The organism is Microcoleus sp. T3_A4 (assembly GCF_036700465.1).
Taxonomy (GTDB): Bacteria; Cyanobacteriota; Cyanobacteriia; order Cyanobacteriales; family Microcoleaceae; genus Microcoleus.
In genome coordinates this window covers 1-57671 of record NZ_JAUBOY010000012.1, presented here as the reverse complement: position 1 = coordinate 57671, position 57671 = coordinate 1, and the positions used below count along the sequence as shown (strand labels likewise).

Here is a 57671-nt window from a genome sequence, read left to right as displayed (position 1 = left end):
GAACAGGGATTTTCGAGGGGTATGGACTGCAAGTTGTTAGGTTTACGAATGTTGATGTGTTGCAGTGTTTTGAGGGAGTTTGTCAGGAGTTTTTGGGTGCGTGCGATCGTCATTCTTAGCGCCAGATCCCCCCTAACCTCTTTTAATAAGGGGGGGACAAGAGTGCGATCGGGCATCTCGTAATAGTTAAGGCCAGATCCCCCCTAGCCCCCCTTAATAAGGGGGGGACAAGAGTACGATCAATCTCGTAATAGTTAAGGCCAGATCCCCCCTAGCCCCCCTTAGTAAGGGGGGGACAAGAGAGTTATGTGGCGCTAAAAACAATTGCTAAAAATAGGACAATATGAGACCATACAAAAAATATAAATATTACGGAGTTCAGATTCTTGGTAACTATTAAATGTCGGGGCATTACCTTCTCGAATATCCAAGCCGTAATTTTTGACAAAGACGGCACTCTAGAGGATTCTCAAGAATTTTTGAGACTATTGGGGATGAAGCGAGCGCGCCTCGCAGATGCTCAAATTCCGGGCGTTGGAGAGCCTTTACAAATGGCTTTCGGCATCGAAAGCGGCAGCATTGACCCCACGGGCTTGCTAGCAGTCGGGAGTCGCAGGGAAAATGAGATTGTGGCGGCGGGATACATCGCCGAAACCGGCAGGGGATGGCTGGAATCTTTAACTATTGCGCGCCGCGCTTTTGACGAAGCTGACGAAATGTTTAAAAATAGTGCTGTTTCTCCTCTATTTGTCGGCAGTTTGGAAGTGCTGAAATATCTTTCGGAAGCGGGTTTAAAACTGGGAATTCTTTCTGCTGCTACAACAGAATCGGTGCAAAAATTTGTGAAACACCACGCATTAGCCGAGTGGATTCAGTTAGAAATGGGAGTGGATTCAACGCTTCATAAACCAGATCCGAAATTGTTTTTGCAAGCTTGTGAGAAACTGGGAGTAAATCCCGCAGCAACTTTGATGGTGGGAGATTCAGCGGGCGATATTCAGATGGGTAAAAATGCGGGCGCGGCTGGCTGTATCGGGATTTGTTGGGGGAAGGCGGAGGTTAGTCATTTGGAAAATGCTGATGTGGCGATCGCATCTTTGGATGAAATTACAATTTTAGCAGATTGAGCAAACATCAGAGCCTGGAAAATCTCGCTTCTACCGTAGTCTCGATCCCCCTAAATCCCCCTTAAAAAGGGGGACTTTGAGCGCTTCCTGTCCCCCCCTTCTTAAGGGGGGCTAGGGGGGATCGAGGCCTAATCGTCAAACAGCAGACCGGTATTACGTTTGACCTTAAGTTGACACCAATTGGCATTGCCGTTTCCCTACAGACAACGCAAACCGAGAATTACGACATCTCTTTCAAAGCCGTCAAGTTCGGCAACTTGTGGCAGATATCCCCACTGCTGAAAGCCAAATTTCTCAAACAATCTTACACTCGGCTGATTGTGAGCAAAAATTATGCCCATGAGAGTTTTAAGCTTCAATTCAGGACTCCGCACAATTGCCGATTGCAATAATTTTTGTCCGATTCCGCAGCGTTGGCGATCGGGTGCGACGTAGATGCTAACTTCTGCTGTATGCTGATAGGCAGCGCGTCCGTAGAAAAGCTGAAAACTCAGCCAACCAACAATATTTTGTTCTGATTCCATTACCCAAATCGGCCAGGAATTGGGGGAGTGTTCTCTGTACCACGGGAGGCGGCTTTCGACTGAGACTGGTTTTAAATCTGCTGTGGCCATTCTGCCCGGTATTGCTGCGTTATATATTTGAACAATTGCTGGCAAATCGCTTTCTTCTGCGTCGCGGATTTTCATCGTTTGGTTGACTGTTGACTGTTGACTAATGACTGTTAACTAATGACTAATGACTAATAACTAATGACTCTTGTACAGTTCCATAATATCGCTGACAGCCATCCGCGAATTTGCTCCCAAAGTCAGCGGTGATGTGTGTCCTCGCTGCAAGTGTTCGGCCGCCGCACAGCCAATCATGGCTGCGTTGTCTGTACAATATTTTAATGGCGGAAACAATACCCGCAAGTTGTGTTTTCCTGCTGCTGCTTGTAAGTGTTTTCGCAGTCCGCTGTTTGCTGCAACTCCCCCACCGACTACAATAGTGGTAAGCCCGAAATTTACGGCACAGTCGATCGCTCTTTTTGTTAAACCCTTGGCTACTGTTTCCTGAAAGCTGGCCGCAATATCATTAATTGTAGAGGCAGTCAAGATGCCTTCCTCACCCACATTGTTATTTTGTTTTTTGAGTTTCTGCACTAATTGCAAAACTGCGGTTTTCAACCCGCTAAAACTACTGTCGTAAGGATGGTAGCCGCCACCAGGTAAGGAAATTCTGCCTTCTGGTAGAGGGTATGCTTGGGGATTGCCAAGGGCGGCTAATTTGTCAATCAGCGGCCCGCCGGGATATCCTAGCTGTAACAATCTCGCGACTTTATCAAAAGCTTCGCCGGCGGCGTCATCGCGTGTTTGTCCTACTGTTTCATAAACGCCGCAATCTTTGACGTAAATAAAGCTAGTATGTCCCCCGGAAACTAACAAACACAAAAACGGTGGCTGCAAGTCGGGTTCGGTAAGGTAAGAAGCGTAGATGTGCCCTTCGAGGTGGTGGACGCCTAAAAAAGGTTTTTGATGGACTATTGCCAAGCTTTTCGCCGCTGTCAGCCCAACTAACAATGCACCTACTAAACCAGGGGCACAAGTCGCTGCAATGCCGTCAATTTCTGACCAACTCAGGTTTGCTTCACCGAGACACTGGGCAATTACCTGATTGAGCATTTCTAGGTGACTCCGCGAAGCCACTTCGGGCACTACCCCACCAAACTGCTCGTGGATTTTAATTTGCGATGCTACAACATTGCTGCAAACTTGACGATTCTTAACAATTGCTGCTGCTGTTTCGTCACAACTTGTTTCGATTGCGAAAATGGTTGCCATTAACTGGTAATTTTATTTGATAGGTTAGTTATTGCTAGCTTAACTAATTCGGCGCAAGTCCCTCGCTATACCTGTACTCAGGTTATTGTTAAGGGATTTTTGCCCGATCGACAGGTAAGACCATCATCGGATGCAAAGAAGGAATATCCTCACGGTATTGCTAGCTCAGCATTGACCTATGAAAACGCTAATCCCTCATTCTATTGGGATTTGCCGCATCAATGATGGATACTTTACACTGTCAACAAACACGGTAATCTGGATTCCAGATCGGCAAGTTGAAATGCTTGTACAAAAACTTATTGTTTTGTAACAAAAGGAAACAATTCCATGCGACGATTGTTTGCTGCAATTTTAGTGTTGAGTGTCTGGATCAGTTTTGCTCCAGTTGCTTCGGCTTACAATTTAGTGCCGTGCAAGGACTCTCCCGAATTCAAGGAACTGGCTAAAAATGCCCGTTCTACGAATGGCGACCCCGCATCTGCAAAAGCAAGATTCGATCGCTATTCTCAAGCTATGTGCGGCCCGGAAGGATACCCGCACTTAATCGTAGACGGCAATTTGAGCAAAGCCGGAGACTTTTTGATTCCCAGCGTGCTGTTCTTGTATATTGCTGGTTGGATTGGTTGGGTAGGCCGTTCTTATCTGCAAGCAGCCAAAAAATCTGGCTCTCCTGAGGAAAAAGAGATTATTATCGATGTTCCAAAGGCAGTCCCATTGATGCTGAGTGGCTTTTTGTGGCCTCTAGCAGCTCTCAAAGAAATCACCACTGGTGAAATGTTTGCGAAGGACGACGAAATTACTGTTTCGCCGCGCTAGCAATTTGGGATTTTAGATTTTAGATTTTAGTTGGTTTACAAATTCCCAGCCTAAAATCCTTAATCTAAAATCGGTTCGCATAATTTAAGTTGTCTCGACTTTTGAGGAGCAGTATTCATGCAATACTTTCTGAAGTATCTTTCGACCGCACCAGTATTGGCAGCAGCTTGGATGGTGATAACGGCGGGAATTTTAATTGAATTCAACCGTTTTTTCCCAGACTTGCTTTTCCATCCGATGCCATAAAAAATCAGTGGATTTAGGTTCCTAAACCTAGAAAAAAAGTTGAGAGTTTTGAAGTTGGAGCGGTGATTTATCAAGTTATTTCAAAGCTCAAATATCAAAACTCTCAAACCGGAGCATTGAGTAGAAAACCAGCACCTAAATGGGTGAAAACCAAGGATCTAAACTACTTAGTTATCAAATTAGTTCCCAATGACTAATGACTAATGGCTAATGATTAATGATTAATGACTAATGACTAATATTGTGAATCGATGAAGTCTTATCTCGCCGCAGCAATTCAAATGACTAGCTTGCCTGACCTGCAAAAAAATTTGGTTCAGGCAGAGGAATTAATCGACCTGGCAGTGCGTCGGGGTGCGGAGTTAGTTTCCTTACCAGAAAATTTCTCGTTTATGGGAGAAGAGGAGGAAAAGATTGCTTCTTCAGAGGCGATCGGCATCCAAAGCGAAAAATTCCTCAAAACGATGGCCCAGCGATTCCAGGTAACGATTCTGGGTGGCGGATTTCCAGTGCCGACGGAGGGGGGGAAGGTATACAATACTTGTTTGCTGGTAGACCCAAACGGCACTGAAGTGGCAAGGTACAGAAAGGTACATTTGTTCGATGTGAATGTGCCAGACGGTATTACTTACAGGGAATCGAACACTGTGAAAGCTGGTGAAGATTTGCCGTCGGTTTATGTGTCGCCGGAGTTGGGGACGCTGGGACTTTCGGTGTGCTATGACGTGCGGTTCCCGGAAGTGTACAGGCATTTGTCGTACAAGGGGGCTGATATTTTGTTCGTGCCGGCGGCGTTTACTGCTTACACTGGCAAGGATCACTGGAAGGTTTTGTTGCAAGCTAGGGCGATCGAGAATACTTGTTATATGATTGCCCCCGCACAAACTGGCCGCCACTACGGCCGCCGTCAAACTCACGGTCACGCGATGATTGTAGACCCTTGGGGTGTGGTTTTGGCGGATGCTGGAGACGAACCGGGTGTGGCAATTGCAGAAATTAATCCCGATCGACTAGAACAAGTCCGCCGCCAGATGCCATCTCTGCAACACCGGGTTTTTCTGTGAAGGAATTTTGAGACCCATTGGGTCTCAAAATTTCAGTCCTACTGGGCCAACCGACGTGAAAACTTTTTATTCGATCAAGTAATTGTGTAGGTTCGTACACACAATTACTTAGATCATGTGCGTGCGATCGACAACAATAAGCGGGTGGGGGCGGATTTACGCTGATCTATGAGTGATATTGTCGATCGGAGGTGACTCTGGCCCCGACAGCTTATATGATATTGTTTTTTCCTGCAGATGAACGGCTAATAACTCGCGATAAAATGTCTAAGGCAGGTTCAATGGGCGTGCACTTCTGCTAAAAGGCGAATTAGCGAAAGTAGAATTGCACGAAATGCGTCTTTTTGGAGAAATGAAACACACTCTTTCGGTTTTAGTTGAAGATGAAGCGGGTGTCCTCACTCGAATTGCTGGTTTATTTGCCCGTAGGGGTTTTAATATTGAAAGTCTGGCCGTTGGCCCGGCGGAACAAGGGGGAGTGTCTCGGATTACGATGGTTGTACCCGGAGATGACCAAATTATCGAACAGTTGACAAAGCAACTGTACAAGTTGATTAACGTGCTTAAAGTTCAGGATATAACGGAAATTCCCTGTGTGGAACGGGAGTTGATGTTGCTGAAAGTTAATGCTGCTAGCGGGACGCGATCGGAGATCATTGAGTTAGCTCAAATTTTTAGAGCGCGAGTGGTGGATATTGGTGATGATACGCTGACATTGGAAGTTGTGGGAGATCCCGGTAAAATGGTGGCGATCGTCCAGGTTCTGAATAGATTTGGGATTAAGGAAATTGCTCGTACTGGGAAAATTGCCCTGACGCGGGAGTCGGGGGTAAATACTGAGTTTCTCAAGTCTTTGGAAGCGAAAGTTTAAGGAAGTTGACGGTTGACGGTTGACGGTTGACTGTTGACTGTTGACTGTTGACTGTTAACCTTGAATTAAAGACACTTTTTATTATTATAAGGTCTAAAAGTTTATGGCAGTTCCTAATGAAGTTATAATTTTAGTCCCTGGTCTAAATACTCAAGAAAAAAATGAGTTTCTGGAAATTTTTTGTAGCTCTTTAAGCGAGCAACTAGAGAGTTTTACTGTTCAAGAAAACGGTGAAATAAAAATAGCAGGACATACAGGAAAAAGATTTTCTATTTATAACAAACAAGAGTTGTACAAAACAATTGACATTTATGAAGCTTATTACATGGATGTATTTGCTAGTAATAAACTGAGTCAAAAAGATGAAAAAACTAAATTTATTAGAGGTGGTGAAGTCTTGATATATTGGTTGATTTCTCCTATTTGGTTGTCCGTTAAAGAATCTCCTTCTTTATTTATATATTTTATTATTTCGGCTATTTTATTTATAGGTTGGTATTACGGAATTTTAGCTGCAGTTTTGATAGCTATAGGACAAACAAATAGTTTGTTTGGCGGGGCAATTCCGCTGGAGATGGCAAAAAAGATTGGATTTTTTGGTGAATCAATGAAAGGATGGTCTTTTTGGTTTTTTATTAGTGTTTTATCAAGCTTTTTACCCATCAGTTCACTTATTGATATCTGTGAATTCTCCGCAGCCTATTTAGGGGAAGATACAGAGGGTAGTACAATGAGATCAAAGACTCGTGGTAGAGTATCAAATCTTCTGGAAGACGTATTGAAGAGCGATAATTATGATAGAGCAACTATATTAGCTTATAGCTTTGGTGTTGCTGTGGCGACAGATACTCTGGCTGATTATCACAGAGAAAACTTTTTTCGATACATTACTTTAGGGGGAAATTTAAAGGTTTTATCTTATAAATCTAATTGGGGAGAGAGAGAAATAAATAAATGCTTAAACAATGCAACAATAAATACCTGGATTGACTGCTATTCTAATCAAGACTGGGTGGCGGCTAAGACTCCGTTACCTAAAGGAAGTTCTTCAGATAAAATGATTTACAAAAAAGTTTCGGCAAAATCTTCTTCTTTCCTCCAACGTTTTTTAGGAAAAACTCACGTTTGTTATTTTTATGACTCTACCGTTTGGGAGACTATTATTCGGTAAAATTTATAAATTCTGCAAGTTTATCATACTAAATCCGGGTTGTCCACCTCCTTTATCATTCGGCGGTTGAACCGCAAAGAGACTCAAACGAAGTATGCCGACGCAGGCTAAGAGATAAAGGGGGTATTGAAGCCGGACTTGGTATCAGACTCACTTCCAAAGACAACTAGCCCGCTCTCTGTTTTTATTTCTAGAAACAGCAAACAGCCAACAGTCAACCGTTAACTAACAAATTACCATTTGGGTTGACTTTCTATTAAAAGTGTGGCTGCAATGCTGTCTATCGGCTTTGAGAAAAAGTATCCTTGTCCGTATTCGCATTGCAGCGCTCTAAGTAAATTAAGCTGTTCGCTGGTTTCGATTCCTTCAGCAATTACATCCATACCTAAATGACTGGCTAAAATTAAAATAGTCTGTACAATCGCTTCGTTGCCTTCATCTTCAGTCATGCGGCTGACAAAAGCTCGATCGATTTTTAAAGCATCAGTTGGAAAGGTGTGTAGGCGGCTCAAAGAAGAATAGCCAGTGCCGAAATCGTCAATATATAATTGAATTTCTAAATTTTTCAATTCCGCGAGGATAGCGACTGCTGATTCAGCATTCTCCATGATGACGCCTTCAGTAATTTCTACCTTTAAAGTGCGGGGGTCAAGCTGAGTTTCTTGTAAAATTTCGCGAATGCGATCGATTAAATCCGGTTGTTTAAATTGTTGGTTAGAAAGGTTGACGCTGACAGTCAACGGCGGATTTTCTGGGAATTTTTGGTGCCACTGGTGGATCTGATGGCAAGCCGATCGCATCATCCACCAGCCAATAGGTATAATCAATCTAGTTTCTTCTGCTACTAAAATAAACTCGCCAGGAGCTACGACACCCCGCTGCGGGTGATACCACCGCAGCAGCGCTTCAAAACCGCTGATTCTACCAGTAACTAGAGAGACGATGGGCTGATAGTAGAGCTGAAATTCTTGGGAGTCTAAAGCGCGTCGCAGGTCGTTTTCCAGTTGCAAAAGGGCGACGGCGCGAGTGTGCATACTTAAGTCAAAAACTTCGTGGCGAGCTTTGCCCAATCCCTTAGCATGATACATGGCAGCATCTGCATCTCGGAGCAGTTCTTCAGGTCGATCGTACAACATGGGGAACGGGACATTGGGAACAGGAGAGTCGGAAGATAAGCAAGACAAAGAAGTTTCCCGATCGATATTTCCCAGATGTTCGGGACTCGACAGTTTGCTGGTTTCCCTTGAATACCGAGGCAAACCAGAACAAACAATCCCTATGCTAGCACTGGTAAAAACTTGATATTCGTTAAGGTAAAAAGGCTCTGCCAGTTCCGCTTGCACTCGTTCGGCAATCTGGATCGCATCCTCGGTGCTTTTGATATTTTCCAGCAAAATAGCGAATTCGTCGCCGCCAAGACGCGCAACGGTATCTCCAGCGCGCAAACAGATTCCCAGGCGCTGCGCGATCGCGATTAGCAACCGATCGCCCACTAAATGCCCCAAACTATCGTTAACAACCTTAAAGCGATCGAGATCGATAAACAGCACCGCAAACAAAATTTCGGGGCGGCGTTTTGAAAGATTGATCGCGTGCCCCAAGCGATCCATAAATAAAGCTCGGTTGGGCAAACCGGTTAGCATATCGTGCAAAGCATCGTGTACCAACTTATCTTCTGCTATTTTGCGGAGGGTAATATCTTCGACAGTGCCTTCGTAGTAAAGTAAATTTCCATCAGGGTCGCGAACTGCCCGGCCGTTCTCGGAAACCCAGATAGTAGTGCCGTCAGCGCGGTAAACTTGAGACTCGAACTCAGACACAAAACCTTGTTTTTCGATCGCACGCAAAAACTCGACGCGGCGGTTGGGATCGAGGTAAAGTTGGCGGTCGATGTTGCGTATGTTCGCGATCAATTCGGCAGCCGAGGAGTAGCCGTAAATTCTCGCCAAAGCAGGGTTAGCGCTGAGGTAGCGCCCGTCAGGCGTTATCTGGAAAATGCCTTCGATCGCATTTTCAAAGATACTGCGGTATTTCTCTTCCGCCTGTTGCAGCGCGAATTCTGCCTGCTTGCGATCGCTGATATCGGTCAACGTGCCGAGATAGCCTAGAACTTCCCCGCTTTTCGTCATTTCTGGCACTGCTTGCCAAAATACCCAGGTTGTGAAGTCACCGTTGCAAAAACGGTACTCTAACTTACAGGGCAACTTATCTGTGACAGCGCGATACCACTGGCTCAAAACACGATCGCGGTCTTCGGGATGCAAACTTTGCGCCCAACCTTCGCCTAGTGCCTTTGGTGCAGTCAGTCCCGCCATCTCCAAAAATCGCTCATTGACGTACAAGCAATCTCCAGCAGCGTCGGCGCGGAAAATCCCGACCGGCAGTATTTTTGCCAAGGTGTAATAGCGGTATTCGCTTTCTAGCAGTGCGCTGGCAGCTACTTTAGTCTCGGTGATATCAAACATGGCGCCTTGAAGGATGACAGATTTGCTTGCTTCATCGCGAACTGCGGTCGCTTGATCGCGGAACCAGACTACTCGACCGTTGCGGGCGATCGCGCGGTATTCTGAAACCAGCGACCCCTCGCAGAAGATATCTTCTCCATCGGTGAATTTCTGTGTAGCGTTTTCAACTAACACGCGGTCACGGTCTTCTGGGTGAACGAGTTTCAGCCACAGGTCGGGATCGGCTCTCCATTCAGCTACAGAATAACCTAGAAAAGTCTCGATTTGCGGGCTGATGTAAAGTTTGGCAGCCGTGCGGTTGAGGGGAGAAATGTAGGTGACAGCCGGCATTTGTTCTACCAGGGCGCAGTATTTCGCTTCTACAGTGGACAGTGCTGCTTCTAGGCGCTGCCGCTCTAATTCGGCGGCGGCCCGTCCGGCAAAGATGCTGAGAATTAATCGGAATTTGGCAAGATGTGCTTCCACCAGGGGGCGATCGTGGAAAATACAGATAATGCCTAAAGGTTCGCCGTAAGAGTTTTTCAGCAAGACTCCCACGAAACTGCGCGCACCTGTAACTACCGGTCTGCGGTCTTCTGGAAAGGTTTCCCAGAGGTTGTCTGGACAGGAATACATTCCCGCCTCCAGCACCCGCGCTTCGGGAGTATTGGCGGTGTCGCACTCAAAGTTTGGCTGCTGCTGTCCGTCGCTCCAAAAACTGATAACTTGCAATCTATCGGCAGCAGCATCAGTGCGTGCCTTCGACTTAATCGATTTGGCAGCGACGGCGGTGCGAACTCCGAGTGCTGAGGCTAAGTGGCAAACTAAGGCATCAAAGAATTCTGCTCCCCCCGGCGAATCAGTACCTGCTAGGATTTCGCCCAGCAAATCTTCCTCTAATTGCGCGAAAGCATTAACTTTGGGAGGATTCTCGGCATTCGGGCGATCGAGATTTTCCCCCATCGAACCCGAAATGCTCAGACTTAGGGTTTTGCTAGTTCCAGGCCCCACAATAGGTGAAGAATTCACTGTTAGGCGCTGTTGCTTGGGCAAGAATACAGCGCGGCCCACACCTAAAACTTTACCCAAGAAGCTGTCAGTTGCCGGCCACCGATTTGAGTTCGGGAAAATCACAAAGTTTTTCCGCATTTTCAATCCTGCAGATAAATCGTCCGGCTTTAAGTCGGCCAACTGCCGTTGCTCTTTGGCTAGCGGTAGACTGGAAGACCTTCGGTGCCACTTGAGACAAATCGCGGGCACCAAGGCTAAAGTCGCCGATAATCCCAGAAAATATGCAAGAATCTCAAAGTAAAAAAATAAATCTAGATCGAACATCGATTAGCACCGCTCGACAATTGTTGTAGTTATCTGAAGCCAATCTATTTAAAAATAACTAAGTATCGTCACGGATGGGTAACGAATACAAGGTCAGATCGCCGTGAAGGCGACAAGAGAGTTAACAGTTCACAAAAAACCTGGCAATACTTGACATTACCGAACTTTTTGTGGTTTTTTTCGTACAGGCTGAACCCGTACAGGTGAAATTGTAAACACATATATACGATTGTGGCACTCTTCTAAGGCGGTGAGTTTACGTTGACTTTTCTAATTATATTTAACGCTGCATTCACATCAGCATTAATTCGACTTTCATTCCAAGACCGAAACCACTCGCGTTTACCGATCTTACCCTGGTAAGACTCTTGCTTACCGACAGGCTCTACATCCCCAAAGCTGCACTTATTTGTATAAGCTGCTTGTGGAACTATTACCTTGATACCGACTAATTCAGTTTTGCAAGTAAGAAATTTTATGGGCTGGGTATGAGTAATTACGCCAAAAATATGATGGTTTTTTTGTAATTTTATATTCTGTTTATTCCTCACCTTTGTACCAATAATTAACTGGATTTTTTTCTCATCCTCCAACCGCTTGACAATCAAAATCTTGGTCTGATGAAGGTAGTTTTCTAATGTCTTGTTTCGATTAAATGTGATTTGCTGGATTTGGCGCGTGGTAGATTTTTCCTGGTCGATTTTTGACAGTAAAAATGCTCTGCGTTGATTGAAACCTTGATTAATTGATTTGAGATGTTTTTTATCATAAATAGTTGGAGTAAATGTTGGCTTATTAGATGCCAAAGCGACGAAGTGAGCAATCCCTAAATCTATACCTGCTCTGAGGTGGTAATTTAAATCCACCAACGTTACAGGCTTTTGATTAGCAACCTCAAAAAAGTAGAGCGCTGTTGCAGGAACGACCCTTACCTTGATGACATTTTGGGATTTTGTATAAAATATTATGTCACTTTGAGATAAATGAAGTAGTCCCTGATTGGGGTTTATCCCCCTTTTTTTTATGGATTGGTTATCAGAACTGAACAAGTTACGTGTACAAATTTTATGTTGGTATTGGGGGATGCTAGGTAGGAATGAAAATCGAGGTATATCTGGATCATAAGCTATTCTTGAATTTTGGCAATCCTCCCCATCGTGAACAACTTGTTTGAGACCTTTATTTCTAATTTTAGCAGTGAATGATTGAGATATGTGTCTAGGTTTTAAGATGGCAAATAACTGTCTGATAGTTCTAGTGCTACCAACTTGATATCCCGAACTAAAAAAGTGTTTTATCATAAATAATTACCACGATCGTAGAAAATTTTGGACAGAAATGATAAGTCATCAAACTGTTTATAAAACTGATGCTGACGATCTAAGTAATGCCTTTCAACAACAATCATAAACTTTGGGATAAACAAAAAGTTTTTTGTTGCTTCGCTAAGCAATATACAATAAAGTCTAGGGATTATCTGATCTAGTGTAACACCCATGATGAAAGCGATTGTTTTTCAAACCCCCGGAAGCCCGTCCGTATTGAAACTGCAAGATATCCCCGCTCCTACTATACAAACAGAAACTGAAGTTTTGGTGCGGTTGCGAGCGGCGGGTATCAATCCGATAGATACTAAGTTGCGATCGCGCGGCACTTTTTACCCCGATAAAGCTCCTCACGTTTTGGGGTGCGACGGTGCTGGAGTCGTAGAGGCTGTCGGTGCTGGTGTGCAAAGTTTCCAAGTGGGAGACGAGGTTTTTTTCTGCAATGGCGGTTTGGGCGGGTCGATCGGTACTTATGCTGAGTTTGCCGTTGTAGACCAACGCTTTCTCGCCCTCAAGCCTGCTGCTTTAAGTTTTGCTGAGGCGGCGGCGGCACCGTTAGTTTTAATTACAGCTTGGGAATCGCTGTACGATCGAGGGCGCTTGCAAGCCGGCCAAAAAGTGCTGGTTCAAGCTGGTGCAGGCGGTGTCGGCCACGTCGCGGTACAGTTGGCGAAGTTGCAGGGGGCAGAGGTTTGCACGACTGTTAGTTCTGCGGAAAAAGCCAATTTTGTCAAGAACTTAGGTGCAGATTCAGTTATTTTATACAAAAATACCAATGTTGTCGATGAGGTTTTGACTTGGACTCAAGGACAAGGAGTTGATTTGGCTTTCGATACAGTCGGGGGAGAAACTTTTTACCAAACTATTCCAGCGGTGAAGATTTATGGAGATTTGGTAACAATTTTGGAACCCGATCCAGCTTTGGGCAATTTGAAAACAGCGAGAATGCGGAATCTGAGAATTAGTCTGGAATTAATGTTAACACCAATGCTGGAAGGTTTGGTGGAGGAACAGGAACAGCAGGCTCATATTTTGCAGAAGTGTGCTCGTTTGTGCGATCGCAACTTGCTAAAAATTCACGTCAGCAAAACTTTCCCTCTCGAAGAAGCGCCAGCCGCTCACGAACTGTTAGAAACAGGCTCAGTAACCGGTAAAATAGTGCTTGAAATTGCGGGTGGTTAAAAATGCGGATGGTTAAATAAGAAATTCACAACTGATATCATGTCCGGTCGAAAAACGGCGATTTTTGTAGGGCGGGTTCACCAAGAATACCTGCCAATAACTGACAATCTCAAAAACTCACCCCGACCGCGATATTATGCTTAATCGATCGGACATGATATGAAATTCTTGGATAGAAAGGTGCAAACTCCTGGTTAATAACTTTGAGAGAGTTCTGGCTAATTGCACGACCTAGATAAATCTTTGTTTTCTATCAAATCCATTGGTCTCGGAATGATCCATCTGTCTCTTCCCTTTCTCTGTATCCTCTGCGCCCTCTGCGGTTTAATCATTCCAATACAACCGGAATTCATATTATTAGGCTGATGATTAAAAGGCTGACCGCCTAAAAAATGTCAACTGGGTGCTATAAACAAGAGCGAAAACCGCATAGGAAAAATGCCGCTGTCGATCGAGAAACTTGGGGGTCAAGTGCTTAAATTGACACGACGAAAAGCACGGCGCCGTGTCCTAATTTTGCATAACTAACGGCGATTCACTTGTAACCAAATTTCCAGCGTCACCAGCAGCCACAGCTTCAGCCCATAGCGGGGAAAAACTTCGCCACGATAGTTTAGCCACTCGCGGATTAGTGTTCGATCGAGGTAAGGCGCGATCGCCGCATGACGATTCAGCAGCAACGATCGCGCTTGCCGCTGCCAATCCCTCAAAAACCACTGCTGCATCGACATCACCATCCCGCTTTTCGGACGGTTGACAATGACATCGGGCAGCAAATCCGCCACAGCAGCCTTGAGAACCGCTTTTTCCTGCGCGCCCGAAAGCTTATATTCTGGCGGAATTTGCAAACTCAGCGCCACCATCCGCGCATCGAATAGGGGCGATCGAGCTTTTAGTCCCGCCGCAGCCGTGAGATTATTCACCTTGGTCAAAATGTAATCGGCTCCTTTAAACTCAATGTTGAGTCGCATCAGCCGATTCAAAAACGTCGTTTCTGTCTGTTGCAATTCCTCAGCAAAGACGGAAGGCGCATTCTTCACCTTTTCCCAAACCTGCGGCTTCAGCAAACGTGGCAAATCCACATAGCATTTTTGAAACGAAGTCAAGTAAGCTGCGATCGGATCTGGTTTACCCTGAATCGAACCATACAAACTATTCAGCAGCATCGGCTTATTTTTCGGCCCGCCAAAGCACGGATCGCCACCTTCGCCATTGAGTACCACGTCTGCGAATTGCTTTGCCGATCGCCCCAACAGCAAATTTGGAACCGTCAAGCCTTCCCCCACCGGATCATCCATCGCCGCCAGCGTTTCCGGTAGCAACTCCCAAATTTGCTTTGGCGAAACTTCTAAAATATGGTGCTCAGTGCCACAATGTGCTGCGACGATGTTGGCAAATTCAATCTCGCTGGGATATTGATCGCCAAAGTGCATCGAAAAAGTGTGTACCGGACGATCGTGCAGCCTCGCCGCGATCGCCGTGACGCAGCTTGAATCAATCCCGCCCGAAAGATATGCTGCGACTGGTTCTCCCGCTGGTAGCCCTTCCTGCACCAGTTGTTCCAAAAGCGATCGCACTTGTTGACTATGCCATTCCAAAGGGCGATCGGCGTTAGTAATTTGCTCCTGTGGCTGCCAGTATCTCTGCACCTCAACATCCGGTAAGTACAGGTAGCTACCGGGCCGCAACTCTCGCACGGCTTCCCACAGCGTTTGTGCTCCGGGTACAAACGCACAGCACAAATAGTCGCGCAAAGCAACTAAATCAAGTTCTCGATCGTGATACGGATTGAGTGATCGCAGTCGAGGCGCAATCCAGCGAGTCGTTCCTGTACGGGTGTAATAGAGGGTTTTGGCTCCAACGCGATCGCGCCCCAGACACAAGGTTTGCTCGTCTCTCTCCCACACGGCAAGGGCAAAGTGTCCTGACAGTAAGCTCAGTGTTTTAGTACCGTACTGCTCCCATAGCCGCCCGACAATCGCCAAATCGGTCAATCCATCTGTGTCAATCTGTTGTTTGAGCGTGGGGGTGCGATCGAAGCAGCAGTCACCTACCAGCACAAATCGCTGATTGGGGCTGAAGGTGGGTTGAGCTCCGATTATGGCAAAACCGGAAGTTTCCCAAGTTGCAGGGTGCGATCGGGCTTCTGGGCCCCAAGCAATGACCCAATTAGGGTAGATAGACTTCTGAGTCTGCATTTTAAATTAAACATATCCCATAATTATTATTGTGAAACAGGCCGGAAAGCCTGTTCAAAACCGGCTTTTCTGGAGATGACTATTACATTAAAAAACGTTTGAAAGCAGCTTATAAATCAGGCGAAAAATAGCTGTGCCAGCGATCGCACCCAAAGCACCCAACCATCCCACAAACAACACGCCAGTGATCGGAGAATTCGGATAAATCGCAAGTGCCGCCGTCTGTAAAACCGGGAAAAACCACAGCAAAGCCACAGTACCTGCACCAATAATCAACATCTCAGTTTGTTCGATCGCCCTGCGGTACTGGCCGTAAATCAAACCCGCCACAATCATCCCCAACAATCCGATACTCAAGCCAGGAGAGGGCAGCAAACTCGTCAGGGCGATCGCCAGCACCCCCGCCTCAAAACCTGTAAACGCCGCCCCCGACAAAACCTCCCAAATCGAAAAAGTCGATCTCTGCGAAGGTTGTAGCCCTCCCGGATGTGTTGCAGGAACCCGTACAGGAGGAGGCAGAGTCGGTTGAAGAGGTATCGGAGGCGGCGCCACCACGACTGTAGGTGGTTGAGAATGTTGTTGAGGGCCAGACATCAGAGCCGCTTCCACCTCCCTCGCAGATTGAAAACGCTGGCTGGGAGCTGATAATAACATTCGATCGAGAACGTGAGCCAAGCGCGAACTTACCTGCACCCGCGACTGCCAATTCCACTCGTTTCTGTAACTATCAAACAACTCCGTCGGCTGCAAACCGCTCAGCAAAGTAATGCAAGTCACAGCCAAAGCATACAAATCCGTTGCCGGATAAACTTCTTGCCCGCTCATCTGTTCTGGCGGAGCGTAACCCAAAGAATAAATACCAGTCGAAGCTTTTGCACTCCCAACACTTTGTGTTACTTGTTTAACAGCCCCAAAATCTAATAAATAAAGCCGACCGTTTTTACCCCGCATAATATTAGCAGGTTTAATATCTCGGTGAATCGAACCGCGAGAGTGTACAAAATCGAGAACCTTCAAAATTTCCCGCAGCACCTCCACCATTTCCGCCTCCGAAAACCTGCCTTTAACAGCTAGTTCATCCTCCAAATTTTTACCGTCAATAAATTCTTGAACCAGATAGAAAAACTGATCGTTTTTTCCCGGCTGCAAACTCGTAACAGTCAGCTCAAAAAAAGCCAGCAAACTCGGAATTTGGGAATGTTCGTTTCCCAGTTCTTCTAGCACCGCCGCTTCCCGTTCAAACAGAGTTTGAGCGATTTTTAGCTGAGGCGGAGTCAGACTTACCGAGGGCTGCAAAAGTTTAGCAACGCACTGCCGCATCGCCGGAGTATAGCGGTCTCTCGCCAAAAATGCCGCCCCAAAACCGCCTTGACCCAACAACCTGACGGGCAAATAGCGCCCGCCCAAAATTAGGGGCATCCCGCAAGTCGTGCAAAACTTTTGCTGCACGGTTTTCAGCAGCGAACTGTCATCGAGGTCGGGAAAATAGTTTTGAGGGCGCGGGCAGCCCGGGCGGGTGCAGTAAACTTCCATTTTGGTTTGCTAAGAAGAGGGAAGAGGGAAGAGGGAAGAGGGAAGAGGCAATAGGGAAGAAAAAGCGATTGTTAAATCAGATTTCGATTTCTCAACTAACCGCGAACTGCTAACTGCCAGCGACCTAAGAGATTAACTTCCCGCCGAGTTGGGAGTTCCTATTTCTATGAATCCCAAATCGAGCGCCGGGGGTTCTTTCTTCTCCAGGATGGTCGAATAAGTAGCAAACTGGGGCAAAATTTCATTGCTGAAAGCCTCTGCTGCTTTAGAACGGTAGCGGTTGGGGTTGTAAATCAGCGACAAAATGCGAGTTACCAAAACTTCGTCCATTTGAGATTTGTGCAAGACGCCCATGAGCAACTCTTTTTCGATCGCCGAAACCGAGACAAAAGCTGCCCCCAGCCCCGACTGAACGGCATTTTTAATGGCTTCGATCGAATTTAGTTCCATCTCTATTTTCAAGCGGCGCGTGTCTATGCCGCAGCGAGTCAGTACCTGATCGATTACTTTGCGGATCGTAGACTGCGAATCGAGGGAAATAAACTGCAATTTGTAAAGGTCTTCTTTTTGGATAGTTTCTTGTTGTACCATCGGGTGAGATGGAGGAAGAATCAAAGCCAGTTCGTCCTCAGCGTAAGGAACAATTTCTAAAGCTTCTACAAGTTCGGTAGGAATTTCTCCGCCAACAATTGCCAAATCGATTTGCCCGTTGGCCACACTCCACGCCGTGCGGCGGGTCGAGTGAACGTGAAGTTGTACCGCTACATCCGGGTACTTTTGGCGAAACATCCCAATCATCCGGGGCAGCAAATAGGTTCCCGTTGTTTGAGAAGCGCCGACGATCAAAGTACCGCCTTGGAGATTTTGCAAGTCTTCCAGAGCTCGACAAGTTTCTTGGCAAAGCGATAAAATTTTCTCGCCGTAACTCAGCAGCAGGTGTCCGGCTTCGGTCAGTTGAGCCCGCCGCCCCCCCCGGTCAAACAGCGGCACGTCCAATTGTCTCTCTAAGTTTTGCACCTGCAAGCTAACTGCTGGCTGGGATACATAGAGGCTGTCCGCGGCGCGTTTGAAGCTTCCTTCAGAGGCGATCGCCTTGAGAATGCGTAACTGGTCTAAAGTGAAAGGAAGGTCAGACATATATCTAAATTGTCAGTTGTCAGTTGTCAGTTGTCAGTTGACGGTTGACGGTTGACTGTAGGCAGCGAACAGCAAACAGCGAACAGTCAACAGCGAACAGTCAACAGCGAACAGCGAACAGTCAACAGTCAACAGCGAACAGTGAACAGTTAACTGACTGATAACCGCTGAATGCTCCCATAGATACTTTGTGACACAAATTGGCCGAGAATCAATAACTTTTCTTAATATTTGCAATGACGATCGACTTGGCGCTCGACTCCCACTTAGTTATTCTGGGCCTGTTACTGGTTTTTGCGATCGCCCACAGCGGTTTAGCAGCCCTCCGGCCCAAAGGTGAAAAGCTGATCGGGCCGAGACTTTATCGCGTTTTGTTTGCCCTTGTCAGTTTGCCGCTAGCCGTCATTCTGATTGTCTACTTTTTCAACCACCGCTACGACGGCGTACAGCTTTGGCAGTTACAGGGATTACCCGGAGTTAAACCAGCAGTTTGGATACTTTCGGCAATTTCCTTTCTGTTTCTGTACCCAGCAACTTTCAACCTCCTAGAAATTGCCGCCGTCCAAAAGCCCCAAGTTCACCTCTACGAAACTGGCATCATTCGCATCACCCGTCACCCGCAAATGGTGGGACAGGTGATTTGGTGCGTGGCCCATACCCTGTGGATTGGCACTAGCTTTACCCTCGTCACTTCCATCGGTTTGGTACTTCACCACCTGTTCGGAGTGTGGCACGGCGACAGGCGACTTCAGGCTCGTTTTGGAGAATCCTTTGAAACCATCAAATCTCGAACCTCAATCATGCCTTTTTTGGCAATCCTACAAAAGCGTCAAACCCTTGATTTTCTTGAATTTCTGCGCCCTTCCTATCTAGGTGTAGTCATTTTTACGGGCCTGCTGTGGGAAATTCATCCTTTTTTGATGCGTGTCACTAGGAACATATACTGGTAGCATGATCCCTAGGATAGAAAAAAAATTATTAAATTTTGAGGGCTCATGGTGTTGTCGGTTAGCGAACGCACTTTTGCACAAGAGGTATTTCAAGCCTCTACCCCCGTTTTAGTTCACTTTTCGGCTCCTTGGTGCGGTTTGTGCCGCGCGATCGACCCCACGCTTAAGACTTTTGAAGCACAGTGGGCAGAAAAAGTCAAGCTGGTCGGGGTGAATGCCGATCAATGTTTTAAGTTGGCCCACACTTATCGATTGACAAGTCTGCCCACACTGATTTTGTTTGAGGGCGATAAAGTTCGATTTAGATTTGAAGACTACCAAGGACGTGAGGAACTGCGGCGGACTCTGGATTCCTGGATGCTCGCGGCTCACGTAGCTTCCCCATCTCAACGGCTGCAACTTCAGGAAGTAGCCAACCGGTAATGGTTCCAAGGCATTCGGCTCTTGTTTAGAAGGCATTCGGCTTTTATGTCGGAAGCAGAAGGCATTCCCCATTTGTCCATCAACCATCGGACACCAAAATAAATCTCGCAGTCTTGAACGCACAGGACTGTGAGATTTGTCCTATAGTTTCCCTTGCCACAGGAATAATAATTTTCGGAGTAGGGTGCGATCGTCTCGCTGGCGATGAAAAAAGTAGTGCGATCGTCTCGCTCGCGATTGCACTCAGGTATAGCAATACTTAAAGAATTGGATCAAGTATTTTGGCCCAGTGGCGCAGGCGTGTGTCACAATTGTTTACAGTTTTGGCAATATCTAGTAGAAACTTTAAACTACCTATCAGTCATGGAACTGCTTTATCAATATGCTTGGCTGATTCCTGTCCTGCCACTGGCAGGCGCAATGCTAGTAGGTCTAGGCTTAATCACCTTTAACCAGGCAACCAACAAACTCCGACAAGCGAATGCGATATTAATCGTCTCCGCACTCGGCGGGTCAATGGTACTCTCCTTCGCATTGCTGTGGAGTCAACTACAGGGCCACGCACCCTACACCCGCAGTATTCAGTGGGCTTCTGCTGGCGACTTCTCGCTGAATATGGGCTATATTATCGACCCCCTAACGTCGGTGATGCTGGCGATCGTCACTACGGTCGCCTTTTTGGTGATGATTTACACCGACGGCTACATGGCTCACGATGACGGGTACGTGCGCTTTTACGCCTACCTGAGCATCTTCAGCGCGTCGATGTTGGGTCTCGTAATCAGCCCGAACATCGTTCAGATTTACATTTTTTGGGAACTCGTAGGTATGTGTTCATACCTGCTAGTCGGATTTTGGTACGATCGCAAACCCGCTGCTGACGCTTGCCAAAAAGCTTTTGTCACCAACCGCGTCGGCGACTTCGGCCTGCTGCTGGGCATCCTCGGCATTTACTGGGCCACCGGCAGCTTTGAATTTGAGGTGATGGGCGAACGCCTGCACTCCTTAGTCGAATCCGGTGCTCTTTCGGCGACTCTGGCGACAATCTTCGGCGTCCTGATATTTTTGGGCCCAGCAGCCAAATCCGCTCAATTCCCCCTCCACGTCTGGCTGCCAGACGCAATGGAAGGCCCGACACCGATTTCGGCCTTAATCCACGCCGCGACAATGGTAGCCGCGGGCGTATTCCTGATCGCTCGGATGTACCCGGTGTTTGAAGGGCTGCCTGCAGTCATGAATTTGATCGCCTGCACCGGCTGTTTTACGGCATTTATGGGTGCTTCGATCGCGATTACCCAAAATGACATCAAAAAAGGCCTCGCCTACTCCACCATCTCCCAACTCGGCTACATGGTGATGGCAATGGGCGTCGGCGCTTACAGTGCCGGACTTTTCCACTTGATGACCCACGCTTACTTCAAAGCAATGCTGTTCCTGTGTTCAGGTTCAGTCATTCACGGGATGGAAGCAGTTGTAGGCCACAACCCCGCACTCGCTCAAGATATGCGAGTCATGGGCGGCTTGCGGAAATATATGCCGATTACCGCTTCTTGCTTTTTAATCGGTAATTTGGCAATCTGCGGAATTCCGCCGTTTGCTGGTTTTTGGTCAAAAGACGAAATTCTCGCCAGCGCCTTCGCAGCAAATCCCGCTTTGTGGGCTGTTAGCTGGTTGACGGCGGGGATGACCGCGTTTTATATGTTCCGGATGTATTTCAGCACCTTTGAGGGCGAATTCCGGGGGAATGACAGCACCATCAAGCGGCAACTCCTGCAACCCGGTCTTGTTTTTGGCCCGGGAGCGATGAACGTTAAGGAATTGGCCTCAACTGACGACAGTCACGATGAGCACGACCATTTGCCTCACGAATCTCCTCTGACAATGGCTCTGCCGTTAGTGTTGCTGGCAGTACCTTCTGTGTTTATCGGTTTTCTCGGTACGCCGTTTGCCAATTATTTCGAGCAGTTTGTTCGCGCTCCGGGCGAGTCTCTCGAAGAAGTTTTGGAACACGCTGCTGAGTTCAATTTGACGGAATTTATAATCATGGGCGGAAGCTCTGTAGGTATTGCTTTGCTGGGCATTACTTTGGCTTCTCTGATGTATTTAAGCCGTAAAATTGACGCAAGTGCGATCGCCCAAAAAATCAAACCGCTTTACGAATTCTCCCTCAACAAGTGGTATCTCGACGATATCAACGATTTTCTCTTTGTCAAAGGCAGTCGCCGTTTAGCGCGGCAAGTCATGGAAGTTGATTTGCGAGTCGTCGATGGTGTCGTCAACTTAACAGGGTTTATCACCCTAGTTAGCGGCGAAGGTTTGAAATACTTTGAGAGCGGTCGCGCTCAATTTTATGCCTTGATTGTGTTTGTCGCAGTTCTGGGTTTTGCGATCGTTTCGGGAGTCAGTTAAATCGGTAGGGACACGGCATTTAGTGTCAACTTAATGTCAAACCGACTGTATCTCTTGTTTGTCTCGAAGTCTAGATCCCCCCTAACCCCCCTTGATAAGGGGGGAACAAGAGTATTCTCTCAAAGTCCCCCTTCTTAAGGGGGATTTAGGGGTATCTGAACTGGGCGAGCAACGAAAGATACAAAAGTTTTTAGGGTTAATTTTACACGCTTTGGGCATTGCCGTATCCCCACTAGGAGATATTTGAAGAAAGGGTATTAGCTCAAGAACTCACAATTGACAATTAGCAAATAGAAATAAATCTTTCATTAAACTTAATTGTTGCGATCGGATAATTTGTCCAAATAAGAGCAAAAAAATTTGTTACGTATAAAGAAAGTATAAAATTTAGGCTAAAATTGGCAAAATGTGTTTAAACCTAATAACTGATGGATCATTTTAAAACGCAATGGATACAGCTAACTTTCCCTGGTTAACAACAACAATTCTGTTTCCCATTGCTGCGTCCTTGCTGATTCCTTTAATTCCCGATAAGGATGGCAAGACGGTGCGGTGGTATGCCCTAATTGTGGGTTTGATCGATTTTGCCCTACTTGTTTACGCTTTTTACACTCAGTACGACTTCAGCAATCCAGATTTGCAACTGGTAGAAAGCTATACTTGGGTGCAGCAACTCGATTTGAACTGGTCTGTGGGTGCTGACGGTTTATCGATGCCGCTGATTTTGCTGACTGGTTTTATTACTACTCTGGCTACTTTAGCGGCTTGGCCGGTCACATTTAAACCGAAGCTTTTTTACTTTTTGATGCTGACAATGTACGGCGGCCAAATCGCAGTTTTTGCCGTGCAGGATATGTTGCTGTTTTTCCTAGTTTGGGAACTGGAATTAGTCCCGATTTACCTGATTTTGTCAATCTGGGGCGGCAAGAAGCGCCTCTACGCAGCAACTAAATTTATCCTATACACCGCAGGCGGTTCGCTATTTATTTTGCTGGGCGCGCTGACGATGGCGTTTTACGGCGATACGGTGACTTTCGATATGCGGGCGATCGCAGCTAAAGATTACGCCCCCAATGTAGAATTGCTCCTGTACACAGGTTTCTTGATAGCTTACGGCGTCAAACTGCCAATTTTTCCGCTGCACACTTGGCTCCCTGACGCTCACGGCGAAGCAACCGCACCCGCCCACATGTTGCTAGCAGGAATTTTGCTAAAAATGGGCGGCTACGCTTTGCTGCGGATGAATGCGGGAATGCTCCCGGATGCTCACGCTACCTTCGCACCCATCTTGGTAATTTTGGGTGTGGTTAACATTGTTTACGCGGCCTTAACTTCTTTTGCTCAGCGAAATTTGAAGCGGAAAATTGCTTATTCTTCGATTTCGCACATGGGGTTTGTGTTAATCGGGATAGCTTCGTTTACCGATTTGGGTGTTAGCGGTGCAATGCTGCAAATGGTTTCCCACGGTTTAATTGGCGCGAGTTTGTTCTTTATGGTGGGTTGCACTTACGATCGCACTCACACCCTCATGCTGGACGAAATGGGCGGTGTAGGACAGAAAATGCGTAAGGTTTTCGCCATGTGGACTGCTTGTTCTATGGCTTCTTTGGCTTTGCCGGGGATGAGCGGTTTTGTAGCAGAATTGATGGTGTTTGTAGGTTTTGCAACCAGCGATGCTTACAATCCGGTTTTTAAGGTTTGCGTGGTATTTCTAGCTGCTGTCGGGGTGATTTTGACTCCGATTTATCTCCTGTCGATGCTGCGTGAAATCTTCTACGGGCCTGAAAATAAGGAATTGTCGGATCATGAGGAATTGGTGGATGCGGAACCGCGAGAAGTGTTTATTATTGCGGCTCTATTAGTGCCGATTATTGGTATTGGTTTGTATCCGAAGATGCTGACTCAGGTTTACGATGCGACTACTGTTCAGTTGACGGCTAAGCTGAGGGATTCTGTGCCGTCGCTTGTGGCTAAGGCTGCTGCGGATAAAACTGTGTCTCTGCGTGCTCCGGCGATCGAGCCGAGCAAGTTGTGATTTGAACGAGATTTAGGAATAAAACCCCCAAACCTTTTTAAGAATTGCGTTTGGGGGTTTTCTGTTTTTTCTGAAAGTCATGGACGCACTCCGACAAAGAAACCGGGTTTTTTACCTTATCTGTGGGCTGCAACCCGTCTTTTCGTAAAAAAACCCGGTTTCTGGGTCCCCATGCGTCTAGGGCTATTGATAGATAAATTAGGGAAACTTTGGTTCTTAAACAATCTGGAGTTGGGTTTGAGAAACAACATGGGTATGCGATCAAGGAGTGCGATCGAAGTGTTAGACCGCAACTATAGTATAATTAATAGTTATGCGATGTGAGTTGTCTTTTGAGGCATAGTTGTAAGGTTAGTGGTGGGTAACGAAGATTTATGAGCGATTCAGAAGCATTTTCACCCAACTACATTACTGCACGAGAGCGATTTCGAGCAGCAGCTTCATCTTTCGGTTATCAGCAAACTGCCTATCCAATTGATCGGGTTAGTCCAACTGATGAAGAATTAACTATTGATGTGGCGATCGGTGGTTCTTCACACCCACGACGATGTGTAGTAATTTCTAGTGGCTTGCATGGAGTAGAAGGCTTTTTGGGATCGGCAATCCAACTTACCTTGTTAGAAAAGCACCAACTTCTCACATCGTTGTCACCTGATATTAAAGTTGTACTTATTCATTCTCTGAATCCTTATGGTTTTGCATGGCGACGACGTTGGAATGAAAACAACATAGACTTAAACCGTAATTTTTTATTGTCTGAAAAAGTTTTTGAGGGCAGCCCAAAGGATTATCCTAAATTCAATTCTTTTCTCAATCCCATTTCACCTCCCTCACGAATTGAACCCTATATTCTTCAAGCTCTCTGGCTGATATTGAGATATGGAATGACCAGTTTGAGAAACACCTTTCCTGTAGGGCAATACGATTTTCCAAAGGGACTTTTTTTTGGTGGTCATGCTCCATCCAAAACTCAAGAGATTCTAGCTAGCAATTTGCCCCAATGGATTGGTAATGCTTCAGAGGTGGTGCATATTGATTTCCACACAGGTTTAGGACACTGGGGAACTTATAAGCTTTTGCTTGACGCATCTGCAACATCAGAATCTTGTTCAAGACTAGCTAAACGATTTGGAGCAGAAACAATAGAACCGAACAGTACAGAAGGTGTGTCATATCCAATTCGCGGTGGATTAAAAACTTGGTGCCAAGCTCTTCTACCAAAGTGTCGCTATGATTTACTAACCGCAGAATTTGGCACTTACTCAACGATTCAAGTCTTGAAGGCATTGCGGGCTGAGAATCGTGCTTACTGGTGGGGTAAGTCAGACCAGAGCTATGAATGGACAAAACAACAGTTGGTAGAAGTGTTTGCACCCATATCTCGAAAGTGGCGAGAACAATGCTTAACTCAAGGACTGGATGTTTGTAAACGAGCTTTGATTGACTGAATGAGTTGCGACGGTCAGCGATCGCAATACCGAATACTTAAAAATTACCAGTGGGTCGATCGCCATTCAATTCGCTACGATCGCTCTCTTAATTTCTATACTTATTGTTCTGCCAAGAGTGCGATATTTGTCAAGGGCGATCGCAGCCTCGCAAGTTGTAATTTGAACCGGATGCGAGTGAGGACAGCCCAAAACCTCGATTATTAAACGGGTTTTGGGGTTTTCTATTTTTTTTAGGGCAATCGAGCTTTTAGGATTCTGATTACTTTTGTTTGGCCCCAACCCAGTAAGTTTTGAAGCCAGGGGCTAAAATCCAATTCAGATAGCTATTAAAATACAGATTGCAAGCTTATTGGCTTTCCAGAATGCAAAATCAAGAGTCACCTATTGTTTTCGATCGAGAACGCGCTTCTTCCTACGACAAAAGATTCGCTAAATTGGCTCCGATGCGCGACGCACTTCATTTACTGATCCGCTTTGTACTTTCTGAACTTCCTACCGATGCACGGATTCTCTGTGTCGGTGCGGGAACCGGCTTGGAATTGATTTATCTCGCTCAAGCGTTTCCACAGTGGCAGTTTACTGCGGTAGAGCCTGCGGCACCGATGCTTGACATCTGTCGCCAACGCGCCGAAGAGTGTGGTATCGCGTCACGTTGCACTTTTCACGAAGGCTATCTCGATTCACTGCCCGCATCGCACTCTTTCGATGCGGCGACTTGCCTTCTGGTTTCTCACTTCTTTATGCAACAAGATGAGCGGTCCAACTTTTTTAGTCAAATTGCTTCACGACTTTGCCCTAACGGATATTTGGTCAGTGCCGATCTAGCTTCCGATATGTCTACTTCAGCGTACCAAAGCCTTTCCGAGGTTTGGCTGCGAATGCTGAGGTATGCGGAAGTGCCTGCTGAGGAGATTGAAAAGTTTCGTGATTCTTATGGTCGAAATACTGCTGTGCTACCGCCAATTGAAGTCGAATCAATAATTGCATCCAGCGGCTTTGATACACCTGTATTGTTCTTACAGACCCTTCTGATTCATGCCTGGTATGCTAGGCGAACACCACCCTCGCTAGAAGTGTAGTTATCAACAGCCGCTGAAAAATCTCGTGAAGTGGACTGACCAAAACCAAGTGTGAGGTTGCAAAGTTTTCTGGAAGCCACAGAACCGAGTCGCGCCGAAGAGCGATCGCAATACCCAATACTTTAAAATTACCATTTGGTTGATCCCCCTTCCATTCGGTATTGCGCTGGCTCTTTTAGTTTCTAGCCTTATTGTTGTTATACGGAGAGTGCGCTCTTTGTTAAGGGCGATCGCCCGGAGTAAGTGAGGTATCATATTTACAGTGTAACTGATAGCTATAATTTATAATTATGACCTGACTCCCCTTTAAAATATTCATAAAGATGAATAGAATTAGAGGCGCTGAGAAGGAATTGCGCCCAGACTTTTTCAAGATTTCTATTCATCACTAGAAGTGATCATTGTCTGTTTAGGACTACTGGAAATAGCAATAACAACTACTCATCAGGTTTAGCTTTGCAAAGCCAATTTTTGATACTCCTGTCGAATAGGAATCTGAATGATGAACTCTGCCCCCTCACCGGGATGAGAAACACACTTCAACTGTCCGCGATGTTTTTCTACCACAATCTGGTAGCTGATTGACAGCCCCAGACCGGTGCCCTTCCCTACAGGTTTCGTCGTGAAGAACGGGTCGAACAGCCGCCGGTTCACTTCCTCTGTGATACCGGGGCCATTGTCGCAAATGCGAATCACCACAAATTGCGGAGCTTTGCGGGTCGGGCCGAGGTTGGGGGAATCCACCTCAGCCGAAGAAACTGTAGAGCTTTCCGCAAGGGCGGGATTGGAAATCGGGGATTTTTCTTCTTCCCCATACCCCACTGAAGTGCGAATTGCGATCGTGCGCGGCCCCCTTTGGTCATTGAGAGTGTCAATCGCATTCGCCAGTAAATTTACAAACACCTGGTTCAGTTGGCCCGCATAGCACTCCACCAGCGGCAGCGGGCCGTACTCTTTAATTATTTGAATAGCAGGCTGGTCTAATTTAGCTTGCAGCCGGTGCTGCAAAATCAGTAGGGTGTTATCGATGCCCTCATGGATATCGACCTGTTTCATTTCCGCTTCATCCAGTCGCGAGAAGTTTCGCAGGGAGAGGACAATTTCGCGAATGCGGTCTGCCCCCACCTTCATCGAATCCAGCACTTTGGGTAAGTCTTCCATCAAGAAATCTAATTCTATTGCCTCAATATCCTCAACAATCCCTGCTGTGGGATGGGGGTATTGTTCTTGATAGAGTTTCACCAGTCCTAGTATGTCTTCACTGTATGTCCTGACGTGACTCAGGTTGCCATATATGAAGTTAATCGGGTTATTGATCTCGTGGGCAACCCCGGCCACCATCTGTCCCAGTGAGGACATTTTCTCAGTCTGAATTAGCTGGGTCTGGGTGCGCTTGAGTTCTTGGAAAGAAAGCTCTAGTTGTTCGGCTTGTTTTTTTAATTGCGCTTCTGATAGTCGCAGAGCTTGCTCTATCTGCACGCGATCGCGAATTTCCTGGCTCAGGAGCCGATTTTTTTCCTTTAATTCCTGCGTCCTCTCTTCCACTTTATGTTCTAAAGTCCGGCTGTAATCTTCTAATTGCTCATTGGCTTGTTTCAGGTTGTCAGTCGCCTCAGACAAATTGGCATAGAGTCGAGCATTTTCCAGGGAAATCGCCGCTTGAGAACAGAGCACGGTTAAAACTTCCAGGCGATCGGGAGTAAACGCGCTCCTTGTCAGATTATTTTCCAAGTAAAGCAGACCAATAAGCTTTCCTTTATGGACGACCGGCATACATAAAACTGACTTGGGTTGGGCGTTAAGAATATAGCTATCCCTGGTAAAAAGTCCCTCCTGACTTGCATCATTTAATACCACATCTTTCTGAGTTCTAGCCACATAATTGAGGAGAGAAAACGGCAATTTTTGACTCGTTTCTATTGGTGTGGATTGCAGCAATAATACCTCATTATTATCTATGCTTGCCGTCCCTTCTACCACCAGTTGACCATTTTTCTCTAAAATTAAGTAACTTTTTTCAGCCCCAGCATTCTCAATTGCAATTTTCAATAACTTAGAAAGCAGACTTTCCAGAACAATTTCGCCAGAAATAGCTTGAGAAGATTTCATCACAGAGGCGAAATCCAGTGCTGCAAAACTCCCCGTAGTCGTCGAGCTGGTCGTCCGTGATACGTCGAAGCTGGGAGTTTCTTTGGTCAGTATTCGCGAGAAAAATTCAGGATATTCTTCTGATAAATATTGCACTTTTGCTTTCGCTCCCCAGCGAATATATCCATAGTAAGCATCCGTCAAATAAATCTCCGCTATCTTCTCCCGCCCGCGAGAGAAATAAAACTCGGCGGCCCGTTCATTAGCTAGGGCTTCTTCCTGAATGTATCCCTGTTCTCTGGCTCCTTGAATGCTAGCGTCATAATACTCCATCGCTTTGCCAATTTTTCCCAAAATTCGTGCTTTTTCTGCCTCCACTAACTCGTACTTGTGTTGATAATTTATCGGCCCATGTATAGCCCATTGCTGCATTTTGTTCTGATTTTTAGCCACTTGCTTCAAGGATTCTTTTTGTTCACTGCTGGAAACTTGGGGATATTGAGCAAGGAGAGCCAGAGAATAGTAGAAATTGTATTCCGCACCACTCATCAGACCGGGCACACCATCTTTGTATTTTTCTGCTGAGCGGGCGCTCTTGACTGACTGAGCGTAATCTTTAAACAAATAAAGTCGAATCAATTTTGTCAGGTGAGCCAAAAAAATAAACATATGTTTATTATCGGCAATTGACTGGTGGAGGAGTTCTTCTTCATTCAACAATTCGCCCTTGAGCATATATTCCTCTTCAGATGCGGCGAGTAATTGTAATACCATTACTCTCCACGTCTTTAAGTAAGGAATATGCGAATCTTGTTTAAGTTTCAGCAGTAACTCAAGATATTGCGCCTGCTTCTGAGCAACTAATTCCAGCGGTTGACCTGTAAAAAACATATGATCGCAATAGTAGATAGAATTATAACCCACATCTTCTAAATCTCCAGTCTCCAGACCGCTTTTAATTCCCTCCATCATTGGCGCTAAACTTTCCTTGCCATGCTCTTTCCAGTGTCTAATATGAGCATTAAAAACTACATATACGTAAGATTTTAGTTCTTTGGCATCAAAGCGATCCAACAAATTTAAGGCTAGTTGTCCAAATCTATATCCCGCATCTATTTCACCGAATGGCCCGCATAGAAGTAGGCCATAAACCGCATACCCAGCAGTGGCCTGGGGCGAATTACCATATTGGATACACAGATAAATCATTGTAAATGCAAATTGGGGAAATAAGGCAGGAGCCACATGATAAGAAAGAGGAGCAGATTTCAATAATATCCCCATCGCCACTAGCTTATTGATATCAGTCATTTCTGGCAGATTAGCTAACGCCTCAGTATTCATTTCTTGTGGAGGTTCCGAACAAAGAGAGACACCCAGCATCCCCAGAACTTGCAGCCCAATATCAAACGCGACTTGTATCTGGTTTTGCTGGGAATAAAACTGCATTTGGATTTCATAAACTTTGACTTTTTCGAGCAGAGTTTTCGCGTGTTTAAGAGCCTCCTCAGAAAGGATTTTTGCTCGCTCGAAGTTGATGTTTAGAAATTCCACCGCCGCCGCTTCCGCATACAGAGGGAACGTCAGGTCATACTGAGTTTCCCAGCTATCTTCTCTGAGGAGTTCTAGCCCCACCCGTAGTTGTCTGGCGGCAGTTTCATAAGCTGTTGCTGCCTTAGCTTTTTTGCCGGCTATCAAATTTAATCGGGCTAGACGATCTTTTTCTGCCTGATCCGTGATGCAGTCAGCCCCAACATTTAACTGATTGACAATCTCAAAGATATTTTCTTCAATCTCCTCAGCAGGAGTATGCTCCAGTAGCAGTTCACCGATTTTCAGGTGGGTCTGTTGTTTCTGAGATTCGGGAATAAGAGAATACGCCGCTTGCTGCACCCGGTCATGGAGAAATTTGTAAGCGATAGGCGCGTGATGGCTGTAAGAAAAAGGGGTAGGTGAGCATGATAGCAGAGGACAATCTGGAACTATTTTATCCTTTACTTCCCTGCTCATTTCATCGGAGGTAAAAACGAGAGGGATTTTGTAGGCTTCGCTGAGGGGCAAAACCAAGCCAGCCTGAAGAGATTCCCACAAATCCGCCGCCGTTTCCGACTGAGATTTTTCATTGACAATAGCCAGAACGTCTAAATTAAATTTGTCTCCAATACAGGCGGCTAACTTTAAGACATCCTGCGTCTCCTCCGAGAGTTTTTGAATATTTCTGGCAATCAGTTCGACGACATTATAATCTGTGATGCCTACTGCTTGAATTTGGTTCAATGACCACTGCCAGCACCCAGCACTGAATTCAAAGGTCAATAGCTTTTCTTGATGCAGAGTAGCGAACATCTGAGTCAAGAAGAAAGGATTGCCCTGGGTTTTATTGAAAAGTAGCTCAGACAATTCAGAAACCCGGTGTCTCGGAACAGAAGACTCATTCAGGGTATCCGCTACCAGCAAGCTGACGTTCCCAATATCCAAAGGACGGAGGGTGATATTATTTACAACGGCCCCATTCTTTTGAATCTCATCCAACGTCACCATCAACGGATGCGTCGGACTCACTTCGTTATCTCGATAGGCTCCCATCAGCAGTAAATATTGGCTGTCCGGGTCACAAATAAGCAAATGAATCAACTTGAGTGATGCCGAATCTGCCCACTGTAAGTCATCCAAAAAGACGACGAGCGGGTGTGAGGGTTTAGTAAATACATGAATGAATTCTTTAAATACCCGGTTAAAGCGATGCTGGGATTCAAATGGCCCCAATTGCGGAACCCCTCCTTGAGGCCCGACAATCAGTTCGACTTCGGGAATGACATCTACTATGACTTGGCCATTTGAGCCTAAAGCTTCTAAAAGTTGCTCTTTCCAAATCGCTAGTTGTTCCGAACTTTCTGTTAAGAGATGCCGCATCAAACCCTGAAAGGCTTGAATCAAAGAAGCATAAGGAATATTTCGTTTTAATTGGTCAAATTTACCGGATATAAAATACCCGCGCTGCCTGACAATCGGTTTTTGAACTTCATTTACTAAGCAAGATTTGCCAATCCCTGAGTAACCGCTGACTAGCATCATTTCGCTGGTACCGCCGGAGACTCGCTCAAAGGCTGCCATCAAAGTGGCTACTTCTTGCTCACGACCATAGAGCTTTTGCGGGATGATAAATTGTCCACATTTATCCCTCTTACCGATTGGAAAGTTGTCAATTTTTCCATGGGTTTGCAGTTGATGACGGCATATTTCTAGGTCAGCTTTTAGTCCCCTAGCGCTTTGGTATCTGTCTTCAGCAGTTTTAGCTAATAATTTCATTACAATGTCAGAAATTGCTTGGGGAATCTCACCGATTTGCTGATGGGGTGGCACGGGTGTTTTAGCGATATGGCAGTGAATTAATTCCAGGATGTCGGTGGCTTGATGTGGCCGCTTTCCAGTTAGCATTTCGTAAAAGGTGACACCTAATGAGTAAAAGTCGGTACGGTAGTCCATTGAGCGATTCATTCGCCCGGTTTGTTCTGGGGACATATAGGCAAGGGTACCTTCTAGCAAGTTGGGATTGCTGAGGGTCTGGTTTTCTCGCTCTAGGTGCGTGGCAATGCTAAAATCGATGATTTTGATTTGACTGGTTTTGGGGTTGACAATAATATTTTGCGGTTTAATATCTTTATGAATAATCTTATTTTCATGCAGTTGAGCTAGGGTTTCTGCTAGATGAATTGCCCGAATCAGAAATTTGCTGATTTCAAGTTGTTTAGCTGTGATTAGGTTTTTCAGGGAGTCTCCGCCAAAATCTTCTAATATCAGCGCCAGACCGTTATTATGCTTTTCTAAAGAGTAAGCTTTGATAATTCCGGCTATGTCGAGAGTTTTGAGAATTTTATATTCATGCCTCAATCGTGCGATTTCTTCTATTGTGGGATACTCAGCTTTAAGGGTTTTTACTATAACCGGAGTTGGCTCGGACTCCCTAACGCCGCGATAAATAACTGTATTGACACCTTCATGAAGCGGCAACGATAAGAGTTTGTAACCGGGCAGCGTGGTTTTCATATTCGTTTTTTCGATGAGTACGATTATTCGGGTGTGGAATTGATGGATGGGAACCTGAGACAGCGATGTTCGATCGCCTGTTGGGAAAAATTTCAACTAGCCGGGCCTCAGCTTGTTAATAAGTGCCAATATTTTGTCCATTCCTTCAATGCTAAAGTGCATGATGGCTTAATCTTTAACTATAAGTATAATACCTGTGCTGGAGTTGGAAAACCAAGAATTGGCGCTGGAACAAGGGCCTCCAGATAAATTAGGTGATCGCACTAACTCCACGTCTGTTTAAATGTCTCTGGACGTACTCCGCACAGACGCTTAAAGTTTTCATAGCTCAGGTTTTTTACATCCCAGTAGCTCATTATGTGGCTGTGCCTAAATTATGATCACTTAGGATTATACATCCTACTACAAAATGTTTGCAGCACTTCGACCGGGCGCGATCGTTGCTCTTAACAGGGTACAAGTCGCGATCGCCTTGCCTACTTTTTTAACAGGTATATTGTAAGAGTGTGCTAGCCAAAACTGAGTTACTTGAGCGCGCGATCATCGCTAAGTTGAACACCTAGTCTGTAAGTGAGCAAGATGAGATTATGGAATAAGTTAAAGATGATCCCAGATCGGAACCAGCAAATACTCGTTCTCCCGACGCTGTTGCCAAACTTGCAGCGCCACGGACTGAGTATCACGCAGGTAAAACCCAAGAACTCGCTCCAGAAACATGGTGAATTCGCGTAATACAGCCCACGTCAGTAATAGGATAAAAAGTTACAAAAAAGGGGGAATGTATGCAAACCCTCCTTTGGAGTCGTGAAGAAGTCCCGCCTCGTGCCAAACATTTGTATGAGATCAGCATCCCCCCCAAAATTGACTTAGAAGAGAATGTTAGCAAGCTCGTCATCATGGATATAGAAACAGGCGACTATAAAGTTGATGAAAATGGTTTATATGCTGCTGATGACCTGAGTGCGAAACATCAAAATGCTAGGCTATTGGGTATCGGTATTGGATATAAACTGGCTGCATCTCTAGGTAGTGTTATTGAGCTTGTTTCTAAGTGATTTCACGTATTGTATGTGATAGATATGCTAAACTTAATTTTATTGGATTTTGCTTGAAAGTCAAGCTGTTTGAGTTGAAATTTATGAGGACGTTGACTGCGGTGGTTCCGAAAGACCCTAACACGAATTTATATGTAGTCTATGTTCCCGGTTTCTAAGAGAGCGCATTCTCAAGGAGAAACTTTAGACGACATACAAGCGAACTTACGTGAAGCGAGTGAAATGTTGTTGGAAGATGAGAATCCAGGATTAAATCGACCTTCTATTCAGTACGATCGCCCTTTTAGTCTTTACCCTTAATTCTTCTAGTTGCTGTAGTTGCTAGAATAGCAGCGAATATTAACCGGACTGCAACTCATGCTAAAAACCATTGAAGGCATTTGCATCACTTGCCAAATAATCCTATGATGGTGCATCATGATCTTGATGATTGTTTCATTCTTCTAACTAAGCTAATATGCGATCGCTTGTCTTGACTCTAGCTCTCATATGTTTAGCCACCCCCGCTGTTGCCACCACCTGCGAGGAAAGCTTTCAAAAAAAGGGGGACTTTTTGAATGGTGCCGCCTTTTCTGCACGTGTTCAGGTTGAGGGGTTATCGATAGAGAGAGCATTTTCCCAATTACGACCCATTTTAGCCCGCGAGAGCATCAGAACGATCAGCACCGATGTGAGCACAGGTGTCATGAAAGCCGAAAATCCCGCAACAGCATTTCAGCGTGCTTTGCCGATCGATGTTTTTGCCTCAGCCGACGGAAATCTATTAACTGTCGAGATGATCTTTACCATTCCCAGCGGCGTGGGCGCAAGTAGGGATACCGTGAAGCGATACTTGTGCGGTGCGCTAAATCAATTGTTGCCCAAAACTACAAATTAATATGTAATCATTCATTTGATGAATATTAGTTTCCCACACTCGATCGCAATACCCCATACTTCAAAATTACTGCGGTCGATCGCTCTTTAATTCAATGCGTTAGCGAAGCCCTCGAAGAGGATCGCTCTCTGAGTTTCTAGCATTAAGTTTATTGGTGGGTGTTCTGCATCAAGTTGGATGGAGAGATTTTTACACTTGGCAAATTATATTTGGTCGCCGAAAGCTGTGCAACCATTTGTGCACGAGACGAAACCTCAACCTTACGGAACATTCGCTTCAAAGCTTGCTTCACTGAATTTTCAGTAATCCAAAGTTCCCTCCCGATTTCTGCGTTGGTTCGCCCCAAAGCAACCAATTCGGCAATTTGCAATTCACGAGGCGTTAGGCGTGAGCTCTTGAAAGGTTGGTGTTGCGATTCCCTACTGGATAGCTTCGCCGCGCGCACTGTTGCAGCCCAAACAGACAAATGCAAACAGATCGCACTCAAATCCGCTAGATTTTGTGTATCAAAGGCGGGCATTGACTGTTCGCGCGTATAACCCACTACACCCACTAATTGACCACCGCTGACGATCGGCCCCGCCATCACGTGCCAATGATCGGGGCGGGGACAAATTATTGTCCAAACCTTGGGTGATGATGTCACTAATGCTTCATGGACAGCAGCATGGCGCTCCACTAAATAACGTGCAACAGGATTATGTTCGATCGATAGCGCAACTTTCAATGTTTTCTGAAAATTGCTATCTGCTAAAGGAAGTCGATCGAAGAAAAAGATTCCAGATCGTTTAGCTGCAAAATACTCACCGATTTTGGGCACGATTTGCGATCGCAAATCTTGTTCGTCCTTTACCTGGTCGATCGCTTCAAATAAAAGCTGCAAGGGACTTGTCATGCTCATGGTGTCAACCGATTTTAGATTTTAGAATTGACCCCACGGATGAATCTGGGGGCTTGTAACCAAATTGCTTGATTTTCAACAAGAGTACCCGATCGAGGTCTAGAAGCATTGCAATACTCGAATTATATTACCGTTATAGTCTCAAAAGCAAATTGACATGACAACAGATTTGGAAATCGATCGCACTCCTACACCTTGGATGCCGATCGGCTTTTATGCGACTTCAATAGTCTTTAATGTCTGCTTAATTGCTCAGTTATTGACAGTGGGAGTTGCCTACTTCAATAATCCTGCATGGTGGAATATTCATGTTTGGCTAGTGCGAGGGTATGGTGGATTGTCATTAGTATTACTGGGATGGTCGTTTATCGCTCCATTCTCACGCAGAATACGACATCTCGCCGCAAGTTTGCCAGTGCTACTTGGACTACAATTTGGCAGCATTCATCTCAAAAGTCCTCTTCACCTAGAGATACTCCATCCTCTAATTGGATTTACGTTACTCTATGTTTCTTCAAGCCTTGTACATCGCATATCGTCAACTTTATCATCTAGCAACTATCAACATAATCAAATTTGAGAGGTATAAATGACGCAAGATGCAATCTTCACTCCCTTCTTTGCCACAGTGTTTCTAACACTCATAGTTTGGGTGTATATGTACATCCGCCGTATCAGTTTTATCACCAGTAGAAAGCTCAGTCAAAAGGATTTTGCTGTACCGACCGCACTGGCACAAATCTCGCCACCAAGCGTATCCAATCCATCGGATAACCTAAAAAACCTGTTCGAGATTCCGGTACTTTTCTATGCGCTTGTCCTATACCTCTTCATCACAAAGCAGGTGGATACAGTGTATGTAAACGCCGCGTGGGTCTTCGTTGTGTTTCGCACATTGCATAGTGCTGTCCATTGCACATTCAATCCCATCATACTTCGGTTCTATCTTTACCTATTTGCCACGCTCGCGGTGTGGTTCATCGCTATCCGCGCAGCCATTATCCACTTTGGCACGTAGGTACGCTATTACTGTAGAGCGATCGCCCTTCAATTCGGTGCGTTAGCGAAGCCCGCCCCTACGGGGGCTACGCCAACGAAGAGGATCGCTCTATGAGTTTCTAGTCTTATTGTTATACGGAGAGTACGATCGCTTTTTGGTTTGGGCGATCGCCGATTTGTACCATACTGGCATCTGTGAACAGATTATTGATTCCCCCAATTATGATAAGTTTACATATATCAGCCGATCGCAGTTTACTCCCAATTTAACCGCGTATTAAACGGAATGTGGCAGGTGTCTGGATCTCACGGAAATATCCATGCCAAAAGTGCGATCGGGCTTTAGGTTTAAATATCTCGATGCCGGATTCCTAACATTTAATAGATAATTCTAGGGTTTGTGGTTTAGTGCGGGAGGCGACCGATGTCATCTGCTTAACCAGATGTTTAAGAAATCGAGGGATTGATATCAGTTGATTAGCGAATGTGGCGAGGAAGACCAACGTTAAAGAATAGTGAGCGAGTCAGCAAGTTATAATTCCCAACTCAGAATATCTTCGGAACGCACAAATGAGGGGTAATACCCACCGATTAACGATTAACGATTACCGATTACCGATTATCAATTACCAATTACCAGCCGAATATTAATTAACAAATCAACCCGACATGATATCATAACCTTAACCAGATCATTTCTTCCCAGATATGTTCTACTGTTCTAATCCAAGTTGCTCCAATCCTTTCAATCCCGACAATTCTAAATTCTGTCAAAGTTGCGGATCGCAAGGCCTCAACCCTTTATTCAGAAACCGCTACCGCGTGATTCGACTGTTGGGCGAAGGGGGATTTGGCAGAACTTATGAAGCGGTAGATACGGATCGCATGGACGATCCCTGCGTAATCAAGCAGTTTGTACCCCAATTTCAAGGAACCTCAGCACTTGAAAAAGCCGCCGAATTGTTTAAGCAAGAAGCGAAACGACTTTACGAACTCGGTGAACATCCCCAAATTCCTCGATTAATTGCTTATTTTGAACAAGACAAGCGACTTTATTTAGTACAAGAGTTGATTGAGGGGCAAACTTTACTAGCAGAATTAACTCAGCAGGGCGTTTTTAGCGAAGAAAAAATTTGGCAGTTGCTGGCAGATATTTTGCCGATTTTGAAATTTGTGCACGATCGCCATGTCATTCACCGAGACATCAAACTTGAGAATATCATGCGGCGCCGCACCTCTGTTAGTTCCTCCCTGCCAAAGGCGGGAAATTTTCGGAATTCACCTTTCCGAAGGGGTGGGCGAGGAGAGTTGGTTTTGATAGATTTCGGCATTTCCAAACAAGTGACGGGATCCCTGATGAGCAAAGTAGGCACGACGGTAGGAACGCCCGGATATTCGCCTGTAGAACAAATGCGCGGTCAAGTTTTCCCCGGAAGCGATTTGTACAGTTTGGGAATAACTTGCCTGAGACTGCTAACTCAATGTTTGCCAAAAGTTGACGGTGCCGATGACCTTTATGACCCGATCAACGGCGGCTGGATGTGGAGAGAACGGTTGCCTCCCGGCACAAAAATCAGCAGCGAGTTGGCAAATATTTTAGATAAATTAATTCAAGATTATCTCAAAAATAGATATCAATCGGCTGATGAAGTAATCAAAGCTTTAAATCTCTATTCTTTACCTCCCCAACCCCATTGTGTTAATGGAGGACAACTTGCTATAAATTCTTTTCTGACAAAAGAAGCACAACTTGCTATCAATCTCCCGCTCAATCAAAGCGGGCAAATCAATAGCAATATCTCTGTCACTCCCAGGGAAAAATTCAACACAAATCCGCCTCCGAACAAGGCATTGCAGAGAATTGTCGCTGTCAAAAGCACTTTTGACTTTCAGTTTGTGACAGTAGACAAGCGCGGGAAGCAAACTAATGTTAACAGCGGCAAAGCGCGTTTTTTGGAAGAACATCTTGGTAGCAGTACACTGCTGGAAATGGTATCTGTTCCGGGCGGTACTTTCCTCATGGGTTCTCCAAAAGATCGGGGTGACAGCGACGAAAAACCGCAGCACCCAGTAACTTTAGGCTCTTTCTATATTAGCAAATTTCCAGTCACTCAGGCCCAGTGGACAGCAGTGGCGGCGCTGCCGGAAATTAAAATATTTCTCAATCCCAATGCGGCCCGTTTTAAAGGTGCAAATCGACCTGTAGAAAATGTATCTTGGTACGAGGCGGTGGAGTTTTGCGATCGACTTTCTCGCAAAACTGGTAAGAATTATCGCTTGCCTAGCGAAGCCCAATGGGAATATGCTTGCCGGGGGCAAACTACGGGGCCGTTTCACTTTGGGGAAACGATTACCAGCGAGTTAGCCAATTACAACGGAAATTCTAATTACGCTGATGCGCCCAAGGGAGTTTATCGCTTTCAAACAACAGATGTTGGCAGTTTTAAACCTAATGCTTTTGGATTGTACGATTTCCACGGAAATGTTTGGGAATGGTGCGCGGATTCTTGGCACAATAATTATAACGGTGCGCCTGCGGATGGTAGCGTTTGGGAGTCTGACGCGGACTCTTCGCTGAGGTTGTTGCGGGGCGGTTCTTGGAACGATCATCCTCCGAATTGTCGCAGCGCGTGTCGCCTCAGATATCAGCCGGATTGCAAGGCTAGTATTGTGGGTTTTCGAGTAGCTGTTTGTTTTGAGTGATCAGAGTCCAAGGGCAATTATTTATCGCCTTCAAAAATCGCCCACCTTTGTAACTCTAGAAAAAATGACCCAAAATTTAGCACTATTAATTTCGCTAGCAATTGAAGTTCCAACTGTTCTGCTGTTAGCACAGCTTATGGAACCAAGACCTGACAAAAAGCTGCTCTTGCTGCTAATCTGCGCTGGCATTGCTACTCTTGTAACTCATCCCATAGCTTGGATCGGCTCCCAAATGCTGATTCCCTATTTGAGATTTCCAGAACGAGCAGGATCGATCGAAATCATTGTGACGATAGCGGAAGGGGCTTTCTACGCGCTAGTAGGTAAAATAGGCTGGCGGCAAGGACTTTTTCTGTCAGCAATTGCTAATGCCACCTCTTTCTTCGGCGGCTTGGCTATCTACCAACTGCTTTAACTTCGATGAACCCTGTTTCCGCAGGACAAACTATAGCCAGCAACAAAATGGGAATTTCTAACCAAGCATGAATAGCAGCTACCAACGAGTAAACGCTGCGAGTACCTGTAAAAGATTGAGTAAAAGCCACAAATAAAAGTGTTCCCAAGATAGCAACTGTCCCGCGAAACAGCCAGCCCCTTTGCCAAGGAAAGAAAGTACGAGCTTTTGCCCAACTCGCAGCATCATCCCAGTGAGGCAGTACGCCGAGAACAACCGCATAGTGCATACACTGAAGGAACACGGCGGCAGAGAAAGCTCGGTCGCCCATAGCTTCCCCGTGCAGCTCTGGAGGTACAAATACGCCCAAGTGAGAGGAAAGTGACCCTGCTTTCAGCAGCGAAACTGAGGGAGATAGCAGATGAAGTTGAGCTAAGGCGGCGTGTGGCAAGCCGGAAAGAATTAGCAGCGGTATGGTAACAAAAACTAGCAAACAGCAGCATAAAGCGCGCTGTCGCCGTTCGCCTCGTAGTCTTTCGGCGATGAAACCAACTGGTGTTAGGTTGTGCAAGATACTAAAAACCAACAGCAACATAGCAGGCGCGATCGCAATGCCTGCCGTCACTCCCGCCACCACTGCTATGCCAAAAGCACCCCACAGCCAACTACGCAAGGCGAGTTTAGGAACGACTAATCCTGCTAGGCACGCAACGCAAGTTAATTCTAAAGGTGCGATCTGCAAGCTAGAAATCAAGCCCAGCATAAAGCAGGTGCGGAAGCTAACAATTAGCAGCAGGAGCCAAATCATCCCCAAACGTAAGTTGTTTCCCAGGCGAGAATTAAAACGACCATCAACATAGCGCAATTCGGTGATGACGTGAGCTAGTCCAAACATTGCCAGGGCGAGCGTGTAAGTTGCTAGTGGCAAAGCAACTGATATCAGAGCGCAGGCTAGCACAAGCACAATTGCTGCTATTAGCACCAACTTATGTCTTGGCGGTAAGGTTTCCATCGTCTCCATGAGGTGCAAGGATTGCTATAGCAAGAACGGATAGCATTAAAGCGAAACTATTTAGGCAGCTTGCGCCATCTAAAAATTACTATAGCTGTTACGACGAGGCTGGAAAGCACTAAAAGCCCCAAAATAAACATTTGAGAATTACTGCTTTTCTCCCTTAATTCTAGATTGTTGTTACTGATAGAAACAATTTCCAATACATCCGTAATGTCCCCAACGAAGATGGCGGCGACAGATCGCGAGTGCTCAATTTGTAGTTTTGATGGAATTAAACGTCGATCTTTTTCATCAAATTTTTTAAGTTGTTCGGCGAGAATTTCTCCAGGTTTAACCGCTGATTTTGGCAGGGCGTAAACTTGGCTATACATCCGATATCCGCGGTCACCAAAACACAGATTTGGCTTGAGGATTCTATGACTATATGGGAGTGTCGGGTTCGGGTTAACAGAGCGGACGACAGCTATAAATAAATACTGAGGATATTTATTTAAGTTATCAATTTTAAAACAGGCATAAACTTTAGTATATCCTGGTGTCAGCACATCTGCACGCGCAGGCAAAGATAGTCCTAAAGATAAGACTAATGACAACAGTAAAAATGTCGATTTTATGGTTAATTTTTGCATGGCTTTTAGCTAGACTGAATAGATTAGGACTAAGGCAAAAAAACCGGTTTCTATGAAAAATCGTGGATACACCCTGTGTTGGATTGAGGAAGGAAACCCAACCTACAGTATCAACTAATACCAATTATGTATGAAGCTGCATAGAATCGGAAGCCTGAAATCTTTTCTGGTCAAGGATCTATTCTATGCAGCTTCACAGAAAATTGGTATTAGTTTTTCTTCTGTAGGTTGGGTTGGCAGCTCATGTACCTGAGAAAGGCTATACCGTTAAAGAAAAATATTACCTCAACCAGCCTTCTTTTGAGGAGCGACTATGCGTTCCACACTCATAGCAGCCACACTCAACGTCACCACAGCCATGCCGAGAATTGCCACAGGCTGCAACTTCTCATTGATAATTAGAAACCCGAAGAGTGCGGTCATTGCCGGCCCCAAAGTGCCAATGACTGACGCTAAGGCCGCCCCCGCGAACCGGATGGCAAAATTATTCAAAAGATAGCTAAACAGCGTCAGCACCCCTAAAACAACGCCTCCCACAATCAAACCAGGCCAAACATTTTGGTCTATTTTAGGAGAAAAATTTTCCGACAGTGGCACCCACAAACTCAGGGAGGAAAATACAAAAATCGCGGCGAAATTAACTAAACTAAAAGGAATTGGGTGCAGCTTGCCGGCGGCCATTTGCGTTAGCAATACGTAACCTGCAAAGGTAATCCCAGAAGCCAGTGCAGCCGTGACTCCCACCCCGACATTGCCGCCGCCCGGAGGTTGGACCGCAAAACTCGGCCACCCAACTAAAATCAAACCTGCGGTAATCCCCACTATCGCGAAAAAGCCGACTTTGCTAGGGCGAGAACCAAACAAGATCCAAGAACCTAGTACGGTGACGATCGGGTAAATAAAGAAAATCGTAATCGCAATCCCCGCTGGAATATTGCCGATCGCCAAATAAATCAAAACCTGAGACAAAAACAGAAAAAATGCGCTTCCTAAAACCTTGCTCCACAAAGCTCGATCGCCAGACTCGAACAACCGCCTAATATCTTTCCATACAGAAGGATACAGAAATGTCGCCAATATCGGCATCAAAGCCATCACCACGATCAGCCGCATCAACAAAATCAACAAAGAATTTCCAAAACCCGGAGTCACCACCCCCGGAAATTCAAACAAGCCAAAAACCACCCGAGGATTTTTGCCTTTAATCAGAATTCTCAAACAAACATTAAATAGCGACAATACCACTGCCGAAGACAAAGCCAGCACCAAACCTGTCTGTACAGAAGGTGCTTTAACAGTTGCAGCAGGCACTGAAGAAGGCTGTGGCACGGGTTCTCGCGGCGTTTCCACAGGTGTTGCCTGCAGAAGTTGCGGGCGGACAGAATTAAGAGAATTAGTTGATTCCTCGACATAGGAATCTTGAGCATCGAAAGGATTCTCAAGATATGCTTCTTCTTCTTCGAGTTCTTCCCTGATGCGGTTTACGAGATTTTGTAACAGCTCTTCCCCTTGCAGTTCCAGGGTTTTCATGTTGTTGAGCCGCACAGAAAGCTCGCTTTCGTAACTGGTTAAATCTTGTTCCAGCATCTGGAAACTGCGATCGATCCTTTCATCCAGTGCCGCCAGCAACTGCGAGGCCCGTTCGTCGTAGTTGCTCGGCGGCAGGGGGATCGGGAACTCGCCGCTGGGAATAGGGCTGCTAAGAGAATTTCCCGAATTAGCACTGAGTTCGTTGAACCGCTGCACCAACAAATCCTGCAAATTGTGAGCCAAAACTTGAGCCAACTGCTTCAGCCACAATTGCTGCTGCTGAATGTATCGCCCAGACAGAGATTCCATTTGCTGAGACTGCAATTTGCGATATTGCTCCCGCAGGTCTTCAATATCTTCAATCAGGTGATTTTTTTCAGTTTGCAGCCGAGTAATGTCTTGATTTAACTGGCCTTTGACATTTTCATGCAAAGCGTCTAGTTCTTGCATTACTGAGTGAAGGACTTCTTCTGCTGATTGTGCATCCTCTGGCTCGCCCTTTGACGAGTATACGTTCCGCTGCGCCATTAGCCTATAACCTCTAATTTAAACTGCACGTTCTGTGTTCTTAAGTATTGTGACAAATCAGGTCGCAACTTCTAGTGAGTGGCTCTAAAAGATTGCGAACACTGTTTAATCAATAGTAGTCGCTAAGCTAGAAATGTGAGAAAATTGCGAGCGCCCCAAGAACACTTTGTGCAATTAGAAATCATACTACACTTGACCTCTCCACGGATTGCTCCCGGTAATTCTCCCATCTAACTCACCCGATTGCACCCGAATCACCAGCCTAATGACCCCTTCTGCGACTAAATTTGATTGGGGGGTGAGACTCCTAGCCCCTCAACGGATAACTCGATCCTGCAGGCAGAAACCCCCTTTCTTTTGCCCGCGTCTCTCCCGCACTCGCGCACCCAGATTTATGATTTTAAAAGTTCCGATCTTTTGCTCGCGAAAGTTTTAAGAGGCGATCGCACCCTGAAAAAGCCACCCCGCGCCATCAAAAAATTAACACATCCCATCCCCCAAGAGCAACAGATATGGCATCCGAAATTTATGACAATTCCTTTACAAGCGATCGACAAAAACTGAATATTTCCTCAGAAGCCGAAGTCTTTGTCTTCCCCGCCTCATTTGCCCAGCAGCGCTTGTGGTTTCTCGACCAATTCGCACCGGAAAACCCTTTCTATAATGTAGTAACCGCACTGCGCCTAACTGGTTCTCTCAACTTAACAGCATTAGAGCAAACCTTCAACGAAATAGTGCAGCGACACGAAACTTTGCGAACCACTTTTGCCGCGGTATCAGGCCAACCCGTGCAGATAATCTCTCCCGCTTTCAAGACTAATTTAAAAGTATTAGACTTGCAAGATTTGCCCCCAGAACAACGGCAAACAGAAGCAAAGAAACTCTCCGCAGCAGAATCTCTTCGCCCTTTCAATTTATCCACCGGGCCGCTGATGCGAATCACCATCCTGCGGCTGACAGAAACCGAGCATATTCTATTGGTAAATATGCACCACATCGCCTCCGATGATTGGTCGATCGGGGTGCTAATTCGAGAAATAGAAGCTATCTATACAGCTTTGATAAATCAACAGCCATCTCCCCTACCAGAATTATCACTTCAATATGCCGACTTTGCCGAGTGGCAGCGCGAATGGCTGCAAGGTGAAGTATTAGAAAATCAGCTAGCTTATTGGCGGCAGCAATTGCACGGGATTTCTGTGTTAAATTTGCCCACAGATCGCCCTGCACCAGCTAGGCAAAATTATCGGGGAAAAACTCAATATTTAGAACTGCCGAAAAAGCTGAAGGACGCACTTGTAGCGCTCTCGCAGCGAGAAGGAGCGACTTTATTTATGACAGTCCTCGCAGCCTTTCAAACTTTGCTTTACCGCTACTCGCAACAAGAAGATATTGTTGTCGGTTCGCCGATCGCCAATCGCAACCGCAGTGAAATTGAAGCATTAATCGGTTTTTTTGTCAATACTTTAGTGCTGCGAACAGACTGCTCGGGAAACCCGACATTTCGAGATTTTTTGGGTCGGGTGCGGGAAGTAACCTTGGGAGCTTATGCTCACCAAGATGTACCTTTTGAGAAGCTCGTCGAGGAATTGCACCCAGAGCGATCGTTGAATCGCCACCCGCTGTTTCAGGTGGTATTTGGTCTGCAAAATGGGCCGGTGGAGGAGCTAGAATTGCCAGAATTAAAGTTGAGTTCTTTTCATTTGGAAACTCAAACAACCCGCTTTGATTTAGAGCTGCATTTGTGGGAAGCTTCGGATAATTTTAGGAGCAGATACGGCGAACTGTGGAAAGATTCGGAAGGCCTCCGAGGCTTAGCTGTGTACAATACAGATTTATTTGATGAAGTTACGATCGCCCGAATGCTGAGGCATTTTAAAACGCTGCTGGAAAGCATTGTGGCTAATCCACAACAAAGAATCGCTAACTTACCTTTATTGAGCGAGGATGAAGTGAATCAATTATTCAGAGAATGGAACGATACTCGGACAGATTATCCTCAAAATAAGTGCATTCATCAGTTATTTGAGGAGCGAGCCCTGCAGCATCTGGAGGATGTCGCCCTAACTTTCGACAGCCAGCACCTCACTTACAGACAACTCAACAGTCGGAGCAACCAACTGGCGCGCTACCTACAAAAACTGGGCGTGGGGGCGGAGGTTTTAGTGGGGCTTTGTGCAGAGCGATCGATCGACCTAATTGTCGGGATGTTGGCTATACTGAAAGCGGGAGGAGTCTATCTACCGTTAGATCCGAGCTATCCGCGCGATCGGCTAAACTTGATGCTGGAAGATGCTCAAGTTAAAGTCTTGCTAATTCAGGATAAATTGATTGAGAATTTCCGAGACTTCTCAAACTCGGTGATTTACTTCGATCGCGATTGGGAACACATAGCCAAAGAAAGCGCCGAAAATCCCGCCAACACCGTAACAGCAGACAACCTAGCTTACGTTATTTACACATCTGGCTCAACCGGAAAACCCAAGGGAGTTGCTGTCACCCACAAAGCAGTAAATCGGCTGGTACTCGACACCAACTACATAAAAATAGAACCTACCGATAAAATTGCCCAAGCATCAAACGCTTCATTCGATGCAGCCACATTCGAGATTTGGGGAGCCTTGCTTAACGGCGCTCAACTCGTGGGAATTAGCACAAATATTACCCTTTCGCCTCACGATTTAGCCTTAGAACTGCGCCAACAAGGAATCACAGTTTTGTTTTTAACAACTGCCTTATTTCAACAAATTGCTAGAGTTTTACCGCAAGCTTTTAATTCGCTGCGCTGCTTGCTGTTTGGCGGAGAAGCCGTCGATATCAGATGGGTTAAAAAAGTTCTCCAACAAAATTCAACCACTAAATTAATTCACGTTTACGGGCCTACAGAAAATACCACATTTTCGGCTTATTATTGCGTGCAAGACGTAACCGAAACCGAAACCTCTATCCCCATCGGCCGCCCGATCGCCAACACGCAAATTTATCTCCTCGATGCGGATTTGCAGCCGGTGGCGATCGGTGTTATGGGTCAATTGTACGTCGGCGGTGACGGATTGGCGAAAGGCTACCTTAACCAGCCTGATTTAACTGCTGCTGCATTCATTCCCAATCCTTTTAGCAATAAATCTGGTTCTAGCCTTTATAAAACAGGTGATTTAGGTCGCTATCGGGTTGACGGCAACATCGAGTTTTTAGGCCGCGTTGACGACCAAGTAAAAATTCGCGGCTACCGCATCGAGTTGGGAGAAATTGAAGCGGCTTTGTGCCAGCATCCACAAGTGGGTGAAGCAGTAGTAATTGTGAGAGAAGACATCCCCGACGATAAACATTTGGTAGCTTATGTTATTCCTGACGGTAGTAATGAAAAATTAGAAATTCCCAATCTTAAGTCAAGTGACTTGCGCCAATTTTTGAAAGAAAAGTTACCAGGATATATGGTTCCTGCAACTTATGCAGTGTTGGAGAATATGCCACTCACGCCTAATGGCAAAGTAGACCGCCGCGCCTTGCCTGAGATAGATACAGACAGCGAGGATATAACAGAAAATTATGTAGCGCCTCGGACTGATCTCGAAAGTGCGATCGGGAAAATTTGGGCTAAAGTTTTGGGGAAACAGCAGGTTAGTATCTACGATAATTTCTTTGAACTAGGCGGGCATTCCCTGCTAGCAACTCAGTTGATTTCTCGCATCCGAGACGCTTTGCAAGTCGAGTTATCTGTCAGCAATTTGTTTGAGGCTCCGACTGTGGCGAGTCTGGCAAAATACATTGAAACAATGCGCTGGGCCGCGACTGGTTTGGATACTCCCAGAACAGAGGAAAATGAGCGAGAAGATGTGGAATTCTAAGCCCTTACATAATTGGATGATTTTGATTGTTTTGTGGAATTGGCATTTGCCTGTCGGTAGAAATTACCGCAATGGGAACTCATATTCAAGCCTGTTTCACGAGGAGATTTAGACCTGTTACTTGGTAACATCCTAAAGGCTGATGCTGCCTATATACTTGCAAAATTGCTCGCGGGGCATTATAAATAAGGGAGAAAATGTTCTCCCAACAGCGACTCATCCCGAAAATCAGAAACGATGTCCAACCAAGCGTCTGACCGTCTTAAACAAAATTCTGAAAAAATTATGCGGGTGTGGGAGAAGCGGGCGCGTGATGAAGTCGGTGCATCAACGCATCAAACTTCTCTTGTCTTGCAAGATTCCCTACCTCTGTACTTAAACCAACTCGTGGATGAACTCTCAAACAGAATTGTCAGGACATCTGCCCGAATCACAGCCGACGAGGTAGAAAGTACGCGGATTGGCAAGCTGCATGGGCATGAACGGGCGGGGTATGCTGACTACTCGATGACTCACGTAATTTTCGAGTATCACCTCCTCCGTCAAGTAATATTTCAAGTTTTAGAAGAAGAAGCACCTTTAGGAGTGCAGGATAGAGACATTATTATCGGCTCCATTGAGCAAGCCGTTAATGACGCGGCTACTCAATTCTCCGAAACGCTGCGAGATATTCAAGAACTATTTATGGTGACGTTAACTCACGACCTCAGAAATCCCATCAATGTCGTAAAAATGGGAACTCAACTAACTCTGCGGCGGCTGGAACGAGGAGATACCCACACGGATGTGGCCGCAAGGATGCTCAATGCGATCAATCGGCTGGATTCGATGATTCAAAATCTGCTTGATGCGAGTCGGCTGCGGGCAGGGCAGAGCTTAAAGATGGAATTTGAAGAATGCAATTTTGAGATGCTCGTCCAAGAGGTGGTAGAAGATTTGAGCTTTGCGTATGGAGAGCGGTTTGTTATAGTCTCTGAGTCTGAGATCAGGGCTTATTGCAGCCGTAAAGAAATACGGCGGGTGATTGAAAATTTAGCAATTAACGCTGTGAAATATGGTGCGCCTAGTACGCCGATTACACTCACGATCCAGCAAACTGAAACGCAGATCAGCCTTACTATTCATAATGAAGGCAATCCGATCGCCCTAGACGCTCAATCCATCCTATTTCAACAATTTCGTCGAACCATTTCTGCCGAGGAGCAAACCGGCTGGGGATTAGGATTATTTTTAGCAAAAAATATTACTGAGGCGCATCAAGGGACACTTGCGGTTGAAAGTGCAGAGGGCAAGGGGACAAGCTTTATTATCAACTTACCTAAAGTTATTCTTTAGTTCGGGACATTAAGACTAAGAATAAAAATAAGGTATAAAATAATGAATCCACAGTCCACATTTTGAGCTGACCCAGAGAGGAAGCGCTTCAGCAAACGCGATCGCTCTATAGCAATCCTAAATCATTATCAAGACTATGATACAATTATATGCAATACTTGATTGTGACAATAAAACCATGAATAACTTACAACTGCCACAAAAAGATAGGGAAAAAGAAATAGATTGTTTAGAATCTTTCATTAAAAGTGATATCGATGCCAGAGAACTAAAACGAGCAATAGCTGTAAGGATGGCAATTTCAGGTAATATCTACCATAAAATTAGCAAAATTTTGGGTGTAAGTAAGTTTTTTATTGGTTATTGGAAAAAGCAATTTAAAACTAAAGGCATCGCCGGACTCAAACTAGGACATAAAGGGTCAAAAGGGTATTTAACGTCTCTACAAAATACTGAAGTAATCGAGTGGTTAAAGAATAAAGAATATTGGAATTTAGATGAACTGGTTACTTATTTAGAACGAGAATTTGGTGTGATATATAAATCAAAACAGAGTTACTCTGAACTTTTCGATCGGGCGAAAATTAGTTGAAAAAAAACTCAAAAAACCAATCCTAAATTTGATAAAGAACTGGTAAAAAAAAAGACGGAAGAAATTAACGATATTTTATTTAAAAACAACGCTGGTATAGAGTCTGGGGAAATAATAGTATTGTTTTTAGATGAATGTCATCTACTTCATGGTGATCTAACTGGTTATGTTTGGGGTCAATCCAAAATTAGAATTGAAGTCCCAATTACCAATGAAAAAGATAGACAAACTTATTTGGGTGCACTCAATTATCAAAGCAAAGAATTCCATATTCAGAGCCATCCATCTGGTGATGGAAAATCAACAGTTAAACTCATAAAGTACTTACAAAATAAATATAAAAATCGCAAGATTATCTTGATTTGGGATGGAGCTAGTTATCATAAATATGGAGAATTTAGAGACTTTTTATTAGAACTAAATGGTGACAAAGAACCTGATAATTGGTCAATTACTTGTATTTTATTTGCTCCCAATGCTCCCCAACAGAATCCAGTTGAAGATACTTGGTTCCAAGCTAAAAACTTTTTAAGAAAGTATTGGTATTTATGTAGGTCTTTTAAGATTGTCACTTTTTTGGAGAGAGTTTTTTACTAAGGAACATAAATTTGATTTCCCCAAAATACGTCAATATACTTACACAGAGAAAATCATTTAGGATTGCTCTAGATATAGAAAATCATTTAGGGTTGCTATAGTAGAATGTTGCCGTTATCTGTGGAACAAGGCTACTCATGAACTCCAGTTTTACCTAAGTTCTTTACCCGTAGATGCTAAAGCGGAATGGTCGCGCTATTCGCCAACATTGGAGTATTGAAAATCAAGAACACTGGGTTTTAGATGTCACTTTCAATGAAGATCGATGTCGCATTCGGTCGTTGAATAGCCCTCGGAACTTGGCTGTGATCAGACGGATGTCCCTGAATGCTGTCAATCAAGAAACCACTCTCAAGCTTAGCTTGCGACAGAAAAGGAAACGGGCTGCAATAAATGATGAATACATGATGCTTCTTCTCAAATCCTTTTGTCAAGACTGATTGAGATGCTCTTACCCTGCTATTGGCGGCTTTTTGTCAAGTACAATTTATACCAAATTAGATGAGCTTACTCTGGTTTCTTTACTCATTGCGTTTGCCAACCGCTTGCAGAGGTTTTATTAGCTTTGCTGCTCGGGTAAATTTAAAAAGATTCCTTGAACAACCTCACGCGTCAAAACAAAGAAAGAGCCACCTGGGAAGCGATGCGCGGCATCGGCATGTGGCAACTACCAGACTTTTCGACCAGGCTCAACAGCCACCTTGACAGGGCTAGCCATTAGTAGCTAATTTTGTACTCTCACCTCTTTGTCGAGTGGAAAGCCCCATCTCCTTAAGCAGGCGGTTGATGTGACAATCGCTAACTTTAATACCCAGTTCTTTTGCCAGATGCTTTCCTAGCCATTGCGCTGTCCAGCGTTGAAATGAATAGCCATACTCACGAGGACTATGGGTCACGAGTTCTTTCAAGTAAGCGAGATATTGCTCGTTAACTGTCTTGGGGCGCCCCATCGAGTGGTCGTTCCAGTGGTGAGCCTGACCTGTCTGTACTATGAGTATCCAGTACCGCGCCATCTCCGGAGAACACCCCAAGGCTCTACAGATTTGGGCTTGAGAGTGACCATTATCTGCCAGCAGCATGATTTCAATGCGACGACGGTACTCTGGACGTAAATCAGCTTCTAGGCTCTTTAGCAGAAGCTTTTCCTGAAAAGGAGTTAAGTACTGACCCTGCTTTTCCACAACTATTCCTCCTTGTAAAAGTTCAGTAGATGTGTGGAATTAGTTCTCTTATTCCTCCAGAGTCTGACGCAAAAGTCCAGGAATTGTGCAAGAAGATACAAGAGTTAACAATAGTGAAGCGAACGGTCAGAAGTGTTGCTTTTCAGGCGTTGGTGCTATGACAGGGCAGAAGCAGCACCATCTACGACCATAAACCTAGAGACATACCGTAAATGTCAGATTGCATGAGTCGGAGTAGCTCAGCGCCTCACTGGACTTTAATTTGGAAGACCCAAGTCCCTTTATTGTTGGAAATGGAAGATTTGAATAATGAGAACATAACTCCTTTAGTTATGTATAAAAAATAAGCTTCAACCCCTTGAATTATTAGATTCTATCTCACAATATTGAAGTGGCATTAGACAACCTACAACTAATTCCATTCACACTCCATAAGGAGAGGGAAGATGAAAGACAATCAAAATGAACAACTGTTTAGCGAATTAACTCCCGCAGAAGCGGCTGTCGTAGAAGGTGGAGTTCGCGTAGTAATAGATCGCATTCAAGCCGTCAGGGCTGGTGCAGACCTTATCGGCGCTGATGATACCTATATCACAGTCAATGGCATAAAGATATGGGGAGACTACAGCATGACGACAGGGCAAACTCGCTTCGTTAACCGAAGCTACACGGCTTCAGGTTCTTCGGCACAGGTTCGACTTTTCGACGCTGACCCCTGGCCAAATGATGATGACTCAATGGGACAGTTTACCGCAGTCAACACCAGCGGTGCGCTAAGGCGAGCACCAGTGAGTGGAGGTGGGTCTAGCTACGACGTATACTACCGTGGCTATGCCACCTAAAGTAAGGCTAAGAGACAGACTAAGCAACTTTTAGATGTCTTAAGACAGTATTCGGTTCTGGGTCCTTAGACATCTAAGTTAAAAGACTCCACTCGCGATCAAGTCGGGCTTTTTGCCCGACTGTCTTTTCTTACCAGTCATTCCTCCTAAAGATGAGATACCAGATTGTTCTGCAACACAGTGAAGAAGACTGCGGCGCTGCCTGCCTTGCTACTGTTGCCAAACACTACGGACGCACCTTTGCCATCAGTAGGGTTCGGGAAGCAGTCGGCACTGGGTCGCGGGGAACCTCCCTTCTGGGTTTGAGTCGGGGTTCAGAAGCCCTAGGATTCAATGCCCGCCACGTCAAAGCCTCCCCACAACTGCTTGACCAATTGCATAAAGCTCCTCTACCAGCCATCATTCACTGGAAGGGCTACCACTGGGTCGTTTTGTACGGGCAAAAGGGGAAAAAATATGTAATTGCTGACCCTGGCGTCGGCATCCGCTACCTCACCCGCGAGGAGTTAGTCAAGGGTTGGGACAATGGCGTGATGCTGCTGCTGGAGGCAGACGACAGCCGTTTTTATCAACAACCGGAGGATAAGATAGGCGGATTTGGGCGTTATTTGGTGCGCGTTTGGCCCTATCGCGCCATTCTCGTCCAAGCGATTGCAATCAACATTGCCATCGGACTGCTTTCCCTCGCTTCCCCTTTGATGATGCAACTTCTCACCGATGACGTGTTGGTGCGGGGAGATACCCAACTGTTAACCACCGTAGCAATTGGCGTCATCGCCATGAATCTATTTAGTAGTGCGATCGGTTTGGTACAATCTCACCTCATCGGTCACTTCGGTCAGCGTCTGCAATTAGGGCTGATTCTAGAATACGGGCGAAAACTCCTGCACTTGCCCTTATCTTACTTTGAAGGGCGTCGAAGTGGGGAAGTCGTCAGCCGCATTGCTGATGTTAACGCCATCAATCAGCTAGTTTCCCAAATTGTCCTGGGTTTACCCAGCCAATTTTTTATAGCATTGGTTTCCTTAGGCTTGATGCTGTTCTACAGTTGGGAACTGACTCTAGCTTCCTTAGCCGCCTTTGTCATTGTTACAGTCGTCAACCTGTTTTTTCTGCCAGCCTTGCGCCAGAAAACCCGCAACATGATTGTCTTGGGTACAGAAAACCAAGGCTTTCTCGTCGAAACCTTTCGCGGTGTCCAGGTGCTAAAAACCACCCAAGCCACCCCTCAAGCTTGGCAAGAGTATCAGACCAATTTTGGTCGTCTCGCAAGCCTGGGTTGGACTACGATGAAACTGGGGCTTTATAGCAGCACAATCACCAGTATTCTTTCCACTTTCACCAGTATTGCCGTACTCTGGTTAGGCAGCTACCTGGTGATTAATCGCACATTAAGCATCGGTCAGTTGCTGGCATATAGCGGCTTGAGTGGCAACTTTCTCGGCTTCCTGGGTTCAGTAATCGGGTTAATTGATGAGTTTATTACTGCCCAAATTGTGATCCAACGCCTAACAGAAGTCATCGATGCCACGCCGGAAGACGAAAATGACTTTAAAAAGCCAAAAGCAGAAATTAAGGGCGATGCCGATATTATCTGCACCAACCTCAACTTTCACCACGCGGGTAGAGTTGACATCCTGGAAGATTTCTCCCTCACCATCCCCGGCGCTCAAGTAACTGCCTTAATTGGTAAATCTGGCTGTGGCAAAAGTACCCTTGCCAAACTGATTGCTGCTTTATATTCTTCCCAATCTGGTAATATCCGATATGGTTTGTACAACCAGCAAGACCTTTCTTTGGAGTGTCTGCGACAACAAGTAGTGTTAGTCCCGCAAGAACCTCACTTCTGGAGTCGCTCAATTATTGACAACTTCCTCTTCAGCTATCCCCACATCAGTTTTGAACAAATTGTTAAGGCTTGCCAGATTGCGGGTGCAGATGAGTTTATTAGTAAACTGCCCGATAAATATCAAACTGTTTTAGGAGAATTTGGCGCGAATATCTCTGGTGGACAACGACAGAGATTAGCCATAGCCAGAGCCATCGTTACTGACCCGCCGGTACTGATTTTAGATGAATCTACTGGCGCTCTCGACCCCGTAAGTGAAGCCTCCGTGCTAGATAAACTGCTGTACCACCGGCAGGGCAAAATCACAATTATGATTAGCCACCGCCCTAAAGTCATCGGGCGAGCGGATTGGATTGTACTGCTGGAGGAAGGGCGCTTGAAAATCCAAGGCACTCCAGAGGAGCTGCGTCATCTTCCTGGCGAACACTTAGACTTTTTAGACGATATTGCCCCAGCAACGAATGGTTTGGTGGTGAAATCCTCTGGCTCTCACTCCAACGGCAGAGTCCCCGCAATCAGCAATTACAACCATCATGCTTAACAACTCCAACTCAGATTATCTGCCCCCAATTCAAGACAGCGATTTTCTCCCGCCGCTTGGTCGTTGGACTACCGTTGGCGGAGTGGTTATGCTTGCTTTTGTAGGAATAGCGATCGCCCTCACCTCTGTGACCAAATATAAGGTCACCGTCAAAGCCGAGGCAAACATCCGTCCTGCTGGCGAATTGCGGCTCGTTCAGGCTGCCACGGAAGGTCCAGTTATGCGTGTCTCCGTCAAAGAGAATCAAGTTGTCAAAAAAGGAGATGTGATTGCTACTATCGACGACTCTCGCCTTCAAACGAAAAAAAGCCAACTGCAAAGCAACATCCAGCAGACCCAGTTACAACTCGTTCAAATCAATGCCCAGATTAGTGCCCTCAATCTGCAGATTATAGCCGAAACTGACCGCATCACCCGCGTTGTTGCTGCTGCTAAAGCTGAACTCTCGCACCGCAGCCGGGACTATCAAGACAAACAAATTACTACTGTTACTGAAGCCCAAGAAGCCGAGGCGAACGTCCGCATCGCCCAGGAGGAATTACAAAAAGGTTTTGCGGAGTTAAAGTCAGCACAAGCTAACTTAAGCGCGACTCAAGCTGCCTTGGGGGCAGCTAGGTCAAAGCACAACCGATATCAGAGTGTGGCCAAAGAAGGAGCGCTTTCTAAAAATCAATTGGAGGAAGCACAACTAGCTGCTGACCAGCAATCGTCAGCGGTTGAGGCGCAAAAAGCGGTAATTGAGGGACAAAAAGAAACAATTGAACGGTTGCAACAAGCTGTCGTGGGAGCTTTTGCTAGACGGCGAGGCGCAATGGCTGCGCTCAATCCGAGTAATGCAGAAGTTGCGATCGCTTCTGAGCGCATTGGACAAGAAAAAGCTGCGGGTGTTGCCGCCGTCGCTACATTAGACAAAGAACGCAAAGCTCTCATCCAGCAACGGATTGGAATTGAGCAAACAGTTAAGCGCGATACCCGGGAACTCAAACAAGTGGAAATCGACCTCAGCCAGACTGCCATTACTGCCACAGCAGACGGTATCATCTCTAAGCTAAACCTGCGAAACTCCGGTCAAACTGTGCGCCCTGGAGAGGAAATGGCCCAAATTGTCCCTAGTGATGCCCCATTGGTAATCAAAGCAGCGGTGGCATCTGAGAATAAAAGCAAGTTGAAAGTCGGACAAAACGTACTTTTGCGAGTTTCTGCCTGTCCTTATCCAGATTACGGTACTCTTAAAGGTAAGGTCAAAGCGATTTCCCCAGATACGTTTTCCCCTCAAAAGAATAGTACTGATGCGCTTACCTCTACAACAGCTACTCCGCAGAAAGTGGTTGCAGGAGGTTCCTTCTATGAGGTAACAATTAAGCCAGAAAGCCTTGCTTTACATCAGGGAAAAAAACAGTGTTCCATCCAATTGGGGATGGAGGGTAGAGTCGATATTATTTCCAGAGAAGAGACTGTACTCCAATTCTTTCTTCGGAAAGCAAGGCTAATCGCAGATTTGTAAGGTTACTCACCTGACGGGTGACAACCAGGGTAAACGCATCTAATTTCTAAATTCCCATATATAGCGTTTGAGTAGAAACAAAATCGCTACAGGTGGAAAAAAAGTTCTCAATAAACAACAATAAAGCAGAGTTATTGTTGTGCTAAAATCCCTTCTTATTGACAAGATGCGTTTACCCTGGGGTGACAACCCCGTCAAAACATTGATAAAATCAAGAACATAGCTCTCATACCCCTCTGAAAAAATGGTAGTTTATTACGCCTAATTCTCATTAATTCACTAATAATATCTTGACAGAATTCTATTTCAACCACCCAACATTGACCATATAATCTAATCCAAAAACTACTAGGGCGACGTATCGAGCGCCCGAACTCATACCATTTTTTTAAAGACGTGATAGAGATAAAGAATGTAAAATCCACGACCATCCGGTAAGAAAACCAATGACACGATCGGTGAAAGATGCCAAAATTTCCTGGACTTTTATGCGGAGTTCGTCAAGATTACTAAACACCGACTTTCGCTAAAAAATCTTTCAGATATTCCCACACTCTTTCTGTCGGATTTACTTCGGGACAAGCCGGAGGCTGAAATAGTAAAATAACATTGTCTGGTAATTCAGATGAGTCCAACTTATGAGCTGGTGCGTTATCAACTTGAATGATGTGTAATTGCTCAGGATATTGTATTGACAAAAGTTGTAAATATGCTCCAAAACAAACTTTGTCTAAATGGGAAAACTCCCAAAAAAAACTTTTTCCAGTAGGGATAGATACTGCCCCATACAGCCAAAAACACTCAAATTTCCATTGATGCTTCCCGATGGGCTTTACGCCTGAAAGCGTCAGCTTGCGCCGACGAATTGTATGCAGCCCTATCCGCGTTTCATCACGCTCACCAATAAGTGACGTTTTTATATTTGTTTACTTGAGGTAAAGCTTTCTCTAGTAAAGCTTTTATCTGTTGATGCAAGTTATTTTTAAATTCATTAATTGCCGTAGATTTCTGAGAAATACTGCGAGGTCTTGGAATTTTTAATTTACTTTTTAATTATTCTCTCAACAAGAAATATACAGCCGAGTAACTACTGGCTATTCCTTTAATCAACCAGAGCCAAAGATGAACTTCTTTATAACTCTTAAATCCTTCGGGATCTCTCAACTCTTGTTGCAAGGTCGCTGCTATTTCAACGGAGAACTTTTTTGGGCGACCAAAAACCTGCCGATTTTTTAACAAATTTTCCAGACCGCCCTCTTTATATTGAGAAAGCCAACGATGAATTGTTGCCTCACTTTTACCTAAAACTGCCGATATTTCGCGCACAGTTTCTACTTGTTTTGACTGAAATAAGTAAAGCATTTGAACTTTGTTATAAGCTAGGATTCTTTTTTGATTTTTGAGGATTTCTCGTAAATCTTCTACTGATTCGGTAATCTTTATATGCGGACGACCAGACATTGTAATTCTCTCCTTTCCTTTTTACAAAAGTCTATCACATCTTTAAAAAAATGGTATAAATATCAACGCTAGATTCAACGAGTCGGTGACTGCGAAAGTCAACGTAATTTACGACGGATTTTAGATGGAGAAGGACTGCCAATCACATTCGACGGCAATTTTTTGGTTAGAAAAAGTTTGCTTATTTCAAAGTAAAGCGATGCTTTAATTTATTTAATTCGCTTCAACCTAGTCACATAATTTAAACTCGATCCTCTTCATTATTAAGTTACCCAAAATTCGGCAAAAGTAGAAGAGGCTTGCAGCCTCTCTCTAAGATGTCAAATGGGTTCTATAGAGTTGGAGTATCTATGAGGTTGCTAGTTAGAAAATTCAAACCCATCAGCTAATTTAGTTAGGCAATCCAATAGTTACACAGCATTTCATTATTGGTATAACATAAGTGGCAGAGAGATATACAGCGGTTCCCGCTGTTATGAGGTACAATCAATAATAATGAAATATCATTGTGTAATCAAACCTAATGAAAGCAT

At 45.3% G+C, this 57671-nt stretch carries 43 protein-coding genes and 1 pseudogene (1 of these 44 running past the window's edge); 30 read left to right on the top strand and 14 right to left on the bottom strand.

Annotated features, from left to right (window positions below):
* Positions 1–119 carry the 3' portion of a DUF559 domain-containing protein gene (locus tag QUA07_RS09055; protein ID WP_333324274.1) on the top strand. It extends 67 nt beyond the left edge of the window, so only the last 119 of its 186 coding nucleotides appear in the window; the start codon falls outside the window, past its left edge; the stop codon is at positions 117–119.
* Positions 120–386: 267 nt separating this feature from the next.
* Complete coding sequence (locus QUA07_RS09050) at positions 387–1127, top strand: HAD family hydrolase (protein ID WP_333324272.1); 741 nt, start codon at positions 387–389, stop codon at positions 1125–1127.
* Positions 1128–1324: 197 nt separating this feature from the next.
* Here the strand turns inward: QUA07_RS09050 and QUA07_RS09045 are convergent, their stop codons facing one another.
* Together QUA07_RS09045 and tsaD are read right to left on the bottom strand one after the other, a co-directional pair.
* Positions 1325–1816 carry an N-acetyltransferase family protein gene (locus QUA07_RS09045; protein WP_333324270.1) on the bottom strand — a complete coding sequence of 164 codons (492 nt, stop codon included), beginning with the start codon at positions 1814–1816 and terminating at the stop codon, positions 1325–1327.
* Positions 1817–1876: 60 nt separating this feature from the next.
* Entirely contained in the window at positions 1877–2950 is a 1074-nt protein-coding gene (gene tsaD / locus QUA07_RS09040) for a tRNA (adenosine(37)-N6)-threonylcarbamoyltransferase complex transferase subunit TsaD (protein WP_333324268.1), read from the bottom strand.
* Between the two features lie 330 nt (positions 2951–3280).
* Here tsaD and QUA07_RS09035 point away from each other — a divergent pair, with 330 nt between their 5' ends.
* The 5 genes from QUA07_RS09035 (at position 3281) to QUA07_RS09015 (ending at position 7121) form a co-directional block, all read left to right on the top strand.
* Entirely contained in the window at positions 3281–3769 is a 489-nt protein-coding gene (locus tag QUA07_RS09035; RefSeq protein WP_333210827.1) for a Photosystem I reaction center subunit III, read from the top strand.
* 117 nt (positions 3770–3886) lie between these two features.
* Positions 3887–4015: a photosystem I reaction center subunit IX gene (gene psaJ / locus QUA07_RS09030; protein ID WP_015174876.1), complete on the top strand. Its 129-nt coding sequence runs from the start codon at positions 3887–3889 to the stop codon at positions 4013–4015.
* Positions 4016–4266: 251 nt separating this feature from the next.
* On the top strand, positions 4267–5079 hold the full coding sequence (locus QUA07_RS09025) for a carbon-nitrogen hydrolase family protein (RefSeq protein ID WP_333324266.1): 813 nt from the start codon (positions 4267–4269) through the stop codon (positions 5077–5079).
* 352 nt (positions 5080–5431) lie between these two features.
* Positions 5432–5950 (top strand): acetolactate synthase small subunit, encoded by a 519-nt coding sequence (gene ilvN / locus QUA07_RS09020; RefSeq protein WP_041622928.1) that lies wholly within the window; start codon positions 5432–5434, stop codon positions 5948–5950.
* A gap of 103 nt (positions 5951–6053) precedes the next feature.
* Positions 6054–7121 carry a hypothetical protein gene (locus tag QUA07_RS09015; RefSeq protein ID WP_333324264.1) on the top strand — a complete coding sequence of 356 codons (1068 nt, stop codon included), beginning with the start codon at positions 6054–6056 and terminating at the stop codon, positions 7119–7121.
* 233 nt (positions 7122–7354) lie between these two features.
* Here the strand turns inward: QUA07_RS09015 and QUA07_RS09010 are convergent, their stop codons facing one another.
* Together QUA07_RS09010 and QUA07_RS09005 are read right to left on the bottom strand one after the other, a co-directional pair.
* Complete coding sequence (locus tag QUA07_RS09010; RefSeq protein WP_333324261.1) at positions 7355–10900, bottom strand: EAL domain-containing protein; 3546 nt, start codon at positions 10898–10900, stop codon at positions 7355–7357.
* Between the two features lie 242 nt (positions 10901–11142).
* Positions 11143–12201, bottom strand: coding sequence for a transposase (locus tag QUA07_RS09005; RefSeq protein WP_333324259.1), 1059 nt, complete (start codon positions 12199–12201; stop codon positions 11143–11145).
* Between the two features lie 198 nt (positions 12202–12399).
* Here QUA07_RS09005 and QUA07_RS09000 point away from each other — a divergent pair, with 198 nt between their 5' ends.
* The gene (locus tag QUA07_RS09000; RefSeq protein WP_333324371.1) at positions 12400–13407 is read left to right on the top strand and encodes a zinc-dependent alcohol dehydrogenase family protein; all 1008 of its coding nucleotides are present in this window, start codon (positions 12400–12402) and stop codon (positions 13405–13407) included.
* A gap of 524 nt (positions 13408–13931) precedes the next feature.
* On the opposite strand, the gene QUA07_RS08995 is transcribed toward QUA07_RS09000, so the two are convergent.
* From QUA07_RS08995 to QUA07_RS08985, 3 genes are all read right to left on the bottom strand, one after another.
* Positions 13932–15605, bottom strand: coding sequence for an asparagine synthase-related protein (locus tag QUA07_RS08995; RefSeq protein ID WP_333324257.1), 1674 nt, complete (start codon positions 15603–15605; stop codon positions 13932–13934).
* Between the two features lie 87 nt (positions 15606–15692).
* The gene (locus QUA07_RS08990; protein WP_333324255.1) at positions 15693–17138 is read right to left on the bottom strand and encodes a serine/threonine-protein kinase; all 1446 of its coding nucleotides are present in this window, start codon (positions 17136–17138) and stop codon (positions 15693–15695) included.
* 132 nt (positions 17139–17270) lie between these two features.
* Positions 17271–18275, bottom strand: a complete 1005-nt coding sequence (locus QUA07_RS08985) for a LysR family transcriptional regulator (RefSeq protein WP_333054398.1) — start codon at positions 18273–18275, stop codon at positions 17271–17273.
* 236 nt (positions 18276–18511) lie between these two features.
* On the opposite strand from QUA07_RS08985, the gene QUA07_RS08980 reads away from it, so the two are divergent.
* From QUA07_RS08980 to QUA07_RS08950, 7 genes are all read left to right on the top strand, one after another.
* Positions 18512–19225, top strand: a complete 714-nt coding sequence (locus QUA07_RS08980; protein WP_333324253.1) for an NnrU family protein — start codon at positions 18512–18514, stop codon at positions 19223–19225.
* Between the two features lie 45 nt (positions 19226–19270).
* Positions 19271–19648 carry a thioredoxin family protein gene (locus QUA07_RS08975; RefSeq protein WP_333262789.1) on the top strand — a complete coding sequence of 126 codons (378 nt, stop codon included), beginning with the start codon at positions 19271–19273 and terminating at the stop codon, positions 19646–19648.
* A 363-nt stretch (positions 19649–20011) separates the two neighbouring features.
* Entirely contained in the window at positions 20012–22057 is a 2046-nt protein-coding gene (locus QUA07_RS08970) for an NAD(P)H-quinone oxidoreductase subunit 5 (RefSeq protein WP_333324369.1), read from the top strand.
* Positions 22058–22505: 448 nt separating this feature from the next.
* Positions 22506–24092, top strand: coding sequence for an NAD(P)H-quinone oxidoreductase subunit 4 (locus QUA07_RS08965; RefSeq protein ID WP_445305879.1), 1587 nt, complete (start codon positions 22506–22508; stop codon positions 24090–24092).
* Between the two features lie 374 nt (positions 24093–24466).
* Positions 24467–25540 (top strand): M14 family metallopeptidase, encoded by a 1074-nt coding sequence (locus QUA07_RS08960; RefSeq protein WP_333324250.1) that lies wholly within the window; start codon positions 24467–24469, stop codon positions 25538–25540.
* Entirely contained in the window at positions 25541–25747 is a 207-nt protein-coding gene (locus tag QUA07_RS08955) for a hypothetical protein (RefSeq protein ID WP_333324248.1), read from the top strand. It begins immediately after the preceding gene.
* A 158-nt stretch (positions 25748–25905) separates the two neighbouring features.
* Positions 25906–26622: a class I SAM-dependent methyltransferase gene (locus QUA07_RS08950; RefSeq protein WP_333169256.1), complete on the top strand. Its 717-nt coding sequence runs from the start codon at positions 25906–25908 to the stop codon at positions 26620–26622.
* A 450-nt stretch (positions 26623–27072) separates the two neighbouring features.
* On the opposite strand, the gene QUA07_RS08945 is transcribed toward QUA07_RS08950, so the two are convergent.
* Positions 27073–32757: an AAA family ATPase gene (locus QUA07_RS08945; protein WP_333324246.1), complete on the bottom strand. Its 5685-nt coding sequence runs from the start codon at positions 32755–32757 to the stop codon at positions 27073–27075.
* Positions 32758–33539: 782 nt separating this feature from the next.
* Between QUA07_RS08945 and QUA07_RS08940 the strand changes: the two genes are divergently transcribed.
* Positions 33540–33812 (top strand): hypothetical protein, encoded by a 273-nt coding sequence (locus QUA07_RS08940; RefSeq protein WP_333169259.1) that lies wholly within the window; start codon positions 33540–33542, stop codon positions 33810–33812.
* A gap of 685 nt (positions 33813–34497) precedes the next feature.
* A complete protein-coding gene (locus QUA07_RS08935; RefSeq protein WP_333080367.1) occupies positions 34498–34689 on the top strand; it encodes a hypothetical protein in 192 nt (63 codons plus the stop codon).
* A 148-nt stretch (positions 34690–34837) separates the two neighbouring features.
* Here QUA07_RS08935 and QUA07_RS08930 read toward each other — a convergent pair whose 3' ends face one another.
* Positions 34838–35590 (bottom strand): LuxR C-terminal-related transcriptional regulator, encoded by a 753-nt coding sequence (locus tag QUA07_RS08930; protein WP_333324243.1) that lies wholly within the window; start codon positions 35588–35590, stop codon positions 34838–34840.
* Positions 35591–35747: 157 nt separating this feature from the next.
* Here QUA07_RS08930 and QUA07_RS08925 point away from each other — a divergent pair, with 157 nt between their 5' ends.
* The 5 genes from QUA07_RS08925 (at position 35748) to QUA07_RS08905 (ending at position 39707) form a co-directional block, all read left to right on the top strand.
* Positions 35748–36170 carry a DUF6220 domain-containing protein gene (locus QUA07_RS08925; RefSeq protein WP_333324241.1) on the top strand — a complete coding sequence of 141 codons (423 nt, stop codon included), beginning with the start codon at positions 35748–35750 and terminating at the stop codon, positions 36168–36170.
* 9 nt (positions 36171–36179) lie between these two features.
* Positions 36180–36608 carry an MAPEG family protein gene (locus QUA07_RS08920; RefSeq protein ID WP_333324239.1) on the top strand — a complete coding sequence of 143 codons (429 nt, stop codon included), beginning with the start codon at positions 36180–36182 and terminating at the stop codon, positions 36606–36608.
* Positions 36609–36717: 109 nt separating this feature from the next.
* The gene (locus tag QUA07_RS08915) at positions 36718–36870 is read left to right on the top strand and encodes a hypothetical protein (RefSeq protein ID WP_333324237.1); all 153 of its coding nucleotides are present in this window, start codon (positions 36718–36720) and stop codon (positions 36868–36870) included.
* Positions 36871–37297: 427 nt separating this feature from the next.
* A complete protein-coding gene (locus QUA07_RS08910) occupies positions 37298–39292 on the top strand; it encodes a bifunctional serine/threonine-protein kinase/formylglycine-generating enzyme family protein (RefSeq protein WP_333324235.1) in 1995 nt (664 codons plus the stop codon).
* A gap of 64 nt (positions 39293–39356) precedes the next feature.
* Complete coding sequence (locus tag QUA07_RS08905) at positions 39357–39707, top strand: hypothetical protein (protein ID WP_333292640.1); 351 nt, start codon at positions 39357–39359, stop codon at positions 39705–39707.
* On the opposite strand, the gene QUA07_RS08900 is transcribed toward QUA07_RS08905, so the two are convergent.
* The 3 genes from QUA07_RS08900 to QUA07_RS08890 all read right to left on the bottom strand — a co-directional run bounded on the left by QUA07_RS08900 (position 39688) and on the right by QUA07_RS08890 (position 43388).
* On the bottom strand, positions 39688–40707 hold the full coding sequence (locus QUA07_RS08900) for a hypothetical protein (protein WP_333324233.1): 1020 nt from the start codon (positions 40705–40707) through the stop codon (positions 39688–39690). The two genes, QUA07_RS08905 and QUA07_RS08900, sit on opposite strands and share 20 nt — an antisense overlap.
* 47 nt (positions 40708–40754) lie before the next feature.
* On the bottom strand, positions 40755–41330 hold the full coding sequence (locus QUA07_RS08895) for a hypothetical protein (protein ID WP_333324231.1): 576 nt from the start codon (positions 41328–41330) through the stop codon (positions 40755–40757).
* 285 nt (positions 41331–41615) lie between these two features.
* A complete protein-coding gene (locus QUA07_RS08890) occupies positions 41616–43388 on the bottom strand; it encodes an EamA family transporter (RefSeq protein WP_333324229.1) in 1773 nt (590 codons plus the stop codon).
* A 512-nt stretch (positions 43389–43900) separates the two neighbouring features.
* Here QUA07_RS08890 and QUA07_RS08885 point away from each other — a divergent pair.
* The 5 genes from QUA07_RS08885 (at position 43901) to QUA07_RS08865 (ending at position 50200) form a co-directional block, all read left to right on the top strand.
* Positions 43901–47236 (top strand): amino acid adenylation domain-containing protein, encoded by a 3336-nt coding sequence (locus QUA07_RS08885; RefSeq protein ID WP_333324227.1) that lies wholly within the window; start codon positions 43901–43903, stop codon positions 47234–47236.
* Positions 47237–47473: 237 nt separating this feature from the next.
* On the top strand, positions 47474–48571 hold the full coding sequence (locus QUA07_RS08880) for a HAMP domain-containing sensor histidine kinase (RefSeq protein WP_333324225.1): 1098 nt from the start codon (positions 47474–47476) through the stop codon (positions 48569–48571).
* Positions 48572–48749: 178 nt separating this feature from the next.
* Positions 48750–49163: a winged helix-turn-helix domain-containing protein gene (locus QUA07_RS08875; protein ID WP_333324223.1), complete on the top strand. Its 414-nt coding sequence runs from the start codon at positions 48750–48752 to the stop codon at positions 49161–49163.
* Between the two features lie 120 nt (positions 49164–49283).
* A complete protein-coding gene (locus QUA07_RS08870; protein ID WP_333324221.1) occupies positions 49284–49760 on the top strand; it encodes a transposase in 477 nt (158 codons plus the stop codon).
* A 173-nt stretch (positions 49761–49933) separates the two neighbouring features.
* Complete coding sequence (locus QUA07_RS08865) at positions 49934–50200, top strand: ISAs1 family transposase (RefSeq protein ID WP_445242825.1); 267 nt, start codon at positions 49934–49936, stop codon at positions 50198–50200.
* Positions 50201–50470: 270 nt separating this feature from the next.
* Here QUA07_RS08865 and QUA07_RS08860 read toward each other — a convergent pair whose 3' ends face one another.
* Positions 50471–50941 carry a helix-turn-helix domain-containing protein gene (locus QUA07_RS08860; protein ID WP_333324219.1) on the bottom strand — a complete coding sequence of 157 codons (471 nt, stop codon included), beginning with the start codon at positions 50939–50941 and terminating at the stop codon, positions 50471–50473.
* Positions 50942–51387: 446 nt separating this feature from the next.
* Here QUA07_RS08860 and QUA07_RS08855 point away from each other — a divergent pair, with 446 nt between their 5' ends.
* From QUA07_RS08855 to QUA07_RS08845, 3 genes are all read left to right on the top strand, one after another.
* The gene (locus tag QUA07_RS08855) at positions 51388–51783 is read left to right on the top strand and encodes a hypothetical protein (protein ID WP_333324217.1); all 396 of its coding nucleotides are present in this window, start codon (positions 51388–51390) and stop codon (positions 51781–51783) included.
* Between the two features lie 152 nt (positions 51784–51935).
* Positions 51936–54173 carry a peptidase domain-containing ABC transporter gene (locus QUA07_RS08850; protein WP_333324215.1) on the top strand — a complete coding sequence of 746 codons (2238 nt, stop codon included), beginning with the start codon at positions 51936–51938 and terminating at the stop codon, positions 54171–54173.
* Positions 54166–55677 (top strand): HlyD family efflux transporter periplasmic adaptor subunit, encoded by a 1512-nt coding sequence (locus tag QUA07_RS08845; RefSeq protein ID WP_333324213.1) that lies wholly within the window; start codon positions 54166–54168, stop codon positions 55675–55677. The genes QUA07_RS08850 and QUA07_RS08845 overlap by 8 nt, the downstream gene beginning before the upstream one ends.
* A 388-nt stretch (positions 55678–56065) precedes the next feature.
* Here QUA07_RS08845 and QUA07_RS08840 read toward each other — a convergent pair.
* Positions 56066–57138: pseudogene (locus QUA07_RS08840) on the bottom strand (IS630 family transposase).
* Positions 57139–57671 lie beyond the last annotated feature (533 nt).

What these genes read in the sequence shown, in the direction of transcription:
- QUA07_RS09025 (WP_333324266.1), top strand. Translation starts at nt 4,267, where the DNA reads ATGAAGTCTTATCTCGCCGCAGCAATTCAAATGACTAGCTTGCCTGAC.
- ilvN (WP_041622928.1), top strand. Translation starts at nt 5,432, where the DNA reads ATGAAACACACTCTTTCGGTTTTAGTTGAAGATGAAGCGGGTGTCCTC.
- QUA07_RS08935 (WP_333080367.1), top strand. Translation starts at nt 34,498, where the DNA reads ATGAAAGCCGAAAATCCCGCAACAGCATTTCAGCGTGCTTTGCCGATC.
- QUA07_RS08970 (WP_333324369.1), top strand. Translation starts at nt 20,012, where the DNA reads ATGGAACTGCTTTATCAATATGCTTGGCTGATTCCTGTCCTGCCACTG.
- QUA07_RS08990 (WP_333324255.1), bottom strand. Translation starts at nt 17,138, where the DNA reads ATGGAAGTTTACTGCACCCGCCCGGGCTGCCCGCGCCCTCAAAACTAT.
- QUA07_RS08955 (WP_333324248.1), top strand. Translation starts at nt 25,541, where the DNA reads ATGAGTTGCGACGGTCAGCGATCGCAATACCGAATACTTAAAAATTAC.
- QUA07_RS08885 (WP_333324227.1), top strand. Translation starts at nt 43,901, where the DNA reads ATGGCATCCGAAATTTATGACAATTCCTTTACAAGCGATCGACAAAAA.
- QUA07_RS08930 (WP_333324243.1), bottom strand. Translation starts at nt 35,590, where the DNA reads ATGAGCATGACAAGTCCCTTGCAGCTTTTATTTGAAGCGATCGACCAG.
- QUA07_RS09000 (WP_333324371.1), top strand. Translation starts at nt 12,400, where the DNA reads ATGAAAGCGATTGTTTTTCAAACCCCCGGAAGCCCGTCCGTATTGAAA.
- QUA07_RS08880 (WP_333324225.1), top strand. Translation starts at nt 47,474, where the DNA reads ATGTCCAACCAAGCGTCTGACCGTCTTAAACAAAATTCTGAAAAAATT.
- QUA07_RS08850 (WP_333324215.1), top strand. Translation starts at nt 51,936, where the DNA reads ATGAGATACCAGATTGTTCTGCAACACAGTGAAGAAGACTGCGGCGCT.
- QUA07_RS08985 (WP_333054398.1), bottom strand. Translation starts at nt 18,275, where the DNA reads ATGTCTGACCTTCCTTTCACTTTAGACCAGTTACGCATTCTCAAGGCG.
- QUA07_RS09015 (WP_333324264.1), top strand. Translation starts at nt 6,054, where the DNA reads ATGGCAGTTCCTAATGAAGTTATAATTTTAGTCCCTGGTCTAAATACT.
- tsaD (WP_333324268.1), bottom strand. Translation starts at nt 2,950, where the DNA reads ATGGCAACCATTTTCGCAATCGAAACAAGTTGTGACGAAACAGCAGCA.
- QUA07_RS09035 (WP_333210827.1), top strand. Translation starts at nt 3,281, where the DNA reads ATGCGACGATTGTTTGCTGCAATTTTAGTGTTGAGTGTCTGGATCAGT.
- QUA07_RS08905 (WP_333292640.1), top strand. Translation starts at nt 39,357, where the DNA reads ATGACCCAAAATTTAGCACTATTAATTTCGCTAGCAATTGAAGTTCCA.
- QUA07_RS08975 (WP_333262789.1), top strand. Translation starts at nt 19,271, where the DNA reads ATGGTGTTGTCGGTTAGCGAACGCACTTTTGCACAAGAGGTATTTCAA.
- QUA07_RS08900 (WP_333324233.1), bottom strand. Translation starts at nt 40,707, where the DNA reads ATGGAGACGATGGAAACCTTACCGCCAAGACATAAGTTGGTGCTAATA.
- QUA07_RS08875 (WP_333324223.1), top strand. Translation starts at nt 48,750, where the DNA reads ATGAATAACTTACAACTGCCACAAAAAGATAGGGAAAAAGAAATAGAT.
- QUA07_RS09045 (WP_333324270.1), bottom strand. Translation starts at nt 1,816, where the DNA reads ATGAAAATCCGCGACGCAGAAGAAAGCGATTTGCCAGCAATTGTTCAA.
- QUA07_RS09010 (WP_333324261.1), bottom strand. Translation starts at nt 10,900, where the DNA reads ATGTTCGATCTAGATTTATTTTTTTACTTTGAGATTCTTGCATATTTT.
- QUA07_RS08950 (WP_333169256.1), top strand. Translation starts at nt 25,906, where the DNA reads ATGCAAAATCAAGAGTCACCTATTGTTTTCGATCGAGAACGCGCTTCT.
- QUA07_RS08995 (WP_333324257.1), bottom strand. Translation starts at nt 15,605, where the DNA reads ATGCAGACTCAGAAGTCTATCTACCCTAATTGGGTCATTGCTTGGGGC.
- QUA07_RS09005 (WP_333324259.1), bottom strand. Translation starts at nt 12,201, where the DNA reads ATGATAAAACACTTTTTTAGTTCGGGATATCAAGTTGGTAGCACTAGA.
- QUA07_RS08855 (WP_333324217.1), top strand. Translation starts at nt 51,388, where the DNA reads ATGAAAGACAATCAAAATGAACAACTGTTTAGCGAATTAACTCCCGCA.
- QUA07_RS08865 (WP_445242825.1), top strand. Translation starts at nt 49,934, where the DNA reads ATGCTAAAGCGGAATGGTCGCGCTATTCGCCAACATTGGAGTATTGAA.
- QUA07_RS08895 (WP_333324231.1), bottom strand. Translation starts at nt 41,330, where the DNA reads ATGCAAAAATTAACCATAAAATCGACATTTTTACTGTTGTCATTAGTC.
- QUA07_RS08925 (WP_333324241.1), top strand. Translation starts at nt 35,748, where the DNA reads ATGACAACAGATTTGGAAATCGATCGCACTCCTACACCTTGGATGCCG.
- psaJ (WP_015174876.1), top strand. Translation starts at nt 3,887, where the DNA reads ATGCAATACTTTCTGAAGTATCTTTCGACCGCACCAGTATTGGCAGCA.
- QUA07_RS08910 (WP_333324235.1), top strand. Translation starts at nt 37,298, where the DNA reads ATGTTCTACTGTTCTAATCCAAGTTGCTCCAATCCTTTCAATCCCGAC.
- QUA07_RS08920 (WP_333324239.1), top strand. Translation starts at nt 36,180, where the DNA reads ATGACGCAAGATGCAATCTTCACTCCCTTCTTTGCCACAGTGTTTCTA.
- QUA07_RS08965 (WP_445305879.1), top strand. Translation starts at nt 22,506, where the DNA reads ATGGATACAGCTAACTTTCCCTGGTTAACAACAACAATTCTGTTTCCC.
- QUA07_RS08960 (WP_333324250.1), top strand. Translation starts at nt 24,467, where the DNA reads ATGAGCGATTCAGAAGCATTTTCACCCAACTACATTACTGCACGAGAG.
- QUA07_RS08845 (WP_333324213.1), top strand. Translation starts at nt 54,166, where the DNA reads ATGCTTAACAACTCCAACTCAGATTATCTGCCCCCAATTCAAGACAGC.
- QUA07_RS08940 (WP_333169259.1), top strand. Translation starts at nt 33,540, where the DNA reads ATGCAAACCCTCCTTTGGAGTCGTGAAGAAGTCCCGCCTCGTGCCAAA.
- QUA07_RS08890 (WP_333324229.1), bottom strand. Translation starts at nt 43,388, where the DNA reads ATGGCGCAGCGGAACGTATACTCGTCAAAGGGCGAGCCAGAGGATGCA.
- QUA07_RS08980 (WP_333324253.1), top strand. Translation starts at nt 18,512, where the DNA reads ATGACGATCGACTTGGCGCTCGACTCCCACTTAGTTATTCTGGGCCTG.
- QUA07_RS08945 (WP_333324246.1), bottom strand. Translation starts at nt 32,757, where the DNA reads ATGAAAACCACGCTGCCCGGTTACAAACTCTTATCGTTGCCGCTTCAT.